We start from the raw sequence: 54374 nt of genomic DNA, 5'->3' as shown, positions 1-54374 counted from the left end.
CGACGCCGGCACCGGGCATTCGAACCTTGCCTACCTGCAGACACTCGGCGTCGACGTGGTGAAGATCGACCGGGTGTTCGTCGACATGATCAAGCCCGAGGGGGCGCCGGTGCCGGTGCTCGACGGGCTGATCGCCATGGCGCGCGACCTCGGCACCGAGATCGTCGCCGAGGGCGTCGAGACCGAAGCCCAGGCGCTGTACCTGCGCGCGCGCGGCGTGGTGCAGGCGCAAGGCTATCTCTTCGCCCCGGCGCTGAAGGCCGGCGCCTTCCGCGATCTGGCGCGAGCGCTGAATGCTCCGGTGATGCTGCCGGGATTGGCGCAGGTGAGCGCGGCCTAACGAGGTTGCGGTGAGGGGGAGGGAGACGCTTGGTGTGAGGGTCACCCTCCCCCTTGCGGGGAGGGGACAGGGGTGGGGGACCACAGCCACCGGGCGAGGAAACGCTTCCGCTAGTTTCCTCCGCACACCGCCTTTTCATCGCCCTCGATTAGTGGCACTCACTCCTGAGTTTCCGGGAGGGTGTTTATGTCTGCCGACGTGACCGAACAGAAGAAAGCGCTGCGTGAAGCGGCGCTGCATTTCCACCAGTTCCCCAAGCCCGGAAAGCTTGAGATTCAGGCGACCAAGCCGCTCGGCAACCAGCGCGACCTGTCGCTGGCCTATTCGCCCGGTGTCGCCGCGCCCTGCGAGGAAATCGCCGCCGATCCCGAGGCGGTGACCAAGTACACTTCGCGCGGCAACCTCGTCGCAGTGATCTCGAATGGCACCGCCGTGCTCGGGCTCGGCAATATCGGTGCGCTGGCCAGTAAGCCGGTGATGGAGGGCAAGGCGGTGCTCTTCAAGAAATTCGCCGGCATCGACGTGTTCGATATCGAGATCGACGAGACCGACCCGCAGAAATTCATCGAGGTGGTGCGCCCGCTGGAACCGACCTTTGGCGGCATCAACCTCGAGGACATCAAGGCGCCCGAGTGCTTCGCCATCGAGGAAGCGCTGCGTGAGCGCATGAAGATCCCGGTGTTCCACGACGATCAGCACGGCACGGCGATCATCGTCGGCGCCGCGGTGCTGAATGGGCTGGAGCTCAGCGGCAAGAAGATCGAGGAGGTGAAGATCTGCACCTCCGGGGCAGGGGCGGCGGCCATCGCCTGCCTCAACATCCTCGTCGCGTTGGGTGCAAAGCTCGAGAACATCTGGGTGGCCGACAAGGACGGGCTGCTCACCGACAAGCGAGACGACGTCAACGACAAGTGGCGCGGCCGCTTCTGCCGGCAGTCGAACGCCACGACGCTGGCCGAGGTGATCGACGGCGCCGACATCTTCCTCGGCCTGTCGGCGGCCGGCGCGCTGAAGCCAGAGATGCTGCAGAAAATGGGGCCGAACCCGCTGATCTTGGCGCTGGCCAACCCGAACCCCGAGATCATGCCCGAGGTGGCCAAGGAAATCCGCCCCGACGCCATGGTGTGCACCGGGCGCTCGGACTATCCCAATCAGGTCAACAACGTCCTCTGCTTCCCCTTCATCTTCCGCGGCGCGCTCGACGTCGGCGCCACCACCATCAACGAGGAAATGAAGCTCGCGGCGGCGCAGGCGATCGCCAAGCTGGCGCATGACCCCGGGCTGGAAGTGTCGCCCTCCGGCCAGCCTGCGGTCTACGGACCCGAGCACATCATCCCGAACCCGTTCGACCAGCGGCTGATCCTCCGCATTGCGCCGGCAGTGGCGCGGGCGGCAATGGAGTCGGGCGTCGCCAAGCGCCCGATCACCGATTTCCAAGCCTATCACGACAGCCTCAACCGCTTCGTCTTCCGCTCCGGCCTGGTGATGAAGCCGGTGATCGACAAGGTAATCGGCCAGCAGAAGCGCATCGCCTTTGCCGATGGTGAGGACGAGCGCGTGCTGCGCGCCGCGCAGGTGATGATCGAAGACCGCATGGCGCTGCCGATCCTGATCGGCCGCCCGCAGGTGATCGAAAGCCGGCTGCAGCGCTTCGGGCTGACCATCAAGCCGGGCCGCGATTTCGAGGTGGTGAACCCCGAGGATGACCCGCGCTATCGTGATTATGTCGAGCTGTTCCACTCGCTGGTCGGCCGCAACGGCGTGACCCCTGATATCGCCAAGACGATCGTTCGCACCAACACCACGGTGATTGCGGCGCTGTCAGTGAAGCGCGGCGACGCCGATGCCATGCTCTGCGGCTTCCAGGGTCGCTTCATCAAGCACGTGCGCGACATCCGCTCGATCATCGGGCTGCAGGATGGCGTGAAGGACGTCTCGGCGCTGTCGATGCTGATCATGCCGCGCGGCGTGTTCTTCCTCGCCGACACCTACGTCAACATGGACCCGACCCCGGATGAGCTGGTGGCCATTGCCCTCCAGGCGCGCGACCATCTCAAGCGCTTCAACATCGAGGCCAAGGCGGCGCTGCTCAGTTACTCGAACTTCGGTTCGCGCGACGGCGACACTGCCTACAAGATGCGTGAGGCCTACCAGAAGCTGAAAGCTGTGGCCCCCGAGATGATCATCGAGGGCGAAATGCAGGGTGACCTGGCGCTCAACGATGAGCTGCGCAGCCGCTACATCCCGGAATCAGTGCTGAAGGGCGAAGCGAACCTCTTGCTGTTCCCCAACCTCGACAGCGCCAACCTGTCGATGACGTTGCTCAAGGAAATGAACAACGCGCTGGCCGTCGGCCCGATCCTGATGGGGCCGCGCGCCCCGGCCCATATTCTTGCCCCCTCGACCACGAGCCGCGGAATCGTCAATATGACGGCAATTGCCGCCAGCGAAGCGGTAGCGTTGGGGGAGAGGACCTGATGATCCGGCACACTGTCGTATTCAATTTGAAGCACGCCCACGGTTCATTGATGGAGAAAGCGTTTCTGCGTGACGCGCTGGTGCTGAAAGAAATTCCGGGCGTAAAGAAATTCGAGCAGCTGCGACAGACCTCGAAAAAGAACGACTACGAGTTCGGCTTCTCCATGGAGTTCGCCGACCAGGCGGCCTACGACGGCTACAACGTACATCCCAAGCACGTGAAGTTCGTGCGGGAACGCTGGGAGCGCGAGGTCGAGAAGTTCCTGGAGATCGACTACGAGCCGATCTGAGATGGCGGGCGAGCCGCGGATCGACGACGCCAGGGCAGTATGGGATGAGGCCGCCGCGACCTTCGACAATGAGCCTGACCATGGCCTGTGGCATCCGGAAACGCGCATGGCATGGTCAGCGCTTCTGGCCGAACTTTTGCCGGCCGAACCGGGACGTGTGCTCGATCTGGGCTGTGGAACCGGATCGCTTAGCCTGTTGCTGGCGGCCCTCGGTCACGAGGTGATTGGCACCGACGTCTCGCCCAACATGCTGGCACGCGCTCAGGCAAAGGTGGCAGCACAGGGACCGAGCCCGGTGTTCCAGGTTGGTGATGCGGCGCACCCTGACTTCCCCCCGGGGTCTTTCTCTGCCGTGCTTTGCCGCCATGTCCTGTGGATGCTGCCGGAGCCGCGCGATGTACTGCGGCGCTGGACCGACTTGCTCGCGGTGGGCGGCAGGCTGCTGCTCATCGAGGGCTTTTGGCACACCGGTGCCGGACTTCGTGCATCGGAGATCGTTTCGGCCATGCCGATTGACCTGGGTGAGGTCGCCGTCCGCAGCCTTTCCGAGACCGCCGCCCTGTGGGGCGGGCCGGTCAATGACGAACGCTTTGTGGTGACGGCAGTCCGCCGTTAGCGTTGCGCCTCATGCTGAGGTCCTGTCGATTTCGTGCGCGACGGAGCGACTACTCCGGACTGATGCGCGAAAAGGAACCTCACAATGCGCTACGCTTGCCTCGTCTACTTCGACCCCGCCACGGCTTTCGACGGCTCGGCCACTAGCAACGCCGTACTGCAGGAGGCGGAGACGAACCGCCAGCACCTGCTCGCCGGCGGCATCTCAGCCGAGGCATTGACCCTCCCCAGCGATGCCGTGACGGTGCGGGTTCGTGGCGGCAAGACGTCGACCACCGACGGCCCCTTCATGGAAACCAAGGAAGTGCTTGGCGGTTTCGTACTGATCGAGGCCGAGGATATTGACGCGGCGGTCCGTATCGCGGCGACCAACCCGATGGCCAAGCTTGGCTCGATCGAAGTCCGACCGCTGGTGGATTTCAGCAAGCCAAGGCCGGTGGTGTAAGCGGCGCTACTGGAACGCCGTCTCGGCAAAGCTCCTGAGCTTACGCGAATGCAGCCGCTCCGGCGGCTGGTCGCGCAGGATTTCCATCGCCCTGAGCCCGATCTGGAAGTGGCGGTTGACCTGGGTGCGGTAGAAGTCCGAGGCCATGCCGGGGAGCTTGAGCTCGCCATGCAGCGGCTTGTCGGAGACGCAGAGCAGGGTGCCGTAAGGGACGCGGAACCTGAAACCGTTGGCGGCGATGGTGGCCGATTCCATGTCGAGCGCCACGGCGCGCGATTGTGACAGCTGCCGGGTGATCGAGGCCTGGTCGCGCAGCTCCCAATTGCGGTTGTCGAAGGTGGCGACGGTGCCGGTGCGCATGATCCGCTTGGTCTCGATGCCTTCGAGATGGGTGATCTCGGCCACCGCCTTCTCGAGCGCCACCTGCACTTCGGCGAGCGCCGGGATCGGCACCGTCACCGGCAGGTCAGCGTCGAGCACATGGTCTTCGCGCAGGTAGGCGTGGGCCAGCACGTAGTCGCCCAGCTCCTGCGAGTTGCGGAGACCCGCGCAGTGGCCGAGCATGATCCAGGCATGCGGCCGCAGCACCGCGATATGGTCGGTGATGGTCTTGGCGTTGGAGGGTCCGACGCCGATGTTCACGATGGTGATGCCGCGGTTGCGCGGCATGGTCAGGTGAAGCGCCGGCATCTGCGGGGTACGCGTGGCCCGCAGCCCCGACGTGCCGCCACCGAGGCGCTGGTTCAAGGTCGCGAAGCCGCCGGGTTCGACGAAGCTGTCATATTCCGGGTGACCCTCCTGCATGTAGCGTTCGGCCACGCGGGCGAACTCATCCATGTAGAAGCCGTAGTTCGTGAAGATCACGAAGTTCTGGAAATGCTCGGCTTCGGTGCCGGTGTAGTGGCTGAGCCGCTGCAGCGAATAGTCGACCCGCGGCGCGGTGAAATGTGCCAGCGGATAGGGGCCGCCGGGCGGCGGCACGAACGTGCCGTTGGCGATCTCGTCGTCGGTGTCCTGCAGGTCCGGCACGTCGAACAGGTCGCGCAGCGGGATCGGCAGGGCGTTGATCGCCTCGCCATCGATCCGCTCGGTCGAGGGAATGGCGAAATGCAGCGGAATGCGGGTCGAGGATTCGCCCACCTCGATGGCGCCGCCATGGTTCCTGAGGATCACCTCGAACTGCTCGATCAGGTAGTTCTTGAACAGGTCGGGCGCAGTGATCGTCGTACGATAGATGCCCGGCGTGTGCAGGTACCCATAGGGCAGGGTGCTGTCGGTCTTGCCGTAGCTGCGCGAGGTGACCTGCACTTCCGGATAGAACGCCCGCACCCGGCCCTTGGGGACGCGCCCGCGCGTCAGGCCGAGCAGTTGCTCGCGAATGAAGCCGGTATTGCGGTGGTAGATCTCGGCGACATAAGCCCAGGCGGCGTGCGGATCGGTGAACGCCTTCTGCGGCAGGCCCGGCGGAGTGATGGTGTCCATGTTCTTCTCGTTGGCAAGACGATGCTCGGCACCGCTTTGCAGCCCATCCTTAGGAGTTTCGGGGCGCTTCGGCAATCGGCGCACCTTACGAGCTGTTCATGTTCTTCACCTTCCGGTGAAGGCACTTTTCATGCCGCAAAGCACACCCATCTTAGAGTGGAGTTCATCGGACTACTGCAAACGACCCATGCACCGGTGAACGCAGGAGAAGTTGCCCGCCGCTGCCCCCAAGCCCTCAACAGTGCGGCCGGCGCTTCTCAGGGCCACGAACCAGAGATGGTTCGTGGCCCTCTTATTTTGTGGCGATGACGGCGCGATGTCAGAAGACACGCGGGCGATGTCAGCCGACACGCCGGCGATGTCAGTCGATGCGACGGGCCGTGATCTGCATCGGACGCTCGCTCGAAACCGACGGCGTATAGGTGCAGCGCAGCGTCTGCAGCACCGGCAGGTCGGGAACGATGATCCGAGCGAGGAAGGCCGGCAGCAGGTTGCCGCCGCGGCAGGTCATGCGATCAGCGCTCCAGGCGACGCCATTGCCGCACGAGGTGCGCCTGAGCTGAATGTTGATGTCACGGCCACGGGCGTTCCAGGTCAGGCGACCGTCGCACCGCACGCCGCCGCCACGCACCGTGTAAGTGCCGCGCTGCTCGAGGCAGAACGTCATGCGATAGGGACCGTAGAGGCGCTGCTGCACCTGATAGCAGCCGGTAAACAGGGCGCCGCCGGGCACGTCGGGCACGATCACCCGTGTTTCCATGTCCTGCGCGTAAGTCGGGGTGAAGCTGGCAAGTATGATGATGAGGCCGGCGACCATGCCGGCAAGATACCGAACGACGCTCATGAGGCTTTCTCCAATGCGCTGCCGGAGGTCGGCAGCGTCCGCGGTTGCGAGGCTAACACCTTGAAACGGAGGACAATATGACCGACGCGCTCACATTGCTTCAATGCTTACCGAAGGGTTCGCATATCTGCGCGTAGTCCTCGCCTGCCTATGCTGGCTAGTTCGGCAAGGCAATGTCCTCGGGCTCGGAACGGTCGAATACCCGGATCGGGTTCACCTCACCGTCATAGGAAGCATCGACGTCATAGCTGACCAATCGGTACTCGCCGTCGGCCAGCGACCACACGCCGATACTCGAGGCATCACCGATGCCGCGCCAGTAAGCCGTGGCGGCAATGGTTCCCGATTTGGCATCGACGTCGGCATTGGTGACGAGAAAGCTGGCGGTCATTCCGGTGAGCTCGAGCTTGATCAGCTTGCCGTCGCCATCGCCGGCGGCTTCGTCGTAGCTCGGCTTAGTGCTGGGCGATGCGAGGCTCAACGGCTGCAGCCCGTCGATCTCGTCCCAGCCATAGAACACCGAGCTGAAATTGTAGGCGCCGCCATTGCAATTGAACTGATAGAGACGAAATTTGTGCGCTGGCGCTCCGGGTTCGTCGTAGCTGCCCTCGTACTCAAGGTCGAACACCCGCGGTTCGGTACCTCCATAACCGCCGTCGATTGCCGCATTGCAGGGCTCGGTAAAGGCGAGGGTGAACAGCCGGCGGACCAGCGCAGTGTCGGGCGGGTTTTCGGTGCCCGTACTGAGTTCGGTGGTCGGCACGAAGTCGTCATAGCTCCCGGTTCCTGCGTCGGCCTGGGCGAAGGCCGTGGACGTCGCGGTCAGGGCGGCGAGTATGGTCATCAGACGGCGCATGTCGGCCTCCATTTGTGCGCCGGACTATGTCAGCGGTCGCGCGGCGAGGCGAGTGGGCGTCACAAAATCGCTTCCGGCCTCAGCGGCTTGTCGCTATGTTTCGCCCGGCACGCGAGGAGGGATTATGCGTCTGCCGGTTTCAACCTCTGCAATGCTGCTTGCGCTGCTCGCCACGGGCCCATCCTTGGCGGCCGAGATGATCGATTCGGTGTTTCAGGTCACCTTCCGCTATGCCGGCGAAGACGAGGTCCTGAACGATACGGTCGTGCCGCTGCTGCCGGGAAACGCCTGCTACAACTGGCATGTGCGGCTGGCTGAGGGCGCTGCGCCCAAAACCGCCACCGAAACCCTGAGCCTGCCGATGCCGCTCGAGGACTGGGGCACCCTCGCCACCGATCCCGATGACGGCATCGATATTTCTGCCGACGCCAAAGTGGCGACGCGCACCTTTATGCCCGAACTCGATGGGGAGGGCTGGTTCAGCCACAGCTGGTGCGTTGCGCCGGGCGATCCCGTTGGCGCCCACTCGATTGCTATCGCCGTGGATGGCGATAAACTGGTTACCTATGACTTCCAGGTGGTCCTGCCCGAGGACTATTACTGGCCTTCCATCGTCCAGCCCACGCCCCGCGAGCGTAGCGTCGACCACAGCTGGTGATCATCCGCCTACCAACCCCTGAGGACTACTTATGTCGCTTTCCATGTACGCGATCACCGTTCCGGTGTTCACGCGCTACCTGAACAACCTCGACGCCATCCTGGTGAAGGCCGAGGTCAACGCCGCCGAGCGCAAGATCAAGCCGGAGGTGCTGGTGTCGGCGCGGCTGGCGCCCGACATGCACCCGCTGTCATTCCAGGTGCAGTCGACCACCGACCGCATCAAGTTCACGCTGGCGCGGCTGACCGGCCGCACCCCGCCGAGCTGGGAAGACAATGAGACGACGCTGGTGGATCTGCGCGCTCGTGTGAAGAAGGCACTCGAGTTCGTTGCGAGCTTCTCTGAGGCCGATCTCGCCGGCAGTGAGGGCAAGACGCTGACGCTGAAGGTGCGCGGCGAGGACACTCAGGTTCCGGCGATCGAGCATGTGACGCTCAATGCGGTGCCGCAGATCTTCTTCCACATCACCTCCGCCTACGCGATCCTGCGCCATAACGGCGTGCCGATCGGCAAGCGCGATTTCACCGGCGGCTGAGGTACGGAATAGGCAGTCGGCAATAGCGGTTTCGTTCCGTGCAACTATTCTCGACTGCCGACTGCCGATCTCAGGAGTAGCGCTCTTCCCTCCACGGGTCGGCGTGGTTGTGATAGCCGCGCACCTCCCAGAAGCCGCGGTGGTCACGCTCGGCGAACTCGATGCGCTTGAGCCATTTCGGGCTCTTCCAGAAATAGAGGTGCGGCACCACCAGCCGCACCGGGCCGCCGTGGTCGCGGCTGAGTGGCTCGCTCTCCCAGGTGTGGGCGATCAGCGCGTCCTCGGAGGCGAAATCCTCGATCGCCATGTTGGTGGTGTAGCCGTCGTTCGAGGTGAACAGCACGAAGCGCGCTTCCGGCTTCACGCCGACCGCATCCATCAGCTGGTGCGTGGTGACGCCCTTCCAGTGGTTGTCGTAGCGCGACCAACTGGTGACGCAGTGGATATCGCTGAGCTTGTCGGCCTGCGGCTGCGCCATCAGGTCGTCGAATGACCAGGTTTGCGGGCGCTCGACCTGACCGGCGATATCGAGGCGCCAGACCTCCTTGGCGACGTTGGGGGTCTGCCCGAGGTCGAGGATGGGCCAGTTCTTCACCAGATGCTGCCCCGGCGGCAGGCGGGCGTCTTCGGGCCGCGACAGCTGCCCGGTGAGAAATTTGCCGAGTTCGGCCCAACGCGACTTAGTCTTGGTGAGTTTGCTGTCTTCGGGGAGATCGTCGTCGCTGGACATGCTGGCCTCTCTGTTCTCGCTAAAAGCTTGGCCGACCGGTGCGGCAAGTCAATGGACATTCCTGCGCTTAGCAGCCCCGCACCGCCCTCATGTCCAATTATGGCCGCCTTACCCATTGTGAGGCCCGGCAATGGTCCCCATGTTTTCCGGGATTGTTCAACATTGGAGAGTGAAGATGCTGAACCCCGAAGACCGCCGCGCCATCGAAGGCCTGTTCGATCGGCTTGCCGATGTCGAGCGCAAGAACCCTCAGCGCGACCCCGAGGCACAGGACCTGATCGATCGCGAGATCGTCCGGCAGCCGGGTGCGCCCTACTACATGGCGCAGACCATTCTGGTGCAGCAGCACGCCCTGGAGGTCGCTGAGCGGCGTATTCAGGAGCTTGAACGTGAGGTCGAGGAAAAAGGCCGCGGCGGCATGTTCGGTGGCCTGTTCGACGATGGTCGTGGCCGCCAGAACCGCTACGACGACAACCAGCAGGTGCAGCGCCGCAGCCCCTGGGATCGCCAGGACGATCCGGCCGACACCCGCTATCAGCGCGGCCAGGTGGGGCAGGGCGGTGGGTTCCTCGCCGGTGCAGCGCAGACCGCGCTTGGCGTCGCCGGCGGTGTGCTGCTCGGCAGCGCCATCGGTTCGCTGTTCGGCGCCGGCGGCGCGCATGCTGCCGAGAGTTCGGCCAACGACCAGCCCGCCACCGACGCCGGTAACGACAATGTCAACGACCAGGATCAGGGCGCAGCCCAGGACAGCGGCGATCAGTCCGGCGGGGATTGGGGCGATTTCGGTGGCGGCGACGGCGGCGGCTTCGACATGGGTGGGGATTTCTGACGCAGCCCCATGGGGTTGCCGCATTGGGGAATCGTTGGGCATGATCGCGGCCGATGACAGAACCGCATGTTGAGATCGACCTATCGAAGGTAGACAAGGCCGAGGGAGCGGATCGCCTCTCGGCCATCCTGATGGCAATTGCGACGGCGGAGGACCGGGACCGGATCTCCATCGGCGATCTCCTCGAAGCGCTGAAGCGTCGCGCGCTCGGCGCCCTGATGTTCATCTTCGCCATCATCACTGCTCTGCCGATGCCGCCCGGCGTCTCGGCGGTCGTTGGCGCACCGCTGGTGTTTCTCACCGCCCAACTGATGCTGGGGATGAACGTCTGGTTGCCGCGTATCATAACCGATCGGTCGCTGAGCCGCGTCGATTTCCACCGTGTGATGAAAGCGGCCTCGCCCTGGCTGGCCCGCGCCGAAGGCATCATGAAGCCGCGCTTCGAGTTTCTGGCGAAGCGCCCGGCGGTTTACTTCGCCGGGTTCGTGGCCTTCGTCATGGCGCTGCTGGTGCTGCTGCCGATCCCGGGCGCCAACATGGCCCCGTCGATCGCCATCTGCATCATAGCTCTTGGCCTGCTCGAGCGCGACGGCATCTGGATCGTGCTTGGCGCCCTGGTGGGGATCGTCTCGACGATAGTAGTGGGCGGCATCTACTGGGTGCTGATCAGCTGGACGGTCGGCGTGGTGCTCAGCTTCTTCGGGCTGGGCGCGCCGCCACCGGTGCCGGCGGTCTAGAGCGTTTCACCTTCGAGATGCAGCAGTGGGCGCCATCCGGCGAGGCACACTGTCTCAGCCTGTCACCGACGTCATTCCCGCGCAGGCGGGAACCTGGTGGGATGCTGCGGCACCCGCTGAGGCCGAGAGATCCCACTGGGTCCCCGCCTTCGCGGGGATGACGCCGTGGGCAGGTCCATCACCGAGCGCAACCCAAGGGTGAAATGCTCAAGGGCGCTCACCAATAGGCCAGCGCCGAGAACGGATCGTTGGTGAAGGTTCCGGCTTTGCGCTTCTCGTAGAAATTGTTCCCGCCCGCTTCCAGCACGTAGAACATGTTGTTGTACGAGAAGCGGTAGCCGGCGGTGTGGAAGTGCTTCACGTCGCGCGACAGCGTCGGATGGCGAGCGCCGCGCAGCACCCGGTCGGCAACGCTGTAGGCGAGCGCGGCAGAGCGCTTCTCGGTCATCTTCTTGTTCAGCACGCCGGGGGCGAACTGGTTTTTCTGCCCTACGACGCCGCAGACCGACTGCGGATAGCGCTTGTCGGCGACGCGGTTCATCACCACCGTGCCGACGGCCAGCATGCCGTCTTCGCTCGAGCGGTTGGATTCGAAGTACATGGCGCGCGCCAGGCAATCGCGCGAGGAAAGACCGCCAAGTGAGAAAGTGGCGCAGCCGGCGACGAGGCTCAACAGCATCGGCGCCGCGAACAGCAGCTTGAGTGATCCTGCCAACGATGACTCCAGAACGCAAACACAACTAAGGAGCCGGGCTGACGCTGCCCGTGCTCCCTAGAATGCACGTAGTGGAGTTAAGAGTGCGTTGAGGATATCAGCGCCGGCGGCTGCCCGATGCCATCACTAGGCTGACGAGGCAGGCGAGCCCGACCAGCGCCGCCATGGTCGGCGCCGGATCGCGGCGCACCGCCTTGCCGGCCCTCCACGCCTGCTTGCCGAGCACCCGTGCCGCGACGGCACCCTGATGCATCGCGCCATCCGCGAGGTCGTGAGCGAAGTGGCCGACATCGTGCCGGGCGCCGGCGCTGTAGCGACTGAGCGCATCGGACAGGTGGCTCGCATCCCGCGCCAGGCTGGAGAATTGGCGGCCGAAGCGTTCCTGGGCATCGTCGGTGAAGTGGGACAGGTCGAAACCGCGGGAATGGGCCATGGCTGAAGCTCCTCAATGTGTGAGGTGCTAACGCGACAGCGGCTTTCGGGGTTCCGGAAACTGGGCGAGGGCAGGGCTACCAGTCGGTAGCGTCGTCCTGCCCTCTACTTAAGCTCGATAAACTTGAGCGTAATCCGTTAACGAATAGTTAACGTGCGCCGGCCGGAACCACTGCACGCCGGTAGAGGTGCCACGTGGCGTGGCCGAGCACCGGCACCACGATACTGAGCCCGACCAGCAGCGGAATCGTGCCGATGACCAGGAGCGCCGCAACGATGAAGCCCCAGGCCGCGATCTGCAGCGGGTTCTTCAGCGTCACCCGCAGCGAGGTCTGCACGGCGATGGCAGTGCCGAGGTCGCGATCGAGCAGCAGCGGGATCGAAACCACCATGGTCGCGAGCACGAAGGCCGCGAACACGAAGCCGATCAGGTTGCCCCAGATCATCAGCTGCTGGCCCGCCGATGTGGTGAGCACCTCGTTGACGAAAGCCATCAGCGTCGGCGGTGACCCCGGGCCGAAGAACGTCTCGTAGATGAACTGCGCCGTCATCAGCCAAACGGTGAAGACGATCAGCATCATCACCCCGAGCGCGGCGATCGAGGCGAAGGCCGGGGTCCGGAACACTTCGAACGCGGCGCGCCAATGCGTATCGAGACCCTGCTCCTGTCGCCGGCTCATCTCGTAGATCGGCAGCGCCAGGAACGGGCCGACCAGCGCAAAGCCGGAAATCAACGGGAACAGCAATGGCCAGGAATTGTTGCCGGAGGTCCAGACCGCCAGCATCGCGCCGACCAGCGGATAGATCAGGCCCAGGAAGGCCAGGTGCGAGGGTCGTTGCCAGAAATCGCGCCAGCCTTCGGCCAGGGCGCCCGTGAGGTCGTCGAAGCCGATGCGGCGGATCTCGGGAACATCGAGCCGTTCCGCATTGGTGAGCACGTGAAAGCCGACCATCTCCATCCTCCTCGAAATGGGGAGCCAGGACGGTCGCCGCTTGGCGTGTGCTACGCCCGGCGGTAACCGCCACTGCGTCTCGAACAGCATCCTAGCCCGGTTTTTCGATCCTGTCGAAGTAAGCCTTTCGTGTGCTGCGGTGGACGAAACCTCGATTTCAAGGTCCCGAACCGGACAAAAAGCGACCGTCGCCGGTTTGATGCGCGGGCCCCGATGCCCAAATGCATTGCCACCACAGGGAAAAAGGGGACCACGATGACAGGCAAGGAAGGTGCGAGGCTGCACCGGCAGTTCGACAGGATCGGCCGCGCTGTACCCGCTTCAACCGGCTTTCTCGCGTGGATCCGCAAGCCATCCTCGCGGATCGTCCGCATCCCGCTCGGCATCCTGCTGATTCTGGGCGGCGTGTTCAGCTTCCTGCCGCTGCTTGGCGTCTGGATGCTGCCGCTTGGCCTGTTCCTCCTGGCGCTCGACCTGCCGTTCCTGCAGGGCCCGCTCAACCGACTGAGCTTCTGGGTGCAGCGCAAGTGGACCAACTGCCAGCGCAGCCGGAAGAACAAGCAGCGCTAGCTACTTGAGCGCTCCGCTGGCGATCGCTGCTTCCAGCAGGTCGACCGCATGCGCCAGCTTCTCGTCGACCACGTGCAGGTAGCGCGTCCAGTCATCTAGATGGCCCAACTCCTCGTCGCCATCGGAGATACCGCGCAGTGCGATGAGCGGTACCTTGAAGCGCTGGCAGGCCCGCAGCACAGCGTAGGTCTCCATATCCACCATGTCAGCACCGATCCCTTGGTACGCCGGGCCCGACACCACATTGGCGCCGGTCGACAGCGTCGCCTTGGCGATGCCAGGGACGAAAGGCCCGAGCGGAATGACCGCCGGTTGGTCGCTGAGCGGCGTCACGCCCCGCTCGAACCCGAGCGGCGAGGCGTCCATGTCGCGATAATCGACCGAAGTCGCCTGGTAGACCCCGGTCTGCTCCAGCTTCGCCGACCCTCCTGAACCCAGTGACACTACCAGCGCCGGAAGTTTGCCTTGGGCGTCGAGCTTGGCGAGCGCGTGCGTGACCACAATCGCCGCTTCCACTGGACCCACACCCGTTATCAGCGGCGTGATCCGCGAGCGCAGGTGCGGGCCGTACTCGTTGTCGAGCGCCATGACATACAGGATGTCGGCCGCGCCGGGCGTGCGGGAAGCAAAGGGCATGAGGACTCGTCCGGATTTTCAGGCTGGAGCCGGAGGCGTAAGCTGGAAAAGCGGCTCATGCAACGGAGGAGAACATGCTTCTGTCCGATCATCGTGCCTACTCGACCATCCCGGCCTCCAACCTCGCCCGGGCCAAGGCCTGGTATCGCGACAAGCTCGGCCTCGAGCCGGCCGAGGAGCTGCCGATCGGCATCGTCTACCGCCTCGCTGACGGCACCGGCTTCCAGCTCTACGAGACCCAGTTCGCCGGCACCGCGCAGAATACCGCCATGGCGTTCAGTTCCAAGGATGTCGCAGCCGACATGCAGATGCTGAGGGCGCGCGGCGTGAAGTTCGAGGAATATGACTTTCCCGGGCTGAAGACTGAGAACGGCATGGCCAAAATGGGCCCGTACCACGGCGCCTGGTTCAAGGATTCCGAGGGCAACATCCTCGCCATCGGCGACGAGCCGAACTGACCGGAGCGTTTTCAGGAAAAACCTGTCCCCGCAAAGGCGGGGATTGCAGACTTTTCCTCTTCGGACTTGATCCGGGGATCGAAAGCGCGACCAACCGGAGAACTGGAGCTTCAGCCGTTCGATGAACGGGTGAAGTTCGGCGTGGGCTCCGCATTGACAGGACGCGCGGCGGACAACAGTCTGCCGCGCCATGACGATTGCACCTTCGACGCCGGCTGACGTGAAGCCGCGCCTCACTGCCGAAATTGACTCCCGGCGCGACGACCTGATCGCCTTGACGCAGGACCTGATCCGCATCCCCACGATCAATCCGCCGGGCAACAACTACCGCGAGATCTGCGACTACCTCGCAAGTCGCTTGAGCAAACGCGGCTATGCCGTTGAATTGGTTCGTGCCGATGGTAAGCCCGGCGACAGCGACAAGTACCCGCGCTGGAATGTGGTGGCGCGTCGTGAGGGCGCCGGGCCGGGCGACACGGTGCACTTCAACTCGCACCATGACGTGGTGGAGGTCGGCCGCGGCTGGACCTTCGAGCCCTTCGGTGGCGAACTGAAAGATGGCCGAATCTATGGTCGCGGCACCTGCGACATGAAGGGCGGTCTCGCCGCCTCGATCATCGCCGCCGAGGCGTTTGCCGACGTTGTGCCCGACTATCGCGGCGCCATCGAGATTTCCGGCACCGCCGACGAAGAGACCGGCGGCTTCGGCGGCGTCGCCTATCTTGCCGAGCAGGGCTATTTCTCCCCGGAGCGCGTGCAGCACGTCATCATTCCCGAGCCGCTGAACAAGGATCGGATCTGCCTGGGCCACCGTGGTGTCTGGTGGGCCGAGATCGAAACCTTCGGCCGGATCGCCCATGGCTCCATGCCGTTCCTCGGCGACAGCGCCATCCGCCATATGGCCGAGGTGCTGCGGCAGTTCGAGGATGTGCTCTACCCGGCGCTGAGCCTCAAGCGCACCGCCATGCCGGTGGTGCCGCCCGGGGCGCGGCAATCGACCATGAACATCAACTCGATCCACGGCGGACAGGCTGAGCCCGAGGGCGGTTTCACCGGCTTTCCGGCGCCGGTGGTGGCGCATTCGGCCCGCATCGTCATCGATCGTCGCTACCTGATCGAGGAGAGCCCGGCGGCGGTGCGGCAGGAGGTGATCGACCTGCTCGAAAAGCTCAAGGCCGAGCGGCAGGGTTTCAGCTACGAGATCCGCGACCTCTGGACCATTTCGCCGACCATGACCGAGAAGGACGCCCCGGTGGTGCGCTCGGTCGCCAAGGCGATAGGCGAGGTGATGGGGGTCGCGCCGGAATACGTCGTTTCGCCAGGCACTTACGACCAGAAACATATCGACCGGATCGGCCGGCTGAAAAACTGCATCGCCTATGGCCCTGGCATTCTCGATCTGGCGCACCAACCGGACGAGTGGGTCGGCGTCGACGACATGCTGGATTCGGCCAAGGTCATGGCGCTGGCGCTGCTCGATTTGTTGGGACCCAAGTCGTGATCGTGCTGTGCCCACGGAGCCATTCCCGCGAAAGCGGGAACCTCTGTTTGCCGCGCTCTCGGCGCGCCCCAGAACGGAGATTCCCGCTTTCGCGGGAATGACCCGGTGAAAGGATGTACGGTGGTGGCTATGCTATGCGTGACGCGCAAATCGCGCCGTGCAGCCGGTTCACCTGAAGCCGGAAGCATCCTAGGATCGCCTCAAGACCGCGGGGGTAAGCGGTCGGAAACAGAAGGGATAATCATGCGCAGATCACTGGTCGTGCTGGCTCTCGCCGGCGCATTGGCAATGACCACCGCGATGACGCCGGCATTCGCCCAGGCGCGGACCGACGTGAAGGTCGGCCTCGTGCTCGAGCCGCCCAGCCTTGACCCGACTGCCGAGGCCGCGGCCGCCGTCGACGAAGTGCTCTATGCCAACGTCTTCGAGGGCCTGACCCGCATCATCGCCGATGGCAGTGTCGTGCCGGCGCTGGCGAAATCCTGGGACATTTCCGAGGATGGCCTGACTTACACCTTCCATCTGGTCGAGGGCGCCAAGTTCCACGACGGCACCGATTTCAACGCCGATGACGTGAAGTTCTCACTCGACCGCATCAATGCCGAGGGCTCGCTGAACGCCCAGAAGGCGCTCTACGCCTCGATCGCCTCGGTGGAAGTGGTCGATCCGGCGACCGTCAAGGTCACGCTGAAGCAGCCCGACGGCAACCTGATCTACAACCTCGCCTGGGGCGATGCGGTGATCGTGGCGCCGGAAAGCGCCGACGCCAACAAGACCAACCCGATCGGCACCGGCCCGTTCAGCTTCAAAGACCGTGTCGAGGGCGACAGCATCACGCTCGAGAAGAACCAGGCCTATTGGGGCACCCCGGTGAAGCTCGAAGGCGCAACCTTCAAGTTCATCGCCGACCCGACCGCTGCCTTTGCGGCGCTGCAGGCCGGCGACGTCGACACCTTCCCGAACTTCCCGGCTCCCGAAACCGTCGCACAGTTCCAGAGCGATCCGCGCTTCCGCGTGGTGATCGGCTCGACCGAAGGCGAGACCATCCTGACCATGAACAACGGCAAGGCGCCGCTGGACAACGTCAAGGTGCGCGAAGCCATCGCCCATGCCATCGACCGCCAGGCGATCATCGATGGCGCCATGTTCGGCTACGGCACCCCGATCGGCACCTTCCTGTCGCCGGCCAACCCCGACTATATCGACCTGACCGCCCAGTCGAACTACGACCCGGAAAAGTCGAAGGCGCTGCTGGCCGAGGCCGGCGTCACCGATCTGACGCTGTCGCTGAAGCTGCCGCCGGTGGAGGGCTATGCCCGTCGCGGTGGTGAGATCATCGCCAGCCAGCTGGCGGCGGTCGGCATCAAGACCGAAGTGACCAACCTCGAATGGGCGCAGTGGCTCAGCGAAGTGTTCACTGACAAGAACTACGACCTGACCATCATCTCGCACACCGAGCCCAACGATATCGGGATTTTTGCGCGCGACGGCTACTACTTCCAGTACAACAATACCGACTTCAACAAGCTCATCGCCGACCTCGCCGTGACATCAGATCCCGCCAAGCGTTCGGAGCTGACCAAGGCCGCCGAAAAGAACCTCGCCGACAACTACGCCGTCGGCTTCCTGTTCGAACTGGCCAAGGTTGGGGTCGAGAACGCCAAGCTCAAGGGCATGTGGGAGAACGCCCCAACGCAGGCGACCGATCTCACCGGCGTGTCGTGGGAAGAGTGAGTGTTTGGGAGGCGGGCAATGCCCGCCTCCCACTCTGATGCGTTTGATCACCAGCCCCTCCCACAGCAGCGATGTCATCCCAGCGGAAGCCGGGACCCAACTCACCGCCTGCTCGGGGGGAGAAATGGGTCCCAGCTTTCGCTGGGATGACATCTGTGGGGAAACGCCAATCGTTTCCGACTGCACGAGCGAGGGCGCCAGCTAATGCCCTCCTTCATCCTCGGCCGCCTGGTCTCGCTCATCCTCAGTCTGGTCGCTGCTTCGATCGTCATCTTCCTCGTGCTCGAGGTGGTGCCGGGTGATCCGGCGCAGTTCATGCTCGGGCTCAACGCCACGCCCGAGGCGACGGCGGCGCTCCGCACCGCGCTCGGCCTCGATGGGCCGCTGCTCGAGCGCTATTTCACCTGGGTGCTGGGGCTGCTGCATGGCGATTTCGGCATCAGCTACACCTACAAGGTGCCGGTCTCCGGGCTGATCGCCGACCGCATCTGGATTTCGCTCCCACTGGCCATCTATGCGCTGGCGCTGTCGACGCTGATCGCCTTTCCGGTCGGCATCCTCGCGGCGGTCAGGCGCAACTCGGCCACTGATGTCGGCATCATGGGAGCGACGCAGGTCGGCCTCGCAGTGCCGAACTTCTGGTTCGCCATGCTGCTGGTGCTGCTGTTCTCGATCACCCTCAGATGGTTCTCCGCTGGCGGCTTTCCCGGCTGGCAGGACCCGCTGCTGGCGCTGAAGGCACTGACCCTGCCGGCCGTGGCGCTGGCACTGCCGCAGGCCTCGATCCTCGCCCGCGTCATGCGCTCGTCGCTGCTCGATACGCTGGGCGAGGACTACATCCGTTCGGCCCGGGCCAAGGGCCTGAGCCAGGGGCAGACGCTGTGGCGGCATGCGCTGCGTAACGCCCTGATCCCGGTGCTGACCATCATCGGCTTGCAGTTCTCGTTCCTCCTCGCCGGGGCCATCATCATCGAGAACGTCTTCTTCCTGCCCGGGCTCGGCCGGCTGGTGTTCCAGGGCATCACCTCGCGCGACCTGATCGTGGTGAAATCGGTGGTAATGCTCCTGGTGTTCGCGGTGATCCTCGTCACCTTCCTCGTCGACATCACCTACGCGCTGGTTGACCCCAGGCTCAGGAGGGCGACGCGATGAGCGCCATTGCCGCGCCCGCCACCCGCGACAGCCTGCTGAAGGCGGCGCTCCGCTCGCCGAACTTCCTCATCGGTGCGGCGATCACCCTGGTCTTCGTCATAGCGGCGCTGCTCTCGTTCGTCTGGACGCCCTACGACTATCTGCTGCAGAACATCCCCAACAAGCTGAAGCCGCCTTCGGCGGAGCATTGGCTCGGCACCGACCATTTCGGCCGCGATATCCTCTCGATGATCATGGTCGGCGCCCGCACCTCGATCGCCGTGGCCTTCATCGCTGTGACCGTCGCCATGGTGATCGGCGTGCCGATCGGCCTTTGGGCCGCGGCGCAGCGTGGCACGCTGCTCGATGACGTGCTGATGCGTGCCAACGACCTGGTGTTCGCCTTTCCGGCGCTGCTGATCGCCATCCTGATCACTGCGGTGTTCGGGCCGGGCGCGATCAACGCCATTATCGCGGTCGGGCTCTACAATATGCCGGTCTTCGCTCGCCTGGCGCGGGCAGGGGCACTGAGCCTGTGGCAGCGCGAATTCATCATGGCGGCACGGGTTTCGGGGAAGGGCGCCGCGCGCATCTCGTTCGAGCATATCCTGCCCAACATCCTCAACACCCTGGTGGTACAGGCGACCATCCAGTTCGCCCTCGGCATCCTCGCGGAAGCGGCGCTCGCCTATGTCGGGCTCGGCGTACAGCCGCCAACTCCAAGCTGGGGCAAGATGCTGGCCGACAGCCAGACCATGATCAGTCTCGCGCCGCACGTCGCGCTGGTGCCCGGCCTCACCATCGTGCTGATGGTGCTGGGTGTGAACCTCCTCGGTGACGGCCTGCGCGATATCTTCGATCCGCGCCTGAGGCGGAACCGCTGATGGCGCTGCTCGACGTCAAGGACCTGCAGCTGTCGATCGGCAAGTTCCCGATCCTGCGCGATATCGACCTGTCGGTGGATGCCGGCGAAATTCTCGGGGTCATCGGCGAGAGCGGCTCCGGCAAGTCGATGACGGCGCTGAGTGTCATGCAGCTGCTGCCGTTCGGCGCGACGACATCGGGTTCGGTGAAGCTCGATGGCCGCGAAGTCCTGGGGCTGCCGGATGCCGAGATGCGGAAGATCCGCGGCGGCACCGTCGGCATGGTGTTCCAGGAGCCGATGACGGCGCTGAACCCGGTCAAGACCATTGGCGACCAGGTGGCCGAAACCGCCATGGTGCATGGCGGGCTCGGGCGACGCGAGGCGCTGGAGGTCGCGCGGCAGACCCTCGAACGGGTCGAACTGCCCACCTCGCGCTTCCCACTCGATCGCTATCCGCACGAGCTGAGCGGCGGCCAGCGGCAGCGTGTGGTGATCGCCATGGCCATCGCCATGCGGCCAAAACTGCTGATCGCCGATGAGCCGACCACCGCGCTCGATGTGACGACGCAGGCGGCGATCCTGAAGCTGCTGCAGAAGCTGGTCGATGAAGACGGCATGGGGCTGCTGTTCATCACCCACGATCTCGGGGTGATCGCCGGGCTCGCCGATAAGGTGTCGATCATGCGGCAGGGCGAGGTGGTGGAGGCAGGGCCGACCGTCCAGCTGTTCCGCGCCCTGCAGCATCCCTACTCGAAGGCGCTGTTCGAGGCCTCCTCGCACGTCCCGCCACGCATCCCGCCGGCCGTGGTTGGCGGCAGCCCGGTGCTGGCCGTGGACAACGTCGTGCGCGAATACCCGCTGCCGCGGCGCGGGCTGTTCGAAAAGCGCAAGGTGTTGCGCGCCGTCGACGGTGTGAGCCTCAGGATCGAGAAGGGCGAGAATGTCGGGCTGGTGGGCGAAAGCGGCTGCGGCAAGTCCACGCTGGCCCGCGCCATCATGGCGCTGGAGCCAACCCAGGGCGGTCGCATCGCCATATCAGGCGAGCCGATCGATCCGAAGAAAGGCGCCAGTTTCGCCACGCGCCGGCACCTGCAGGTGGTGTTCCAGGATCCCTATGGCAGCTTCAACCCGCGTCACAGGGTCGACCGGTTGGTCAGCGAGCCGTTTCATCTGCTGGGCTCGGCCGCTCCATCAGGCGCGGAGCGTAGCAAGCGCATCGCCCGGGCGCTGGACGAGGTTGGGCTCTCGGCCACCGATGGCGAGAAATACGTGCACGAATTCTCCGGCGGCCAGCGGCAGCGCATCGCCATTGCCCGGGCGCTGATCATCGAGCCGAGCCTGATCATTCTCGATGAGGCGGTGTCGGCGCTCGACGTCTCGGTGCGGGCGCAGGTGCTGGACCTCCTGGCCGAGCTCTCTGACCGGCTGCAGCTCAGCTACCTGTTCATCTCGCACGACCTTGCCGTGGTCCGCTCCATCACCGACCGGGTGCTGGTGATGCGGGCCGGCAAGATCGTCGAGGAGGGCGCGACTGAGGAAGTGTTCCGGTCGCCAAAGCACCCGTATACGCAGGAGCTACTGGCGGCGACACCTAACCTCGAGGCCGCGCTTGCCAAGCGCGAGGCCGCGGGCGCATAGCCACGGCCGCGGCAGATACGAGTTTGATATGACCGAGCTGAACCTGTTCTTCGATCCCACCAAGTGCTTCATCGGCGGCCGCTGGATCGCGCCGCAGGGTGGCGACTATCTGCCGATGGAGAACCCCTCGACCGGCGAGACCATCGGCCAGATCGCCCGCGGCAAGGCGGCCGACGTCGATGCCGCTGTCGCGGCAGCGCAAGCGGCGCTGGCCGGCGAGTGGGGGCGGACACCGGCGGCAGAGCGCGGCCGGATCCTCAGCCGCATCGGGCAGAAGGTGCTGGAGCGGGTCGACGACCTGGCGCGCATCGAGGCGCTGGATGTCGGCAAGCCCCTGAAGCAGGCCAGGGCCGATGCGCTGGCGCTGGCGCGCTATCTCGAGTTCTACGGCGGCGCCTGTGACAAGATCCACGGCGAGACCATCCCCTATCTCGATGGCTACACTGTCTACACGCTGCGCGAGCCGCATGGGGTGACAGCGCACATCATCCCCTGGAACTACCCCATGCAGATCATCGGCCGCTCGGTGACCGGGGCGCTGGCGATGGGCAATGCCGCGGTGCTGAAACCGGCGGAGGAGGCTTGCCTCACCGCCATCGCTTTTGCCAAGATCGCCGAGGAAGCCGGGCTGCCAGCCGGCGCGCTGAACATCGTGCCGGGGCTGGGCGAGGAAGCCGGCGCTGCGCTGACGGTCCATCCTGATGTCAACCACATCTCGTTCACCGGCTCGGTCGGCGTCGGCAAGCTCATCCAGCACGCCGCGGCCAACAATGTCGTGCCGGTGACGCTGGAGCTCGGCGGCAAGTCACCGCAACTGGTGTTCGAAGACGCCGACCTCAATCGCGCGCTGCCCTTCCTGATCAACGCCGGCATTCAGAACGCCGGCCAGACCTGTTCGGCCAGCTCGCGTATCCTGGTGCACCGGTCGATCCATGACGAAGTGCTGGAACGGATGGCTGGGCGCTACCGGGCGCTGCAGGTCGGTCCGGCGATCGCCGATCTCGATCTCGGCCCGCTGGTGTCGGAGCGGCAGAAGGAGATCGTCGGCGGGTTCCTCCGCGACCTCGGTGGCGCCGAGATCGCGGCAGAGGGTACTGTCGTCGGCGACGCGCCGCAGGGTGGACACTACCAGGCGCCGACACTGCTCTCCCGCGTCTCCCCGGATAACCGGCTGGCGCAGGACGAGATCTTTGGCCCGGTCCAGGTGGTGATCCCGTTCGAGGATGAGGCTGAAGCGGTGGCGATCGCCAACGGCACGGATTTCGGCCTAGTGGCCGGCGTCTGGACCCGCGACGGTGGCCGGCAGATGCGGATGGCCAAGGCGATCAAAACCGGCCAGGTGTTCCTGAACAATTACGGCGCGGGCGGCGGCGTCGAGCTGCCCTTTGGCGGCATCGGCAAGTCCGGCCATGGCCGCGAAAAGGGTTTCGAGGCGCTCTACGGCTTCTCGGTGTTGAAGACAGTGGCCGCATGGCACGGGTGATTTCATGAGACTGGAAGGCAAGGTCGCCATCGTTACCGGCGGCGCATCGGGGTTTGGCGCCGGCATCGTGCGGAAGTTCGCAGCCGAGGGCGCAAAAGTGCTGATCGCCGATATCAACCTCGATGGCGCCGAGGCGCTGGCGCGGGAGCTCGGCCAGAAGGCCGGCCATGTCGACGTCAGCAAGGATGCGAGCGTCAATCAGCTGGCCGCAGCGGCGCTGATGGCCTTCGGCAAGGTTGATATCCTCGTCAACAATGCCGGCGTCTCGCACCTGCCGGCGGCGTTGGACGAGATTTCCGAGGCCGATTTCGACCGGGTGTTCAACGTCAACATGAAGTCGGTCTACCTGACCGCGCGGCACCTCGTGCCGCATTTCAAGGCGCGGAAGACCGGCGCGATCCTCAACGTCGCCTCGACCGCCGCCGTGAGCCCACGCCCCAGGCTCAGCTGGTATAATGCGTCCAAGGGCTGGATGGTGACGGCGACCAAATCCATGGCGGTCGAACTGGCCCCGCTGGGTATCAGGGTCAACGCCATTAATCCGGTGGCCGGCGAAACGCCATTGCTCAAGACCTTCATGGGCGAGGACACCCCCGAGATTCGGGCCAAGTTCCTCTCGACCATTCCGCTGGGCCGCTTCTCGACCCCCGAGGACATGGGCAACGCCGCCTGCTTCCTCTGCTCGGACGAAGCCTCGATGATCACAGGCGTGGCGCTGGAGGTTGACGGCGGCCGGGTTATTTAGGCGCGCCCCTCTGCTGTGGTGTCTCTCTAGGCTGGTGCGCCAAGCGCACGGTCCTGTCACGTCAGCGGAGAAAGCCGTTGATCTCCCGCGCCACCGCCGCCGGAGCTTCCCAATGCAGCGAGTGGGCGGCGTTGGCGATCGGCGCGTGGGTGAAGCGCGGCACCTTGCCGTGCAGTTCCTCGACGGCACCAAACGGCGCCAGCAGATCGAGATCGCCCGAGAGCGCCAGCACTTCACAGGCGACCGTCGAGAGATCGACGATCATGCCGCGATCGATCGCCGCGACCTGCCGGGCGAAATCGCCGGGCGATTGGCGGTGCGGGTAGGCAGTGGAAGCCGCCGCGGCCGCGGCGACGTTCGCCTCGTCGGCAAAGAACGGGGTCGAGAACAACCATTGGAAGAGCAACCGGAACCAATCGGGCGCCGGGACCGTGAAGTAGAACCGCGACAGGTCGCGGAACAGCACTCGTGCCTTCGGGCTGATGGTGCCGGCGCCCATCGTTACCAGTCGGCTGACCCGGGTGGGATGGGTGGCTGCAAGCGCCAGGCCGAGGAAGCCGCCGAGCGAATGTCCGATCACCTCGACCCGCTCGAGCCCGAGATGATCGAGCAGCGCTCCGCAATCGGCGACCATCTCGGCGAGTTCGATCGGGCCTTCGACCCGCGTCCGTCCGGAGCCGCGATTATCGATCAGAATCAGCTGCCGGCCGGGCAGCAACGGCAACAGCGGGCCCCAGCTGGCGCCATCGCTTGCCGTGCCCGCAATCAGCAACAGCGGCTTGCCCTCGCCGAGGATTTCGTAGTGCACCGTGGCAGCGCCGTTCTGGAACTCAGGCATGCGGCAATCTCGATTGTTTTTGCTCGGCCGTGGCGTGGACAGGTCCGACGCGAGGTCTATATTTGACCGGTTGGACAAATGGCTGGAGCGTGATCAGGAAAGGTTGCAGACCTTTCCGGTTCGATCTCGCGACAAAACAAGGACCTGGAGCAGGAGTGCGGTTCAAAGAAACGCAATCCTGCCCAGTGCGAGCATGGCACAGGACGCCCTCGGAAATGAAGTGAGCCGCGCCTCCGCAGCGACGCTGCAGGGGATCGACGATTTCGTTACCGGCTTCCTCGGCTACGAGAAGAAGGCCGGCAACATCATTGCCGCCGCCGATGGCGAGCCGGACGCGGTGCTTGCCAACACCTATGCCGGCTTCACCTGGATGTTCCTCGAGGCCGAGGGCGCCAAGGCCATGGCGGGCAAGTACCTCGCACGGGCCGAGGCCGCCGCCGCCGGCGCCAACGAGCGCGAGCGCATGCTGCTGGCCCAGCTCGAGCGCTGGATCGCCGACGACATTCCCGCCGTGCAGGCGATCGGCGACGAGATCGTCGCGCGCCATCCGCGCGACCTTACGTCGGTAAAGCTGCACCAGTATTTCAGCTTCAACCGTGGCGACGCGGCTAACATGCTGCGCATCGCCAAAGCGGCGGAGGCTGCGAGTGCCGATAACCCGCATATCCACGGCATGCTGGCCTTCGGCTATGAGCAGCTGCACGACCTCGAAACTGCTGAGCGCGAGGCGCGGCTGGCGCTGAAACTGAAGACCAAGGAGCCCTGGGCGCAGCATGCGCTGGCGCATGTGATGCTGGGCACCGGGCGCGTCGCCGAGGGTGTGCAGTTCCTCGCCGAAGCGCAGCGGACCTGGGTCGACCTCAATTCGTTCATGTACACCCACAATTGGTGGCACAAGGCGCTGTTCCACATCAGCCAGGGCGACCACGCCGCGGTGTTCGACGCCTATGACAACCATGTCTGGGGCATCGAGCCGGGCTATTCGCAGGACCAGGTGGGCGCGGTGTCGCTGCTGGCCCGCATGGAGGTGGCCGGCATGGATGTCGGCAACCGCTGGGAGGATGTGGCGGACCATATGCAGGGCAGGGGGCGCGACACCATCCAGCCCTTCCTGACGCTGCAATATCTCTACGGACTGGCGCGAGCCGAGCGCGTCGAAGCCGACGAGCTGATGCGCGCCGTCGAGGAGAAGGCCGCGACCTCGTCCGCCTTCGACCGGGTGGTCTGGCAGGAAGTGGCGCTGCCGGCAGCGCGCGGCGTTCTGGCGCACGCCCGGGGCCACTACGCAGCAGCGGCGCAATGGCTTTCGGTCGCCAATCCGCGGATGACCGAAATCGGTGGCAGCCACGCCCAACGCGACCTGTTCGGGCAATTGCTGCTCGATGCGCATTTGAAGCTCGGCAATTGGGCCATCGCCCAGCAGATGCTCGAAATGCGCCGTACCTGGGACCCGGATGGTGTGCCGCTCAACCAGGCGCTGGCGCTGGTCAACGAGCGGCTGGGCACGGCCGCCTGACCGACCCGTGCGCCCAGCGCATACCGAGCGAGGGGAAGCGGAAACTCCAACGAGCACGGGAATGACCCGGCCGATCGGGTTGGGTAAGGTGAGTCAACCCAGAATCCCTGAAGGAGCCCGGATGCAACCCGGACCGCGCAACCTGATCACTGACGTCGCCGGCCTGCGGGTCGGCAATTCCGAAGACCATAAGATCAAGACCGGCACTACCGTGCTGGTGGCGGACAAACCGTTCCGCGCCTCGGTCGATGTGATGGGTGGCTCGCCCGGCTCGCGCGAGACGGAACTGCTGGCCCCGGACAAGCTGGTCGAGGACATCGACGCGCTTGTGCTTTCGGGCGGCTCGGCCTTCGGGCTCGACGCCGCATCCGGCGTCACCGATGGGCTGCGGAAGCTCGGTCGCGGTTTCCGGGTGGAGAAAGCGACGGTGCCGATCGTTCCTGGCGCCATCATCTTCGACCTGCTCAACAATGGCGACAAGGACTGGGACGAGAACCCCTATCGGGCGCTTGGCGCCAGGGCGCTGGCCAGTGCCCAAGAGGATTTCGCGCTCGGCACGGCGGGCGCAGGCGTCGGCGCGCTGACCGCAAACCTCAAGGGTGGGCTCGGCTCAGCCTCGCTGGTGATCCCCGGCGGTTTCACCGTCGGGGCGCTGGTGGTGGCGAACCCCACGGGCAGCGTCACCATGGGCGACAGCAAGCATTTCTGGGCCGCGCCGTTCGAGGTGGATGGCGAGTTCGGCGGCCTCGGCCCGCTGCCCGGGCCGCTGCCATTCGAACAAACCGCACGCTCGAAGCGCGACTGGGTGACACCGATCGCCAACACCACCATCGCCATCGTCGCGACCGATGCCGACCTCAGCAAGGCGCAACTGAAGCGCCTCGCCGTGGCGGCCCAGGACGGCATCGCCCGCGGCGCCAGTCCGGCCCACACCCAGGTGGATGGCGACCTGATCTTTTCTGTGTCGACTGGGGCGCGCCCGATCACCACGCCAGTGCTGAACGCTCTGCAACTTGGGCACGCAGCGGCAGTGTGCCTGAGCCGCGCCATGGCCCGGGCGATCTACCTCGCAACCCCGGCGCCAAACGATCCGGTGTCGACCTGGCGGGAGAAGTGGGGCAGCTAGGTTGTCTGCAAGCGAACGAGCGTGGGGCACCCCCACCCTCATTCCCTCCCCACAAGGGGAGCGAGGCCCATCGAGTGCATTGAACCATCAGTCGTCTCTCCCTCCCCATCATGGGGAGGGACCAAGGGTGGGGTGGGGCCACCAGCACAGGCGTCAGGGACGAGGCCCCTCCGCCCCCTTCACGTGGTAGCAGAAGTTGCACATGCCATCGCCGTTCATGCAGGTCTTGGTCCGCTCGAGCCTTAGCCCCAGCTCGTCGGCCATGGCGAAATCGCCGTTGCAGATCAACAGTTCACCGAGATCGCGGGCGCCGATCTGTTCCATGAACTCGGCGTAGTCGCAGTGGTTGACCTGGTTGCGCAGCAGCACGTCCGTCTGTTCCAGCGTCTCGAACTCATAACGTACCCCTTCGCCGAAGCCGGCAAACTCTGTGGCGAGGGTGGGGATATCGAGCAAGGAGCCGCGCTGCGCGACGACGGCGCGGTTGGCCTTATCGAGCGCGACCCGCACCAACGCATGCGCCCGTTCCTTGCCGAGCGCGGCCTCCATGGCGCGGACCAGCGGAATCTGGGCCCGGACCTCGGTGGTGATGCGTTCGAATGGGGTCATCGGCAGCTCTCCGGCGTCACGCGATGATGGCAGGATCGTCCGCAGCAGGAAACCCCGGCCGGTCTGATGCGTTTGCCACTTCGACAACGATGGAGGACGCGATGAACGCGCAAAGCAGAGCAACCGCCATGATCCCCGCCCACAACGTCGAGCGGGCAGTGGCCTGGTATCGGGACAAGCTGGGGATCGCGCCTGCCAGGCAGGATGAGAACGGCGCCAACTATGAGCTCAACGGCGTCCAGGCCTTCCTCTACAAGTCGGATTTTGCCGGCACGGCCGAGCACACCATGCTGTCGTTCGACACGGTCGATCTGGACGCCGACATGCGGGACATGCGCGGCAAGGGGGTCACGTTCCTCGACTACGACTTGCCGGATTTGAAGACCGAGAACGGCGTCGCCAGCTTTGGCCCGGTGAAAAACGCCTGGGCCAAGGACAGCGAGGGCAACATTCTCGGCTTCGTTCAGGGCATGTAGAGCGTCAGGCTATTTCGAGCAGCGGAACACCGTGCTCGACTTGGCGTCGCCCACGGCGATCCGGATGCCTTCGCCTGATGGACCGAAGATCGGCGTCAGCTTCAGGTCCTGCTTGTTGCAGGTGGCGCTGAAGGTGCCGTCCTTGTTGTCGTTGAGCGCGATGTCGCAGCTCTTGCCGCCGGCCGAGAACTTGCCTGCCGACACCACCGTGAGGCCGGTCTTGTCGGTGCAATCGAGCGCCGCCCAGCTGCCGATCAGCGGGCGAGCGCCAGGCGGAAGTTTCGCCGCGGTGGCCGGTGCGGCGGGCGTCTTGCCCGTGGCCGGCGCCTTGGCGGGCGTGGCGGCAGCGGCAGGCGCTTCAGCCGACGGCGCCTTGGGCGTGCTGTCGTTGTTGCAGGCGGCCAACAGGGGCAGGACGAGGAGGAGAGAGAGCGGCAAAAGGCGCATCGGCGAATCCGGTGTCGTTGCTATTGTCATGGCATGGGTGCGCCGTCATTGCGGCGCGATTGCAGCGGAGTCGTCAAGTTTGGCTGTAGCGCAGATCTTTGTGGATGCCGATGCCTGTCCGGTGAAGGACGAGGTGCTGCGCGTCGCCGAGCGGCACGGCATGGTGACCACTTTCGTCGCCAATTTCGGGCTGCGGCCATCGCGCGACCCCATGGTGCGCAACGTAATGGTGCCACAGGGCGCCGATGCCGCGGACGATTGGATCGTCGAGCATGCGGGCGCCGGCGACCTGGTGATCACGTCGGACATTCCGCTGGCCAGCCGGGCGCTGAAAGAAGGCGCAATGGTACTCGGGCCGACCGGTAAGCCGTTCACCGAGCACTCGATTGGCATGGCGCTGGCGATGCGTGAGCTGAACCAGCATCTGCGCGAGACCGGCGAGAGCAAGGGTTACAATGCCGGCTTTACCGCCAAGGATCGCTCCAACTTCCTCCATGCGTTCGATGCCGCGGTGCAACGCGCCAAGCGGCAGGGTGAGTGAGGCAGGACCAGCTTCAGCCGGACTGCCATGGCCGCGCCTGAGATAGAAGTTCCCATATCAGCCTTAAGTTTGGGCGGTATGCCCTTGAATTGAGCAGCAAACTGCGCTTCAAACGTGCACCGTTTTCCTGCCCGAGTATTCCCACTTGAGCCGTCTTCTCGATTTCATCCACCGGCACGAGCCGCGCGGCCAGACTTTGGCGCACTTGAAATCCGGCACCGGCGCTGTGGTGGCGATGACCCTGGTGGGCGGGCTGGCCGCCTGGACCGGGCTGCCGATGCTGTTGGCGCCGTTCGGCGCGACCGCCGTGCTGCTGTTCGGGCAGGCCGAGAGCCCGCTGGCGCAGCCCGCCAACATTTTCGGTGGCTATCTGGTGGCAGCCGTGATCAGCGTGGCGATCTTCGCGCTGCTGCCGTCAGCCTGGTGGGTGGCCACCATCGCCGTTGGTCTGGTGATCGCTGCGATGCTGCTGCTGCGCGTCACACATCCGCCGGCGGGTGCGGTGCCGCTGGTGGCGTTCTCTACCCACATGCCGATGGATACGCTGTTCCTCGTGGTCGTGGCGGGCGCCGCCTGCCTCGTCGCGGTGGCCGTGGTGCACCACCAGCTGCCGCCGCGGGTGACTTACCCGCGCCGTCCGACCCGGCCGGGCTGAGCCGCCTCAACCCCCAACAACCCGGTGTCGATGATCATCTCGATCTCGTCGCGCACCTTGTCCAGCACATCATTGATTGCTGCCACGGCCTGGGCCGGGTCGGCGGCGACGATCGCATCGGCGAGGTCGCGATGCGGCGGGAACGAGTCGAGGCCGAAATCGTCACGGCCGAACGGCGACTCGTTGGATCGCTCCAACGCCTCGTCGAGCTTGTGCAGGATCTCGCCGAACATCGGGTTCCCGGACGCCTCGTAGATGGCGCCGTGGAAAGCGGCGTCCGCCTTGTGCCAGTTGCGGCGCGCCGCGACATCGGCCAGCAGCACGTCGCAGAGCCGCGAGATTTCCGCCCGCTGCGCCTTGGTGGCGTTGACCGTCGCCTTACGCACCACCTCGTTCTCGAGCGCCCGGCGGACCTCGACCAGGCGGAGCAGGGCCTCGCCCTCGAAGCGGATCATCGTCGGCGCGAGCCCGCGTGAGGTGCGCACCTTGGCCGCGAGGTAGGTGCCATCGCCACGCCGACGGCGGATGATGCCGAGGCCCTCCCAGCGGTTCAGCGCCTCGCGGATGGTGGAACGGCCGACCCCGAGGGTGGTCGCCAGCGAGACTTCCGGCGGCAGCCGATCGCCGACGCTCAGCCCGGCCCGCTCGATCATTTCGGCGAGCGCATCCAGCACGGCAACGCCGCGCGTCCGCGTCTCCAGCGGTTCGAGGTAGCTCAGTACTCCGTCCTGCGCCACGCCTGTTCCTCCCGGCCCGAATGGCCGTGCCGGCACCACCATCACAATTCGGCGGTTTTGTCAGCCATGCTGACGTGCCAGCTCCGGTTTGCCCTGCAAATCCAGCATCTCCGTCAATGCGCCGATGAGGATGTCCATCTGCGCCTTCGAGTTGTAGCCCTGCACCGAAACCCGGACGATGTGGTGGTCCTGCCACTTGAATACCGGGATCTCGATCGCGTATCGCGCCATCAGCTCCTTGGAGAACTCCGCCGGTTCGAACTCGGGGACCGGCATCGCCACCATCTGCGGCGCGCAGAACTCCGGGCTGCTGAGCGGTTCCAGACCCGTCAGCGCTTGCAGGCGCCGCGCCGTTTCCTGCGCCAGCTCGCGGCAGTCTGCCGCCACGCGGGTCCAGTCATGGTCCTCACGGAACTTGATCGCCGACGGCACGCTCAACCAGGCCGCTGGGTCGCGCGTTCCTTGCATCTCCAGCTCGTCGATGAACGGCGAGTTGCCGAAGGCGCCCTTGGCGTCGGGGAGTTTTGAGTCGGCGGTCCAGCCGTGGCTGATCACCAGCGGATTGATCAGGCCCTGCAGTTCCGGCCGGACATAGAGGAACGCCGAGCCTTTGGGCGTCATCAGCCACTTGTGGCAATTGCCCGAGTAGAAATCGACGCCCATCGCATCGAGGTTCAGCGGGATATGACCAGGGGTGTGGGCGCCGTCGATCACCGTCCAGATGCCGCGCTTGCGGGCTTCGGCAATCGGCCGCTCGATCGGGAAGCGCAGCGCCGTCGGCGAGGTGATGTGGCTGAGGAACAGCACCTTGGTGCGCTCGTTCATCGCCTCGACCAGCGTGTTGGTGAACGCCGCCTCGGACACCAGTGGCATCGGCACCTTGACCGTGACGATCTTGGCGCCGGTACGGCGCGCCACATAGGCCCAGGTCTTTTCCAGCGCCGAATACTCGTGATCGGTCGTCAGGATCTCGTCGCCTTCCCTTAGGTCGAGCGACTGGGCGACGATGTTGAGCCCTTCGGTGGCGTTGACCAGCCCGACGATGTTCTCCGAGGTCGTGCCGAGAAATGCCGAGAGCGCCACGCGGGGCACCTTGGTGCGTTCGCTGAGGTCGCGGCCGAGGAAGGCCACCGGCTGCCGTTCCAGCTCGAGCTGCCAGGCCTGGTAGGTCTCGAACACCGGACGCGGGCAGGCGCCGAAAGAGCCATGGTTCAGGAAAACGACATCGTCCCGGAGGAGGAAGTGTCGCGCGAGATTGGAGGACAAGTCAGCGGCCTTTCAGTGTGGGATCGAGTGCATCGCGCAGGCCGTCGCCGAACAGCGTCGTGGCGAGCACGGTGATGGCGAGGGCAGCCGTGGGGAACACGGCCATGTGCCAGTAAAAGAACATGAAGTTGATGCCGACATTGATCATCTGGCCCCAGCTCGGGGTTGGCGGCGCCACGCCGATGCCGAGGAAGCTGAGGCTCGCCTCGAGCATCATGGCGCCCGGCACCGACAGCACGAACCCGACGATGATCGGCGACAGCGAGTTGGGGATGACGTGGCGGCGGAGGATGTACCAGGGCGAGGCGCCGAGCGCCTGCGCCGCCCGCACGAACTCCTTCTCGCGGAACGACTTCACCTGGGCCCGGACCAGGAGGCAGACGCCGAACCAGCCGAACAGCGAGGCCACCACGATGATGGTGAAGAAGCCACCGCCGGCCAGCGCCCCCAGCAGCATGGCTGCCAGCAGCGGCGGCACCACCGAGAAGATTTCGATGACGCGCATGATGAACCAGTCGACGCGGCCGCCGAAATAGCCGGCAATGGCGCCGATCGGGATCCCGATCAACAGGCTGCAGGTCGCGGCGGCAAAGCCGATCAGCAGCGACACCCGGGCGCCGTAGACGATACGGGTGAAGAAGTCGCGTCCGAGATCGTCGACGCCGAACCAGAACTCGGCCGACGGGAAAGCCAGCGACTGTGTCAGGTAGAGCTGGGCGTCCGGGGCGCTCTTGGTGAACAGCGGCGCGAAGATCGCGGCGAGGATGATGATCCCGAGCACGACGCCGCCGGTCACAGCCGCCTTGTTGGCGGCAAAGCGCCGCCAGGCGAAATAGGCCGGGCTATGCTGGGTGTGCGCGGGTGGTACGGCGAGCGCGCCGGTTTCGATGTCGGTGGTCATTTCGCGTCATCTCCGAGACGGATGCGCGGATTGAGCCACGCGTAGGCGATATCGGAAATCAGGTAGGCGAAACAGATTCCGATGGTGAACATCAGCACCAGCGCCATCTCGAGCGGATAGTCGCGGTTCTCGATGGAGGAGACGAAGTAGCTGCCGAGCCCGGGGATACGGAACATCGCCTCGACGAAGATCGAGCCGGTGGCCGTACCCATGAACATCGGCAGGAACACCGTGACCATCGGGATGGCCGAGTTGCGCAACACGTGCTGGAAGATGATCCGCCGCTCGCTCAGCCCCTTGGCACGGAGTGCCGTGACGAAGGGGCGGTTGAGCGTGTCGAGCATGGCCGAGCGCGTATAGCGGGCATAGGTGGCGAGCGGGATCGCGGCGTAAGCGATGATCGGCAGGATCCACCGTTCCGGTTTGCCCCAGCCGCTGGCCGGCAGCCAGTTGAGCCAGACCGCAAAGATCAGGATCAGCAGCATCGAGATGACGAACACCGGGATGGTGAGGCCGAGCACCGACAGCGTCGAGGCAAGGTAGTCGATCCAGCTGTTGCGCTTCAGCGCCGCCGCCATGCCGATCAGGATACCGAGGGCGGCGCCGATGATGACGCCGGAACCGCCAAGGATCAGGCTGGGCACCCAGGCCTGCTGCAACAGGCTGATCACTGTCTCGCCCGGCGACTGGTAAGGAACACCCCAGTTTCCCTGCAGCACGCCCGCCATGTAGTTGACGTACTGCACCCAGAGCGGCTGATCGAGGCCCAGCCTGGCATTGAGCGCAGCCTTGACCGCCGCGGAGAGCGGCATGTCCTTTTCGGTGAACGGACCGCCCGGCACCGCGTGCATCATCAGGAAGATGACCAGCGAAACGATGAAGAAGGTCACGGCGACCGAGAGCAGGCGTTTGATGAGATAGACAATCATGCCCGGACCTCCATCAGTTGGTGACGATGGCTTCGACGAGGTGGCCTGGGGCCACGCTCACGAGCTGCGGAATGTCGCCGGCCGTCGCTTCCGCCGCGAGGCTGGAGCGCGCCAGGCGCGGCGTGCCAGCGGCGATGTCGTCGGCGGTGACGAAAGAACGCTCGCGGCGATCCCTCGGGTTGGTGACCGGGATCGCATCGAGCAGCGAGCGCGTGTAGGGGTGGCGCGGGTTGGCGAAGATATTGGCCGTCGGCGCCTGTTCGACCACCCGGCCCTTGTACATCACCACCACGCTGTCGGTCAGCGAGCGCACGACGCTGAGGTCATGGCTGATGAACAGCATCGAGAGCCCCATCTGCTTCTGCAGGTTTTTGAGCAGCCCGATGATCTGGGCCTTGACCGTAACGTCGAGCGCCGAGGTCGGCTCGTCCGCGACCAGCACCGAGGGCCCGAGGATCAGCGCCCGGGCAATGGCGACGCGCTGCCGCTGGCCACCCGACAGCTCGTGCGGGTAGCGGTTGCCGAAGCTGCGGTCCATGCCGACGCGCTCCAGCCAGCTCAGCGCTTCCTCGGTTTGCTCGCGCGAGCTCTTCACGCCGTGGATGTTGAGCGGCTCGGCGATGATCTGGCTCAGCGTCATCATCGGATCGAGGGCCGAGTAGCTGTCCTGGAACACCACCTGCATGCGCCGGCGGAACGCCTTGAGCGCGGTGACGTCGAGCTTCGAGATATCGGTGCCATCGACGAAGATCTGTCCGGCGGTCGGCTCCAGCAGCCGCATCGCCATCATGCCGGTGGTCGACTTGCCCGAACCGGACTCGCCGACGAGGCCGACGATCTTGTTGCGCGGCAAGACGAGATTGACCCCGCGCACCGCCGGGAAGTCGACATAGGTCGAAAAGATCCGGCCGCGGCGACGCAGCGCATAGACTTTGGAGAGATTGCGCAGCTCGAGGGCAGGGGCGATCGGCTCGCCGGTGCCCGGCTCGGCCCGCCGCGATTCGCCGGCCCTGAGGCTCGCCAGCAGCGACTGGGTGTAGCTGTGCTTAGGGGTGTCGAAGATCTGGTCGACGGTACCTTCTTCCATCACCCGCCCACCGTACATGACGACGACGCGCTCGACGGTTTCGGCGACGACGCCGAGGTCATGGGTGATCATGATCAGCGCCATGCCCATCTCGGCCTGCAGGCCCTTGATGAGCTGCAGGATCTGCGCCTGGATGGTGACGTCGAGCGCCGTGGTCGGCTCGTCCGCAATCAGCACCTTGGGCCGGCAACTGAGCGCCATGGCGATCATCGCGCGCTGCAGCATGCCGCCGGAAAGCTGGTGCGGGTAATAGTTCAGCACATCCCTGGCGTTCTTGATCTCGACCTTGAGCAGCAGTTGCTCGGCCTCGGCCAGCGCCGTCTCCTTGGTGACATCGCGATGCGTGCGGATGGTTTCGACCATCTGGTGGCCGATGGTGAACACCGGATCGAACGCCGTCGCCGGGTCCTGGAAGATCAGCGCGGCAATCTTGCCGCGCAGCGCCGACATCTGGCGCGGCTTGGCTTTCAGCACGTCGACCCCATCGAGCTCGAGCCGGTCGGCAGTGATGGTCGCCGTGTTGGGCAACAGCCGCATCAGCGCCAGGCACGAGACGGACTTGCCCGAACCGGACTCTCCGACGATGCCCAGGCTTTCGCCTTCCGCAAGCTGGATATCGACGCCGCGTACCGCGTCGATCTGGCCGCCATGCTGACGGAAGCTGACCTTCAGGCCTTTGATATTTACGAGAGTCATGCGCTGTTCCGAACTGGGTGCCCCCGGCCACCGGCCGGGAGCACTGGTTTTCGCGACTAGTTCTTGGTCAGGTGGGTGTAAACGTAACCCGACCAGTTGGGGTAGAAGCCCTGCTTGTTGGGCGTCATGGCATCGCCACCGAGCTTGTCGGACACGACGTTCATGGTGATTGGATGGGTCAGCGGCACGATCAGCCCCTGGTCGATCATCACCTGCTCGGCCTGTTCGTAGAGCTTCACGCGCTCGTCCCAGGTCGGGGCGGAGTCGGCCTGCTTGACCAGGTCGTCATAGGCCGCGATGTGGTAGCTGTGCCGGCCGCCATTGTAGAACAGGCCATAGAAGTTCGACGGGTCGAGGTAGTCGTACTCGTAGGGCGCCAGATAGATGTTGTTCTTGCGCGCCAGCATGCCTTCCATCCAGTCCTTGCCCGGCATCACCTTGATGTTCATGGTGATCCCGAGGATCTGCTTGAACTGCGACTGCAGGTACTGCGCCATCGGCGGCAGGATCGCGCCGTTATAGCCGCCTTCCTCGCGGAACCAGATCTCGATGTCAGGGAAGCCGTTGCCATCAGGGTAGCCGGCCTTGGCCAGCAATTCCTTGGCTTTCTCAGGGTCGAATACCGCTTGCTTGGCGACATTCTCGCTGTAGCCGGGGAAGCCAGGCGGCAGGATCGAATGGGCCGGGATGGCGATATCCTTGAGGACGGTCGAGGTCAGCTCGTCACGGTTGATGGCGTAGTAGAGCGCCTTGCGGACGTCGACATTGTCGAACGGCGCCTTGTCGAGATCGAACGAGATATAGTTGGTCGAGAACACCGGGTTGGTGTGGATCTGGTCGGCATAACGCTGCCGCATCATCGCCACCTGCCCGGTATTCAGCGAGGTCATGTCGACATCCCCGGCGAGGAAGGCAGGCACGCCCACCTCCGGCAGGCCGAGCGAGGAGTCGAGCACGACTTCATCGATCTCGGGCATCCAGGGGCCCTTGTAGTCGGGGTTCCTGGCGAGCGTGACGGTGTTGTTGGATTTCACCCATTCCTTCACCACCCAGGGACCCGACGAGACGATAGTCTCGACATTGGTCGACCATTCTTCGCCGAACTTGTCGAACTGGTGCTTGGGCACCGGGTACCAGAGCGATACGACGCTCGGCAGGTACGGCTTGGGTGCAGTAGTGGTGACTTCGAGCGTCTTGTCATCGACGGCCTTGAGGCCGAGGGTCGCTACGTCAGCCTTGCCGGCCGTCACGTCGTCCCAGTTCTTGATGCCGCCGGCAAAGCTCCAGTACCAGGCGAAATCATAGCCGGTGGTGGCCGCATGCTGCAGCGCGAAGACGAAATCCTCAGCGGTCAGCGGTTCGCCGTCGCTCCAGTTGAGCTCGGGCCGGATCTTGAACGTCCAGGTCAGGCCATCGGCCGACTGCGACCAGCTCTCCGCCGCGATCGGGGTAAGGTTGAAGTCCTTGTCGAAGGCGGTCAGGCCGATCTGGATCATGTCCGAGCCGGCGGCGCGGGCATAAACAGTTTTCATGTAATCCATATAGGTGGCCGTCGTGGACTGTCCGGGGACAGTCACGGTCTGGGCCAGCGCCGGCACGGCCATACTTGCCGCCAGCGCTATCGATCCTGCCAATTTCAGCAGCAAATTCAATCCACTCTCCTCAAGTATTTGTGCACAGGATCCGATGAGCCAGGGCGTGCACGCCCCGTGCGGCGGCCCTCGGAGTGCTTCTTGCGACGTCCCCCTGCGCTCCCGTTGTGGGATGTCACAGGTCCTCTCGCGTCGCGGGTACGGGGCCCGAGACGTTCCCCGGCCGAAGCCGGGGAACGCGAGTTCTCCTACTTCACCGAGATGTGCGAGTAGAGGAAGTTACCGATACGCCCCAGCGGGGTGAAGCCACGCGAGTTGGGCGTGACGCCCGGACCGGTGATGTCCTCGCTGACGGCGGCAGTGATGACCGGGTGCACCAGCGGCACGATGAGCCCCTGATCGATCATCACCTGTTCAGCCTGCTCGTAGAGCTTGAAGCGCTCCTCCCAGACCGGGTTCTTGTCGGCCTCGGCGACGAGCTTGTCGTATTCGGCCACGTGGTAGCTGTGACGGCCACCATTGTAGAACAGGCCATAGAAGTTCGACGGGTCGAGATAGTCGTACTCGTAGGGCGCCAGGTAGATGTTATTCTTGCGGGCGAGCATGCCCTCCATCCAGTCCTTGCCCGGCATCACCTTGATATTCATGGTGATTCCGAGAATGTCCTTGAACTGGGCCTGCAGGTACTGAGCCATGGCGGGGAGGATCGCGCCGTTATAGCCGCCTTCCTCACGGAACCAGACTTCGATGGTCGGGAAGCCCTCGGCGTTCGGGTAGCCGGCCTTGGCCAGCAGTTCCTTGGCCTTGGCGGGGTCGAACACGGCCTGCGCCGCGACCTTGTCGCTGTAGCCAGGGTAGCCGGGCGCCAGGATCGAGTGCGCCGGGATGGCGATGTCCTTGAGCACGGTGGCGGTCAGCTCGTCGCGGTTGACGGCGTAGTAGAGCGCCTTGCGGACGTCGGCATTGTCGAACGGCGCCTTTTCGAGATCGAAGGCGAGGTAGGACGTGGCAAATACCGCCTCGGTGCGGATCGAGTCGGGGAAGCGCTGCTTCACCACCGGGATCTGGCCGGCGTTGAGCGTGGTATAGGCGAGATCGCCGGCGAGGAAGGCCGGCATGCCGACTTCCGGCAGGCCCACCGACGGATCGACGGTCAGCTCGTCGACCTGCGCCACCCACGGACCGTTATAGTCGGGGTTCTTGACGAGGACGACCGAGTTGTTCGACTTCTCCCAGGACTTGAGCAGGAACGGACCCGACGAGAGGACATTGGCGACGTTGCTCGCCCAGTCATCGCCGAACTTGTCGAACTGGTGTTTGGGCACCGGGTACCACAGCGAAACCACGCCCGGCAGGTAGGGCTTGGGCGCCGCGGTGGTGACTTCGATAGTCTTGTCGTCGACGGCCTTGAGGCCGAGGGTCGAAACGTCTGCCTTGCCGGCCGACACGTCGTCCCAGTTCTTGATCCCCGAGGCAAAGCTCCAGTACCAGGCGAAATCGTAGCCGGTGGTGGCGGCGCGCTGCAGGGCGAAGATGTAGTCGTTCGCGGTGACCGGAGCCCCGTCGCTCCACTTCATGCCGTCACGCAGGTGGAAGGTCCAGGTCAGGCCATCGGTAGACTGCTCCCAGCTGGTCGCGGCCAGCGGCGTGAGCTGGTATTCGTTGTCGAAGCTGGTCAGCGGCTCCTGCAGCAGCTCGGCGCCGGAAGCGCGCGCGTAGACCGTCTTCATGTAGTCCATATACGTGCCGGTGGTGGATCCACCCGGTACGGTGAGTTTTGTCTGCGCCAACGCTGGCACGGCGGTCAATCCCGCGGCCAGCGCGACCGCGCCGACAAATTTCAGCAACGCGTTCATAGAGCTCCCTCCTTGTTGCAGAGCTACTGCTTGACGTCCCCTGTGCCCCGGCCGAACCTCGGCGAACCGCTGTCCGAACGGGCCTCGCATGAGCGGTTTCCGGGCATAGACGCCCCGCCCGGAACCGGTTCATTGGCCGACTGCATTTCCCCTCGCAATCGGCCTTATGACATATGTCTGACAACTCCAGATTGGCTTGGCAAGCCGTTTGTGGCCCGCCAATGATAAGGTTGGCATAGTTTTGCCGTGATGCCGTTCAGCATGCCGAACGGGCTCATCTCCGGCCCCCGAACAGGCTTTGCGCCGCGTTGGCGATGGCCGCCGCGTCGATGCCGAAATGTCGGTAGAGATCGGTCACCGTGCCGGTCTGGCCGAAGTGCTCGACCCCCAGCGTAATGGCGCGGTGACCCCGCACGCTGCCCAGCCAGCCCAGCGTCGCCGGATGCCCGTCGATGGCGGTGACCAAAGCTGCGGCATCCGGCGCATCGGCCAGCAACGTCTCGATGTGGCAGGTGGCGTCGCGGTCGCCATGCAGGCGCGCCCGCTGCGCGCCATGCCAGCCGGCATTGAGCCGATCGGCCGAGGTGACGGCCAGCACCGCGACGTTGCGGCGCTCGCCGCCGATCATGCCGGCCGCGGTGATCGCTTCGCTGGCCAGCACGCCCTGGTAGGCGATGACCGCCTCGCAGTTCGGCGTCGGCGGCACCAGCCAGTAGGCGCCGCGAATGATGTCGCTGGCGAGCTGAGGCGTCACCTCGCGCGGCGGCTGTTCGATGGCGCGGGTGGAGAGGCGCAAGTAGACCGAGCCACCCGAGACGTCGCGCGGCCAGTCGGCGAGATCGGCCCGGTCGCTGCCGTCGCGCTGCATATAGTCAAAGCCCCAGTCGATGATCACCGAGAGCTCGTCGGCAAAGGCCGGCTCGAATGACGCGAGCCCATCCTGCGCCATGCCGATCAGGGGCGTGCCGACCGACTGGTGCGCGCCGCCTTCGCCGGCCAGCGATACACCGGAGGGCGTCGCCACCAGCAGGAACCGCGCGTCCTGGTAGCAGGCATAGTTCAGCGCATCGAGGCCGCGCGCAATGAACGGGTCGTAGAGCGTGCCGATCGGCAGCAGCCGCTCGCCGAACAGTGAGTGGCTGAGGCCCGCAGCGCCGAGCAGCAGGAATAGGTTCATTTCGGCGATGCCCAGCTCGATATGCTGGCCGTCGGGCGTGAACTGCCATTTCTGCGCGCTCGGGATGCGCTCCTTCTGGAAGATGTCGGCCATCTCGCGGTTGGCGAACAGGTGCCGCCGGTTCACCCAGGTGCCGAGATTGGTCGAGACGGTGACGTCGGGCGAGGTGGTGACGATGCGGCGCGCCAGCTCGCTGTCGGTCTTGGCGATGGCGTCGAGGATCTTGCCGAACGCCGTCTGTGTGGAAGTGGCGCCGGGACCGACGAACTGCGGTCCCAGCGCCGGGACGGCTGGGGAGGAAAGCCGTCGAGACTTGGTGGTGTTGACGGGGACGTTATCGAGAAAGGTCTGCAGCTGGCGCTCGGACGGCTTCAGCCCCTCGAAGCGGTCCCACTCGTGGCCATCGCGAACCCGCATCGAGGCCTTGAGGCTCTCGATCTGCGCACCGGTCATCTGCCCGGCATGGTTGTCCTTGTGGCCGGCCAGCGGCGTGCCCCAGCCCTTGACGGTATAGGCAATGAACACCGTTGGCGTGTCGGTGGTCTGGCCCTCGAACTGCTCAAGCAGGCTTTCGATACAATGGCCGCCGAGATTGGCCATCAGGTCGGCCAGCTCGGCATCGGTACGGCGCTCCAGCAGCGCGCTCACCTCGCCCTGGTCGCCGATCTCGTCGCTGAGCCGCTCGCGCCAGGCGGCGCCACCGCGGAACATCAGCGCCGAATAGAGCGCGTTGGGGCAGGCGTCGATCCAGTCGCGCAGCCGCTCGCCGCCGGGCTCGGCGAAGGCGCGGCGTTGCTTGGCGCCATATTTGAGCGTCACGACCTTCCACTCGAAGGCGCGGAAGATCGCTTCGATCCGGTCGTAGAGCCCCTCGCGCACCACGCCGTCGAGGCTTTGGCGATTGTAGTCGATAATCCACCAGGTGTTGCGGAGGCTGTGCTTCCAGCCCTCGAGCAGGCACTCGTAGACATTGCCCTCATCGAGCTCGGCATCGCCGACCAGGGCGATCATCCGGCCCTCGGCGCGCTTTTTCGCCCATGGCTTGGCCCGCACATAGTCCTGGATCATCGAGGCGAAGGCAGTGAATGCGACACCGAGCCCGACCGAGCCGGTGGAGATATCAACGTCGTCGGTATCCTTGGTGCGCGATGGATAGGATTGCGCCCCACCATAGCCGCGGAACGCCTTGAGCTTGTCGAGGCCCTGCTTGCCGAACAGATACTGGATGGCGTGGAACACCGGCGCGGCGTGCGGCTTCACCGCCACGCGATCCTCGGGTTTGAGAATGCCGAAATACAGCGCCGACAGGATCGCCGTCATCGAGGCGGAGGAGGCCTGGTGGCCACCCACCTTCACCCCGTCCGGGTTGGGGCGGAGATGGTTGGCATGGTGGATCATCCAGTTGGATAACCACAAGGCCTTGCCAGCCAGCGCCTCAATCAGGGCGATACGCTCCGTCGACATGTTCCCTCCCAAATGTCTGACATTAACGGTGCACTAGCCGGTTGGGTGTTTCCTGCCTATTGTGACTGCCCTGTCATCCCATTGCGCAGGATTTGCCACGAAATGCCGCCCAAGCCGGTGAATTCCGCCAAAACCGAGCTGACCGGAATCGACCGACGCATCCTCAGGGCGCTGCAGGAAGATGGCCGCATGACCATCCAGGCGATCGCCGACCGCGTCGGGCTCTCGGCCTCGCCATGCCTCCGCCGCATCCGCCAGATGGAGGAGGCGGGGATCATCGCCGCCTATAGCGCGGTGGTCGACCAGAAGGCGGTCGGCCTGCCGGTCTCGGTGTTCATCTCGATCAAGCTGGAGCGGCAACGGGCCGAGGAGCTCGATCGCTTCGGCGCCGCCATTGCCGGCTGGCCCGAGGTGATGGAGTGCTACCTGATGACCGGCCAGTTCGATTTCCTGCTGCGTGTCGTCTGCGCCGACCTCGCCGCCTATGAAGCGTTCCTGCGCGAGAAGTTGACCCAGGTCGCCGGGGTCAGCTCGATCGAATCGAGCTTCTCGCTCGGCCAGGTGAAATACTCCCGCGTGCTGCCCATCTGACGCAGTTACGGCGGCGCCAAACGTCGCTAAAAGCGAGCCGATCGTTTTCTTCGGGTGAGTCATGCAGGCCGACAGCATCGTTCTTGGCGCGGGTATGGTGGGCGTCAGCATCGCGGTGCACCTGCAGATGCGGGGCAGGGCGACCGTGCTGGTCGACCGGCGCGGCGCCGGCGAGGAAACCTCCTACGGCAATGCCGGCCTGATCCAGCGCGAAGCAGTGATGCCGCACGCCTTTCCGCAAGGCCTGGACGAACTGTTCCGCTACGGGCTGAACAACCGCACCGACATGCACTACCACCTCAGCGCGCTGCCGCGCATCGCGCCGTTCCTCGCGCGCTACTGGTGGAACTCGCGGCCGGAGCAGTACCGCCGCATCGTCGAGACCTATGCGCCGCTGATCGCCCAGTCGATCAACGAGCACGCGCCGCTGATCGAGCGGGCAGGGGCGAGCCACCTCATTGAAAAGAAGGGCTGGTACCTGCTCTATCGCGACAAGGCCAAGCAGGACGAAGGCTACCTCAAGGCCGAGGGGCTACGCCGCGATTTCGGTATCGGCAGCGCCGAGCTCAGTAGCGACGAGATGCACCGGGTCGAACCCGGCCTCGGCATCCCGCTCGAGGGGGCGCTGCACTGGACCGACCCATGGAGCATCCGCGATCCCGGCGGGCTGGTGGTGAAATATCGCGAGCTGTTCGAGCAGCTGGGCGGTGTGGTAGTCACTGGCGATGCGCTGAAGCTGCAGCAGGGCACCAGCGGCTGGCGCCTGCCGGTGGCGGACGGCGTGCTCGAGGCCCGCGACGCGGTGATCGCGCTGGGGCCCTGGGCCGGTGATCTCACCAGCCGGCTCGGCTATCGCCTGCCGCTGGGGGTGAAGCGTGGTTATCACATGCATTTTGGCCAGCCCGCGGCGCAGCCGCTGAGCAACTGGATCCTCGATACCAGCTACGGCTATCTGCTGACCCCGATGGCGCGTGGCATTCGCCTCACCAGCGGCGCCGAGTTCGCGCTGCGCGATGCCCCCTCGACCCCGGTGCAGGTCGATCGCGACGAACCCTATGCCCGCGAACTGTTCCCGGGCCTCGGCCAGCGGCTCGAAGCCCAGCCCTGGCGCGGCGCGCGGCCGGCGACGCCTGATATGATGCCGATCATTGGCCCGGCGCCCAGTCACCAGGGGCTGTGGTTCGCCTTCGGCCACGCCCACCACGGCATCACGCTGGGTCCGGTCACCGGTCGGCTGATTGCCGAGATGATCACCGGCGAGGCGCCGTTCGTCGACCCCACCGCCTTCTCGGCCAAGCGCTTCCTCTAGGCGGCCTGCGCCGTCGGCTGTTCGTGGGCCGGTTCTTCGGCAAAGATCACAACGCGGTTCCGTCCCAAAGCCTTGGCCCGATAGAGAGCCGCATCGGCAAGGTTGAACGCATCCGCAGCGCAGGCACCTGGACCGTAGGGCGCGACGCCGAAGCTGGCGCTGGGCCTGTGGCTCGGCCCGAGGGCTGGATGCACGACGTCGTTGAAACGCGTCCGGATCATCTCCGCCACTTCCTGCGCTTCGGCGACGCTCTTGTGCGGCAGCAGCAGCGCAAACTCCTCGCCGCCGATGCGGGCAGCGCGCGTGCCGGTGCGGCGGAGCAGATCGGCGAAGGCGCAGATCACATCGTCGCCGACCCGGTGCCCGTAGAGGTCGTTGATCAGCTTGAAGTGATCGAGATCGCAGAAGATCACCGCGCCGCCCTGCGGCTCGATGACGGCCGCGGCCTCGTCGATGGCGCGCCGGTTGAGCAGGCCGGTGAGCCCATCATGCTCCGAGCGGGTGCGATAGGTGCCGATCACCCCGCTGATCAGCTTGGCCAGCAGCAGGAACACCGCCGGCGGCGTCAGCAGCGCCGAGAAAGTCAGGAGCGTGCGCTCCACTCCGGAGGTGCGCGCGGTCAGATACTCGGTAGATGCGTCGAACATCACGACGAGAAGCGGGATGCGGACAACGAAGATCAGCGCCACGGCGACCAGGTTGAGCATCAACAGGATATCGAGCACGCCGCGATTGTTGGCGCGATAAAGCCGGATGACGCTGTCGCCGAGCGCGAGCGCCGCGGCCAGCTGAAACGGCGCCGTCTGCACGATGAATGGTGCGTCGAATGCCAGCAAAACCAGCGATGCAACAACCAGCCCGCCGACCGTTGCCAGCAGCCGCCAATGCTGGTGCTGCTGCCCGCTGACAATGCGCACCGCCTGGCCAAAGCAGAGATAGGCCGCCGGCACGAGGATCGAGGCGAGCAGGAGTTCGACCGCCGTACCGCGGGTGAAGACCATCGTCAGCGTCTGCAGCGTGCCGCAAGCCAGGGCGGTGACGAGCCACGCGAGCGCCGACTGGCGGCGCAGCCCGATCAGGATGGCGAGGCAAAGCACGGTGAGCGCGGCAAAGATCGAGACGGTCACCAGGTCCAGACCAACCATCGTCCCCATCTCACGCCGCCCGTCCCGTTGCGTCCTGAGCATTACTAAAACGGGCCGGTTAACGGGGGACTTCACCGCGTGAGCACCCGATCCGGATCGTTAAGGCACCGTTGCGGGCCCTTGCAGCTGCCGCATTTTGCCGCTGGGGCAGGGGTTGAACTCGGCGAACGGCTCGCTACGTTCTCAGGGCGGTACCGGGCCCCTCTGACGGCAGCACTTCTACGCTCCGTGATGTCGGAACTGCTCCAACGTTCACATGGAGAGGTCCGGCATGGATATGCTGCTCAGCGCCCTTATGGGCGATTTCCTTGGTACTCCCGTCTATTTCTGGGTGGCGTTCCTCGCCATCGTCATTGGCCTGTTGGTCTTCGACCTGGGCATTCTCAACCGCAACGCGCACGAGATTTCTGCCCGCGAGAGCCTGACGCTCTATGCCGGCTACGTGTTCGTCGCGGTGCTGTTCGGCATCTGGGTGTGGTTCAGCCGCGGCGCGGAAGCCGGGCTCGAATTCTACACCGGCTACCTGATCGAGCAGAGCCTCGCGATGGACAACATGTTCGTCATCGCGACCATCTTCGGCTTCCTCGCCATCCCCCGCCTCTACCAGCACCGCGTGCTGTTCTGGGGCATTCTAGGCGTGATCGTTTTCCGGGCGCTGCTGATCGGCCTCGGCGCGGCTCTGGTGCACTCGTTCAGCTGGGTGCTGGTGCTGTTCGGCGCCTTCCTGATCTTCACCGGCGTGCGGCTGTTCTCGCATCAGGACAAGGAACCGGACATCGAGGCCAACCCGATCCTCAAATTCCTGCGCAGGCATTTCCGCATTTCGCAGCACCTCGACGGCAAGAACTTCCTGACCAGGCTGCCGGATACGAAGACCGGGAAGCTCGTGACCTTCCTCACCCCGCTCGGCGTGGCGCTGATCATGGTCGAGACCGTCGACCTGATCTTTGCCGTCGACTCGGTGCCGGCGGTGTTCGCCGTCACGCAGGACACCTTCATCGTCTACACCTCCAACATCTTCGCCATCCTGGGGCTTCGTGCGCTCTACTTCGCGCTCGCCGCGGCGATGAACCGCTTCCGTTACCTGCAGGTCTCGCTGGCGATCGTCCTGGTGCTGATCGGTATCAAGGTGGCGCTGGTGCCGTTCGACGTGAAGATCGACACCTTCCTGTCGCTCGCGGTCACCCTCGGCGTGCTGGCCGGCGGCGTGCTGTACTCGCTGTGGAAGACCCGCAACGAGCAGAGCGTTTCGGCGGACGCACAGCCGGAGCAGGGCAGGCTCGAGCCGTAAGGGGAAGCCGCCCACGAGCCTGGCAGTCGGGCTTCCCTCTCCCGCTTGCGGGGGAGGGACGCCGACTACGAGCCGCCCTAAGGCCGCACCGTCACCACATCAAGCGTTCCCTCGGGCAGCGGCTTCAGCAGCTCCTCCTCGGGCTTGGTGAGAAACAGCCAGTGCGCCCAATCTTCCGGCAGGATTACGCAGACCTGCCGGTCGTGATAGGGCGCGATATCCGGCCCGGGTTCGGTGGTGAGCATGGTGAAGCTCAGCGCGCCATCCGCGTCTTCACTCCAGAGGCCCGCAATCGCCATGATCGGCGAGCCCTGCACGCTGAAGCGGTGCTTGGTTTTGGGCGATTTCGTGCCGGTGAACTCGAAGAAGCCCGAGAGGATGACGAGGCAGCGCTTCGATTTGTCGAAGTGCCGCCCGTCGGATTTGAAGTTGAACACCGGCGGCGCCTTGGGCCGCGGCGGTGGCCAGCCGAAGCGCATCGAGACCACCTCGACGCCGTTGCCGGCCGCCCTGATCACCGGCCCCATGTCGCCGATGCGGATATCGTCGGCCTCAAGTAGCTCGGCCGGAGCATCGCTGCTGTCGAGCTCGAGCCCCTTGATCGCCTCAAGGTACTGCTGGTGGGTGACGTGCTGTTCGTAATCGTTACACATCGGGCCCTCCGCGCCTCGGGATCGGTCAGCGCCAACCGAGCGCCGGCGCGACGTGGGTGAGCACCGCCTCAATCACATGCGCATTGTAGGCGACGCCGAGCTGGTTGGGCACCGTCAGCAGCAGCGTATCGGCGCTCTTGATCGCCTCGTCCTCGGCCAGTTCCTTGACCAGCTGATCCGGCTCCGCCGCGTAGCTGCGGCCGAACACAGCTTGTTTGCCCGGCTCGATATAGCCGAAGTGATCCTGGCTGCGGGCGTCACCGCCGAAATAGGCGCGATCCATATCGGTGACCAGCGGGAAGATGCTGCGGCTGACCGAGACGCGCGGCGTCCGCGTGTGACCTGCTTCCGCCCAGGCGGCTAGGAACGCCGCGATCTGCTCGGCCTGCTGGATGTGGAAGGGCTTGTCGGATTCCGCCATCACCAGGGTCGAGCTCTGGAGGTTCATTCCCATCTTGCCGGTCCACTGCGCCGTTGGCGTCGTCGCGGCGCCCCACCAGATCCGGTCCCTGAGCCCCGGCGAATGCGGCTCGAGCCGCAAGAGCCCGGGCGGATTGGGGAACATCGGGCGCGGATTGGGCTGGGCAAAGCCCTCGCCGCCGAGCACGTCGAGGAACACTTCGGCATGGCCGCGCGCCATGTCGGCATCGGTCTGGCCCTCGGCCGGCACATAGCCGAAATGCCGATAGCCATCGATCACCTGTTCGGGCGAACCGCGGCTGATGCCGAGCTGCAGCCGGCCGCCGGCAATCAGGTCGGCGGCGCCGGCATCCTCGGCCATATAGAGCGGGTTCTCGTAGCGCATATCGATGACGGCGGTCCCGAGCTCGATCCGGCTGGTCCTGGCGCCAGCAGCAGCCAGCAGCGGGAACGGCGAGGCGAGCTGGCGCGCGAAGTGGTGGACGCGGAAATAGGCGCCGTCCGCGCCCAGTTCCTCGGCCGCCACGGCCAGATCGATCGATTGCAGCAGCGCATCGGCTGCCGAACGGGTCTGCGATTGCGACGAGGGCGTCCAGTGCCCGAACGAGAGGAAACCGATCTTCTTCATGGTATTGGCCTTAGCGTTGCCGGACCTCCTAGATGTCACGGCAAGGGAGTGGGATCAACGTCGACGGCGTCTGTCACGCGCCGGTCATCGGGGGCGGCTAGGAGGCCCGCCATCAACCATGGGGCCACTGCCGTGACACTGAAATTCATCGTGATGAGCGACCTGCATCTGGTGGCGGAGGGCGAGCTGTCGATGACGCTCGATACCGCCGCCCGGCTGGAGATCGCGGTCGACACCATCAATGCCCGCTATGCCGATGCCGATTTCTGCATCCTCGCCGGCGACCTCGCCGATCTCGGCCAGGCCGCGGCCTATCGCCGGTTGCAGGCGATCCTCGCGAGGCTCACCATTCCGGTGCACATCACGCTCGGCAACCACGACGACCGCCCGACTTTCCTCGCCGTGTTCGGCAACGATTTCGCCGGTGAGACCGGCCATGTCGACAAGGTGCTCGATGTGAAGGGCTACCGGATCGTGCTGCTCGATTCGTCCGAGCCGGGCCGCGTCGATGGCGTGCTCGAGGCGCAGCAGATCGATTGGCTGAAGGCCCGCCTGGCGGAAGCCGCCGATAAGCCGGTGATCGTCATCCTCCACCACAACGCCAACGCGCTGCACATCGAATCCGACACCATCCGCATCCTCGAGGATGGCCCGTTCCTCGAGGCGCTGGCGACGCACAATGACATCCGCCAGGTGATCGCCGGCCACGTGCATGTCACCTCGACCGCCACCTACCGCGGCATCCCGTTCACGACGCTGGCCGGTGGCCACTATTCGGTGAGCTTCAATGTCGATCAGCCCGGCAAGCCGATCCGCCGCCTCACCGGCCCCGGCCAGATGGCGGTGGTGATCGGCACCGATGACCGCACCACCGTGCTGTTCGAAGACTTCGTCGACGGCAACGAGGAAATCGTGCTGGCGGCTGCCGCCGAGTGATACTGCGCGGGGCGGTTCGCACCGCCCCGCCGCCGGCCCGTCAGGCGTTGCCGGGGCCGGTGATGTTGACCAGCCAGGAAATGCCGAACTTGTCGGAGAGCATGCCAAAACTGTCGCCCCACGGCGCCTTCTCGAGCGGCATCATCACGTTACCGCCGGCCAGGAGTTTCTCCCAGTAACCGCGCAGCTCCGCATCATTGTCGCCGCTGAGCGACACGCTGATGTTGTTGCCTGGGGTGTGCGGCATGCCGGGCGGGGTGTCGGCTGCCATCAGCCAGTAGCCGCTCGAGGAGATCAACTGGCCGTGCATGATCTTGTCCTTGTCGGCCGGATCATGCGGCATGCCGCCTTCGGCATAGGTGCTGATGGTCAGCTCGCCGCCGAACACCGTCTGGTAGAACTCGATCGCCGCTCGGGCGTTGCCGTCGAAGTTGAGATAGGGGTTGAGGCGCGTCGGCATGGTGTCCTCCCGTGCTGCCTCTGCCGACGCTAGTCGGCGGCCGTGACGAGAACAAGACGCGCGGGCTTGCGAGCGCTTAGGCCGTCCGCTCTACTTGCCGGCTGAGGAGGCGGGGATGGAACTGCAGTTCAGGGCGACGGTGATCTATTGGCGCGGGCCCGCGCCGTTCTTTTATGCCCGCATCCCCACCGAGATCGGCGCCGAGATCGGTAAGGTGAAGAAGGCCGCGAGCTATGGCTGGGGCGTCATCCCGGTGGAGGCGACCATTAACGGCATCACTTTCACCACTTCGCTGTTCCCCAAGGACGACACCTACCTGCTGCCGCTGAAGCAGGTGGTGCGCAACAGACTGGGCGTCACCGCCGACGACCAGGTCGATGTCGAAATGACCATCGGCGGCGGCTACGTGCCGCTGCAGTTCCGGGATTAGAGCTCGCTACGAGGCTGCACTGGCATCGTGGTTGACTTCGATCCTTGCCCCACCCACCGGCTGTCATCCCAGCGAAAGCTGGGACCCAGCTCTCCTCTGGCGCGGGCTGTGAAATGGGTCCCAGCTTTCGCTGGGATGACATCGTGGGTGGTTCGGCCCCCGGTGAAAAGCGATCGATCAGGACGCCTCGCCACCAGCCTCACGCCGCCACCGGCAGCGTAAGCGCCCGGATCTCCTTGGCGACCCGCGCCTGCAGCGCCCACAGGTTCCGGTCGCGGATGCCGTGCGCCTCGAGCTGCGCCACCGTGTTGTAGAGGTACTGCGCACCAGATCCCCAGTGCCCGGCGGCGCGCGCCAGGGTGCGCGCCACGACGCGCTGCGGCAGCCGGCCGGCATAGTTGGCGCCCTCAGGCGAAGCAACGAAGGCCAGCGCATGGAGTGGCCCGTTCGGTGTCGCGAGCCGCATCCAGCGCGGCACATTGGTCGGCCGCCGGCTGTCGGTCTCGCGGACCAGCAGGCGCACCAGCTGGCCATGCGGATCGGCATCGGGCAGCCGGTATGCGAGCCCGGCGCAGGAGCCGCCGCGGTCGAGCGCCATCATCAGCCCCGGCACCTCGCGAGTGCCGCGCCAGCGGGTGAGCCGCATGCAGAAGCGGCGGTGCCAGCCATGCGCCACGGCCTGGCGGGCCTCGAGATGCTCGAGCTCCGGCTTCCAGATCAGCGAGCCATAGGCGAACAGCCACAACGGGCCATCCGGACGGCTGGTCAGCAGCGCGGCGGCCGTGGCCTCGAGGTCGGCTTCGGTAGGGTCGGGCTGGCCGGGCATCGGGCCCGGATCGGGCTCGGTGCGCTCGACCCGCGCAACCAGTTCAGCAGTCAGCTCCATGGCGGAGCGGCGTAAGGACATCGTCCAACTCCAAGCAGTCGCCCCCGCTGGAGCGCTCTCAGGAAAAGTTGCAGACTTTTCCGGTTCGAGAGCGCGACGAAAAAACATTGAACGGGATATGCCGAGAGCGGCGCGGGGGATCAAGTGTACCGGTGGTACGGAACCGCCCTCGGGCGGGCGACCCGGTTTCGACACCGGCCGCAACTTGGATGCCGGCGGGGAAACGCTTACCTAAGCGCGACTGCCGGCCCACGTCGCAATGAGCGGAGAGCATAGAATGTACGCCCTGGCCATCGTTCGCTATCGACTTCCATTGGCGGAAATTGCCGAGACCCACCGGGAGGCACACCGCGAGTACCTGCGCGAGTTGAACAGGCAGGGTGTGCTGATCGCATCTGGTCCGTTCCGACCACATGTGGGCGGCGCCTTCCTGCTGCGCGTCCCCGACTCTGACCCCAACGGTGCGCTTGATCGCGTCCGGGAGGGCGATCCGTTCACCCGGCACAAGCTGGCGCAGTACGAACTGCTGCCTTGGGACGTGAAGACCGGCGTCGAGGACCTGGACCGCATCTGAAGCTCGGGAGGGGTCGAGTGTCCGAAATCTCAGCCGGAATCCTGCTGCATCGGCATGGCCCGAGCGGTCGCGAGCTGCTGCTGGTGCATCCCGGCGGCCCGTTCTGGGCCCGAAAGGATGAAGCGGCCTGGTCGATCCCGAAGGGGCTGATCGACCCCAATGAGGCACTGGAAGCGGCGGCGCGTCGGGAGTTTGCCGAGGAGGTTGGAACAGTGCCGGAGGGCGTGCTGGCGCCGCTCGGCGAGTTCAAGCTGTCGAGCGGCAAGCAGCTGGTGGTGTTTGCGCTGGAGGGAGATTTTGACCCCAAGACTCTGATCTCGAACAGTTTCGAGATGGAGTGGCCGCCGCGCTCCGGACAGCGGCAGAGCTTTCCTGAAGTCGACCGGGCAGGGTGGTTCAGCCTCGACGCGGCGCGGACCAAACTGCATCTCGGCCAGCGCGCGTTGGTCGATGCGTTGCTGGCACATACCGGGCCGTAGACTTCTGGCGCAAGTGATGGCAGGGAGGCCAAAAGGGGAAGGCCTATGCGCATCGCGGTGACCGGCACGCACGGTAGTGGCAAGACCACGCTCGTCGAGGATTTCGTTGCAGCGACGCCGGGTTACGAGGCGGTGCCGGAGCCTTACTGGCTGCTGGTGCAACAGGGCGTGGTGTTCGCCGATGGGCCATCGGTCGCCGATCTCGAGGAACAGCTGAAGCAGAGCTGCGCGCTGCTGCTTGCGACCAGCGAGGCGAACGTGATCTTCGACCGCTGCCCGCTCGATTTCCTTGGCTATCTCGAGGTGCTGAGCGCTGCCGAAGGTTTTGAGTGGAGCCCCGACGGCAAGCTGCTGAAGCGCATCGAGGATGCGCTGGCGACGCTCAATCTCGTCGCCTTCGTGCCGCTGAAAAGCCCGGACGAGATCGCGGTAGCGATCGAGTATCCCAAGCTCAGGAAACGGGTGGATGCGCGGCTCAAAACCATGCTGCGCGAGGACGATCTCGGGCTGCTGGCCGATGGACCGCGCGTCGTCGAGGTGACCGGGACGCGCGAGCAAAGGGTGCAGCAGCTGACCGGGGAGCTGGCTGGCTGAGCTGTTGCGCCTAGTCGTAAGCCTTCTCGTACTTCTCCAGCGCACGAATGGCCTTGGCGTTGCCGCCGGCGGCACGGTCGCGGATATAGGTCAGGGCCGCCTTGAGGGTGAAGGCGTCGCCGGACTCGCGGGCGAGCACCAGGGCCTTGAAGTAATCGACCTTGAGGCAGCTGACGCCCATGATCATGCCGTGCATGTAGAGGTGCGATGCATCGGTCTGGCCGACCGCCGAGGCATCCTGGCGCGCCACGATCTCGGCGCAGATCGCCTTGATCTCGTCCTTGCTCGAGGCGGTGCTCACCTTGGTGTAGAGCGAGCTCTTGGGCAGCAGTTGCGCGCCGCCCTTGGCGGCGACTTCGGTGGCAATGCCCGCGCTCGTCGCGAAGAGCAGGGCAGCGAGAACTACGGACAGGCGTGAATTACGTCGCATGGTGGATGCTCCGGTGCTCGGGGTTACTTCAGGCGCTTGCTTAGCGCTTCGATGCTGGTGCGGCGCTTCGTCAGCGAGAATGGCGGCTTGGCGCGCTTCGCGAGCCCGAACACATCGCCTGCGGCGCGCTCCACCACGACGCTTTCGAAGATCTTCAGCGGCTGGCATTCCCAGCCCGCGCCGCTATGGCCGGTGACCGGGTTGTAGCTGTTGGGCGTGTAGCCGAAGCAGATATTGCCGCGCTCGGTCTTCCAGCGGCCGGGCAGCACCACCTTGTTGCCGGGGTACCAGAGCCAGGTGCCGCCTTGCTTGTCGTAATATTCGACCTGCGTGCCGTGGCCGGGGCTGTAGGTCATAATGGTCTGGTTGGCGAGCTTGGGCGCCGCGAGCGCCACGCCAATTCCGGCGAGGACGATGAGGGTAGCAAGGATCAATCGCATGGCGGGCTTCCTCATTGACCGCAGAAGTCGTCTTCGACGCGGCAGGGCCCGGTGCCGAGCGCGTCGCACGCCTTGAGCGCGGCGGCATGGGCCCGCGGCTTGCTCCCCGCCTTGCCGACACCCCATTTGCTGCCGGTGGTCGCAATGGCGAGGCACCCACCGGCGCCAGAGGCGACGACCTTGCAGTTCTGGTATTGCTTGCGGCAGGCCTCGAGCGTGATGTCGCTGGCCCACGAGATCGAGCGGAAGCGCTGCACAAACGGCTTGCCGCCCGGCGCCGCCTGCGCCACGGCCCAATCGGCCATGGCCGGAACCGGCGCCAGCAGCGACAGGCTGCAGGCAACCGCCAGTATCAAATGCTTCACATTATCCCCCAAAGCGTAAGTATGACTTACATACGAAGTATCGCTAAGGCGTAAGACTTCGCGCCACCAGTGCAGCCTGCGGATAGGGTAAATTCCGGCGCGGAATATCGATCAGGCACCGGCCGAGGGTGCCATCTACTCCAAGCCCAGATCTTGATCTGCAGCGCTCAGGCACCGACCCACCCCCAACCACGGAGCCTTCGCCCATACGCGCTAAGGTTAGACGATTTCCACTGCTCGGATGCGGCGCCGATCGGCGAACTTACCACCCGGCAGAGCCCCAAACTCGGTGTCATCCCTGCGAAAGCAGGGACCCAACTCACAGCCCGCGCAGGTGGATGGATGGCGGACGAGGGCAAAAGCCCTCGCCGCGAGGTCCCGGCTTTCGCAGGGATGACAGCCGGTGGGGTGGGCGCGATCGTAACTTAGTGCCCATAGGCCTTCGCCGGAGCGACCCCGTGGGTGATGTAACCTCGGGTGCCCGACTTGCTCTTTCCCAGGAGTGCCCCTGACCTAATCCTCGCTGCGCCCGCCACCCTCGCGGTTGCGCTCATAGTGGTGCTGCAGCGGGAAGGGCGGCAGCCAGGCCTCGCGCCGTATGGTCCAGAGCTCATAGCTCGGCCGCGCCTGGTCCGGCGCATCGAACGCTCCGACATGCACCTCGACCTCGTCATCACTCACCGAAAACACCGACGAGCCGCAGCGCGGACAGAAATGCCGCCCGGCATACTCATTCGTGGTGCCTTCGATGCTCACGGCGTCGGCGGGAAAGATCGCAAGCACAGCGAACAGTGAGCCCGAGTGTTTGCGGCAATCGAGGCAGTGGCAGATCCCGGTGCGATACGGGTCGCCCGAGGTGGTGAGGCGGACATCGCCGCAGAGGCAGGAGGCAGCGGGCATTGCGGGGCTCCGGTGGGTAGCAGCGCTCGGCGGCACGGCGACCTATCGTTAGAGCCAAACGCCCCTCGCGGCGAGCCCGGCCAGCATCCGGCGGTCTAACGCACCGGCGACATTGATCGCGTCGATGACGTCGGCCGGGTCGGGCTAGTGCAACGCGGGTGGAGAACGCCGAAGCTCCTCGAACCATCCTCCGCCCGCACTCAGTCGCGCGGGCGTCAGCGGGACGCGAT

The 54374-nt window shown here is 65.2% G+C and carries 60 protein-coding genes (2 of these 60 cut by a window edge); 31 read left to right on the top strand and 29 right to left on the bottom strand.

The window, feature by feature from the left end; genetic code table 11:
• The 5 genes from ASC68_RS09435 to ASC68_RS09415 all read left to right on the top strand — a co-directional run.
• Positions 1 to 340: the 3' portion of an EAL domain-containing protein gene (locus ASC68_RS09435; RefSeq protein ID WP_055878146.1), read on the top strand. Its footprint begins 1250 nt before the window's first position; 340 of the gene's 1590 nt are visible here — the last part of the coding sequence; the start codon falls outside the window, past its left edge; it ends in the stop codon at positions 338 to 340.
• A gap of 186 nt (positions 341 to 526) precedes the next feature.
• On the top strand, positions 527 to 2818 hold the full coding sequence (locus ASC68_RS09430; RefSeq protein ID WP_055878144.1) for an NADP-dependent malic enzyme: 2292 nt from the start codon (positions 527 to 529) through the stop codon (positions 2816 to 2818).
• A complete protein-coding gene (locus ASC68_RS09425; RefSeq protein WP_055878143.1) occupies positions 2818 to 3108 on the top strand; it encodes a Dabb family protein in 291 nt (96 codons plus the stop codon). The genes ASC68_RS09430 and ASC68_RS09425 overlap by 1 nt, the downstream gene beginning before the upstream one ends.
• Position 3109: 1 nt before the next feature.
• On the top strand, positions 3110 to 3724 hold the full coding sequence (locus ASC68_RS09420) for a class I SAM-dependent methyltransferase (RefSeq protein ID WP_055878141.1): 615 nt from the start codon (positions 3110 to 3112) through the stop codon (positions 3722 to 3724).
• Between the two features lie 84 nt (positions 3725 to 3808).
• Positions 3809 to 4168: a YciI family protein gene (locus ASC68_RS09415; RefSeq protein WP_055878139.1), complete on the top strand. Its 360-nt coding sequence runs from the start codon at positions 3809 to 3811 to the stop codon at positions 4166 to 4168.
• Between the two features lie 6 nt (positions 4169 to 4174).
• On the opposite strand, the gene ASC68_RS09410 is transcribed toward ASC68_RS09415, so the two are convergent.
• From ASC68_RS09410 to ASC68_RS09400, 3 genes are all read right to left on the bottom strand, one after another.
• A complete protein-coding gene (locus ASC68_RS09410) occupies positions 4175 to 5650 on the bottom strand; it encodes an AMP nucleosidase (protein ID WP_055878137.1) in 1476 nt (491 codons plus the stop codon).
• A gap of 361 nt (positions 5651 to 6011) precedes the next feature.
• Positions 6012 to 6494, bottom strand: a complete 483-nt coding sequence (locus tag ASC68_RS09405) for a hypothetical protein (protein WP_055878136.1) — start codon at positions 6492 to 6494, stop codon at positions 6012 to 6014.
• 157 nt (positions 6495 to 6651) lie between these two features.
• Positions 6652 to 7350 carry a hypothetical protein gene (locus ASC68_RS09400; RefSeq protein ID WP_156387298.1) on the bottom strand — a complete coding sequence of 233 codons (699 nt, stop codon included), beginning with the start codon at positions 7348 to 7350 and terminating at the stop codon, positions 6652 to 6654.
• A gap of 124 nt (positions 7351 to 7474) precedes the next feature.
• Between ASC68_RS09400 and ASC68_RS09395 the strand changes: the two genes are divergently transcribed.
• Together ASC68_RS09395 and ASC68_RS09390 are read left to right on the top strand one after the other, a co-directional pair.
• The gene (locus tag ASC68_RS09395) at positions 7475 to 8008 is read left to right on the top strand and encodes a hypothetical protein (protein WP_156387297.1); all 534 of its coding nucleotides are present in this window, start codon (positions 7475 to 7477) and stop codon (positions 8006 to 8008) included.
• Between the two features lie 31 nt (positions 8009 to 8039).
• Positions 8040 to 8543: a DUF1993 domain-containing protein gene (locus ASC68_RS09390; RefSeq protein WP_055878130.1), complete on the top strand. Its 504-nt coding sequence runs from the start codon at positions 8040 to 8042 to the stop codon at positions 8541 to 8543.
• A 70-nt stretch (positions 8544 to 8613) separates the two neighbouring features.
• Here the strand turns inward: ASC68_RS09390 and ASC68_RS09385 are convergent, their stop codons facing one another.
• Entirely contained in the window at positions 8614 to 9273 is a 660-nt protein-coding gene (locus tag ASC68_RS09385; RefSeq protein WP_055878128.1) for a sulfite oxidase-like oxidoreductase, read from the bottom strand.
• Between the two features lie 175 nt (positions 9274 to 9448).
• On the opposite strand from ASC68_RS09385, the gene ASC68_RS09380 reads away from it, so the two are divergent.
• Both ASC68_RS09380 and ASC68_RS09375 read left to right on the top strand, forming a co-directional pair.
• Positions 9449 to 10102: a DUF2076 domain-containing protein gene (locus ASC68_RS09380; RefSeq protein WP_055878127.1), complete on the top strand. Its 654-nt coding sequence runs from the start codon at positions 9449 to 9451 to the stop codon at positions 10100 to 10102.
• Positions 10103 to 10155: 53 nt separating this feature from the next.
• The gene (locus tag ASC68_RS09375) at positions 10156 to 10839 is read left to right on the top strand and encodes an exopolysaccharide biosynthesis protein (RefSeq protein WP_055878125.1); all 684 of its coding nucleotides are present in this window, start codon (positions 10156 to 10158) and stop codon (positions 10837 to 10839) included.
• Between the two features lie 217 nt (positions 10840 to 11056).
• Here the strand turns inward: ASC68_RS09375 and ASC68_RS09370 are convergent, their stop codons facing one another.
• The 3 genes from ASC68_RS09370 to ASC68_RS09360 form a co-directional block, all read right to left on the bottom strand.
• Positions 11057 to 11554, bottom strand: a complete 498-nt coding sequence (locus ASC68_RS09370) for a cell wall hydrolase (protein WP_248310516.1) — start codon at positions 11552 to 11554, stop codon at positions 11057 to 11059.
• 97 nt (positions 11555 to 11651) lie between these two features.
• The gene (locus ASC68_RS09365; protein ID WP_055878123.1) at positions 11652 to 11987 is read right to left on the bottom strand and encodes a hypothetical protein; all 336 of its coding nucleotides are present in this window, start codon (positions 11985 to 11987) and stop codon (positions 11652 to 11654) included.
• 148 nt (positions 11988 to 12135) lie between these two features.
• Entirely contained in the window at positions 12136 to 12939 is an 804-nt protein-coding gene (locus ASC68_RS09360) for a DUF2189 domain-containing protein (RefSeq protein WP_055878122.1), read from the bottom strand.
• A gap of 255 nt (positions 12940 to 13194) precedes the next feature.
• Here ASC68_RS09360 and ASC68_RS09355 point away from each other — a divergent pair, with 255 nt between their 5' ends.
• Positions 13195 to 13509 (top strand): hypothetical protein, encoded by a 315-nt coding sequence (locus ASC68_RS09355; RefSeq protein ID WP_055878120.1) that lies wholly within the window; start codon positions 13195 to 13197, stop codon positions 13507 to 13509.
• On the opposite strand, the gene ASC68_RS09350 is transcribed toward ASC68_RS09355, so the two are convergent.
• Entirely contained in the window at positions 13510 to 14145 is a 636-nt protein-coding gene (locus ASC68_RS09350) for a 5'-methylthioadenosine/S-adenosylhomocysteine nucleosidase (RefSeq protein WP_055878118.1), read from the bottom strand.
• Positions 14146 to 14219: 74 nt separating this feature from the next.
• On the opposite strand from ASC68_RS09350, the gene ASC68_RS09345 reads away from it, so the two are divergent.
• The 8 genes from ASC68_RS09345 to ASC68_RS09310 all read left to right on the top strand — a co-directional run bounded on the left by ASC68_RS09345 (position 14220) and on the right by ASC68_RS09310 (position 23700).
• A complete protein-coding gene (locus ASC68_RS09345) occupies positions 14220 to 14603 on the top strand; it encodes a VOC family protein (RefSeq protein WP_055878116.1) in 384 nt (127 codons plus the stop codon).
• 190 nt (positions 14604 to 14793) lie between these two features.
• Positions 14794 to 16104 carry an acetylornithine deacetylase/succinyl-diaminopimelate desuccinylase family protein gene (locus ASC68_RS09340; RefSeq protein WP_055878114.1) on the top strand — a complete coding sequence of 437 codons (1311 nt, stop codon included), beginning with the start codon at positions 14794 to 14796 and terminating at the stop codon, positions 16102 to 16104.
• Positions 16105 to 16347: 243 nt separating this feature from the next.
• Positions 16348 to 17838, top strand: a complete 1491-nt coding sequence (locus tag ASC68_RS09335; RefSeq protein ID WP_055878112.1) for an ABC transporter substrate-binding protein — start codon at positions 16348 to 16350, stop codon at positions 17836 to 17838.
• Between the two features lie 204 nt (positions 17839 to 18042).
• Complete coding sequence (locus ASC68_RS09330; protein WP_055878110.1) at positions 18043 to 18990, top strand: ABC transporter permease; 948 nt, start codon at positions 18043 to 18045, stop codon at positions 18988 to 18990.
• Positions 18987 to 19853: an ABC transporter permease gene (locus ASC68_RS09325; RefSeq protein ID WP_055878109.1), complete on the top strand. Its 867-nt coding sequence runs from the start codon at positions 18987 to 18989 to the stop codon at positions 19851 to 19853. Before ASC68_RS09330 ends, ASC68_RS09325 begins: the two co-directional genes overlap by 4 nt.
• Complete coding sequence (locus tag ASC68_RS09320) at positions 19853 to 21472, top strand: dipeptide ABC transporter ATP-binding protein (RefSeq protein ID WP_055878107.1); 1620 nt, start codon at positions 19853 to 19855, stop codon at positions 21470 to 21472. Before ASC68_RS09325 ends, ASC68_RS09320 begins: the two co-directional genes overlap by 1 nt.
• 28 nt (positions 21473 to 21500) lie before the next feature.
• Positions 21501 to 22955 carry an aldehyde dehydrogenase family protein gene (locus ASC68_RS09315; RefSeq protein ID WP_055878106.1) on the top strand — a complete coding sequence of 485 codons (1455 nt, stop codon included), beginning with the start codon at positions 21501 to 21503 and terminating at the stop codon, positions 22953 to 22955.
• A 4-nt stretch (positions 22956 to 22959) separates the two neighbouring features.
• The gene (locus tag ASC68_RS09310) at positions 22960 to 23700 is read left to right on the top strand and encodes an SDR family oxidoreductase (RefSeq protein ID WP_055878103.1); all 741 of its coding nucleotides are present in this window, start codon (positions 22960 to 22962) and stop codon (positions 23698 to 23700) included.
• A 61-nt stretch (positions 23701 to 23761) separates the two neighbouring features.
• Here ASC68_RS09310 and ASC68_RS09305 read toward each other — a convergent pair whose 3' ends face one another.
• A complete protein-coding gene (locus tag ASC68_RS09305; RefSeq protein ID WP_055878101.1) occupies positions 23762 to 24538 on the bottom strand; it encodes an alpha/beta hydrolase in 777 nt (258 codons plus the stop codon).
• Between the two features lie 220 nt (positions 24539 to 24758).
• On the opposite strand from ASC68_RS09305, the gene ASC68_RS09300 reads away from it, so the two are divergent.
• A complete protein-coding gene (locus ASC68_RS09300; protein WP_197421148.1) occupies positions 24759 to 26054 on the top strand; it encodes a tetratricopeptide repeat protein in 1296 nt (431 codons plus the stop codon).
• A 121-nt stretch (positions 26055 to 26175) separates the two neighbouring features.
• Positions 26176 to 27180 carry a P1 family peptidase gene (locus ASC68_RS09295; protein ID WP_055878097.1) on the top strand — a complete coding sequence of 335 codons (1005 nt, stop codon included), beginning with the start codon at positions 26176 to 26178 and terminating at the stop codon, positions 27178 to 27180.
• A 153-nt stretch (positions 27181 to 27333) separates the two neighbouring features.
• Here ASC68_RS09295 and ASC68_RS09290 read toward each other — a convergent pair whose 3' ends face one another.
• Positions 27334 to 27789 carry an L-2-amino-thiazoline-4-carboxylic acid hydrolase gene (locus ASC68_RS09290; protein WP_055878095.1) on the bottom strand — a complete coding sequence of 152 codons (456 nt, stop codon included), beginning with the start codon at positions 27787 to 27789 and terminating at the stop codon, positions 27334 to 27336.
• Between the two features lie 101 nt (positions 27790 to 27890).
• Between ASC68_RS09290 and ASC68_RS09285 the strand changes: the two genes are divergently transcribed.
• Complete coding sequence (locus ASC68_RS09285; protein ID WP_055878093.1) at positions 27891 to 28265, top strand: glyoxalase/bleomycin resistance/dioxygenase family protein; 375 nt, start codon at positions 27891 to 27893, stop codon at positions 28263 to 28265.
• Between the two features lie 9 nt (positions 28266 to 28274).
• Here the strand turns inward: ASC68_RS09285 and ASC68_RS09280 are convergent, their stop codons facing one another.
• Positions 28275 to 28712: a hypothetical protein gene (locus ASC68_RS09280; RefSeq protein ID WP_055878091.1), complete on the bottom strand. Its 438-nt coding sequence runs from the start codon at positions 28710 to 28712 to the stop codon at positions 28275 to 28277.
• A gap of 79 nt (positions 28713 to 28791) precedes the next feature.
• Here ASC68_RS09280 and ASC68_RS09275 point away from each other — a divergent pair, with 79 nt between their 5' ends.
• Together ASC68_RS09275 and ASC68_RS09270 are read left to right on the top strand one after the other, a co-directional pair.
• Positions 28792 to 29253: a YaiI/YqxD family protein gene (locus ASC68_RS09275; RefSeq protein ID WP_055878090.1), complete on the top strand. Its 462-nt coding sequence runs from the start codon at positions 28792 to 28794 to the stop codon at positions 29251 to 29253.
• A 145-nt stretch (positions 29254 to 29398) separates the two neighbouring features.
• Complete coding sequence (locus ASC68_RS09270) at positions 29399 to 29908, top strand: HPP family protein (RefSeq protein ID WP_055878088.1); 510 nt, start codon at positions 29399 to 29401, stop codon at positions 29906 to 29908.
• On the opposite strand, the gene ASC68_RS09265 is transcribed toward ASC68_RS09270, so the two are convergent.
• From ASC68_RS09265 to ASC68_RS09230, 8 genes are all read right to left on the bottom strand, one after another.
• On the bottom strand, positions 29878 to 30645 hold the full coding sequence (locus tag ASC68_RS09265) for an FCD domain-containing protein (RefSeq protein WP_055878086.1): 768 nt from the start codon (positions 30643 to 30645) through the stop codon (positions 29878 to 29880). The two genes, ASC68_RS09270 and ASC68_RS09265, sit on opposite strands and share 31 nt — an antisense overlap.
• Before the next feature lie 60 nt (positions 30646 to 30705).
• Complete coding sequence (locus tag ASC68_RS09260) at positions 30706 to 31911, bottom strand: aminotransferase class V-fold PLP-dependent enzyme (protein ID WP_055878084.1); 1206 nt, start codon at positions 31909 to 31911, stop codon at positions 30706 to 30708.
• A 1-nt stretch (position 31912) separates the two neighbouring features.
• Positions 31913 to 32812 (bottom strand): ABC transporter permease, encoded by a 900-nt coding sequence (locus ASC68_RS09255; protein ID WP_055878082.1) that lies wholly within the window; start codon positions 32810 to 32812, stop codon positions 31913 to 31915.
• Positions 32809 to 33741 carry an ABC transporter permease gene (locus ASC68_RS09250; protein WP_055878080.1) on the bottom strand — a complete coding sequence of 311 codons (933 nt, stop codon included), beginning with the start codon at positions 33739 to 33741 and terminating at the stop codon, positions 32809 to 32811. The genes ASC68_RS09255 and ASC68_RS09250 overlap by 4 nt, the downstream gene beginning before the upstream one ends.
• Positions 33742 to 33754: 13 nt before the next feature.
• Positions 33755 to 35524 carry an ABC transporter ATP-binding protein gene (locus tag ASC68_RS09245; protein ID WP_082528031.1) on the bottom strand — a complete coding sequence of 590 codons (1770 nt, stop codon included), beginning with the start codon at positions 35522 to 35524 and terminating at the stop codon, positions 33755 to 33757.
• Between the two features lie 56 nt (positions 35525 to 35580).
• Entirely contained in the window at positions 35581 to 37176 is a 1596-nt protein-coding gene (locus ASC68_RS09240; RefSeq protein ID WP_156387296.1) for a peptide ABC transporter substrate-binding protein, read from the bottom strand.
• A 188-nt stretch (positions 37177 to 37364) separates the two neighbouring features.
• Entirely contained in the window at positions 37365 to 38972 is a 1608-nt protein-coding gene (locus ASC68_RS09235; RefSeq protein ID WP_055878077.1) for a peptide ABC transporter substrate-binding protein, read from the bottom strand.
• A 274-nt stretch (positions 38973 to 39246) separates the two neighbouring features.
• Complete coding sequence (locus tag ASC68_RS09230) at positions 39247 to 41613, bottom strand: transketolase (RefSeq protein WP_055878075.1); 2367 nt, start codon at positions 41611 to 41613, stop codon at positions 39247 to 39249.
• Positions 41614 to 41715: 102 nt separating this feature from the next.
• Here ASC68_RS09230 and ASC68_RS09225 point away from each other — a divergent pair, with 102 nt between their 5' ends.
• Together ASC68_RS09225 and ASC68_RS09220 are read left to right on the top strand one after the other, a co-directional pair.
• Positions 41716 to 42204 (top strand): Lrp/AsnC family transcriptional regulator, encoded by a 489-nt coding sequence (locus tag ASC68_RS09225; protein WP_055878073.1) that lies wholly within the window; start codon positions 41716 to 41718, stop codon positions 42202 to 42204.
• 61 nt (positions 42205 to 42265) lie between these two features.
• Positions 42266 to 43513: an FAD-binding oxidoreductase gene (locus ASC68_RS09220; protein WP_055878071.1), complete on the top strand. Its 1248-nt coding sequence runs from the start codon at positions 42266 to 42268 to the stop codon at positions 43511 to 43513.
• Here the strand turns inward: ASC68_RS09220 and ASC68_RS09215 are convergent.
• Positions 43510 to 44658 carry a GGDEF domain-containing protein gene (locus ASC68_RS09215; RefSeq protein ID WP_055878069.1) on the bottom strand — a complete coding sequence of 383 codons (1149 nt, stop codon included), beginning with the start codon at positions 44656 to 44658 and terminating at the stop codon, positions 43510 to 43512. The two genes, ASC68_RS09220 and ASC68_RS09215, sit on opposite strands and share 4 nt — an antisense overlap.
• 271 nt (positions 44659 to 44929) lie before the next feature.
• Between ASC68_RS09215 and ASC68_RS09210 the strand changes: the two genes are divergently transcribed.
• Positions 44930 to 45949 carry a TerC family protein gene (locus ASC68_RS09210; RefSeq protein WP_055878067.1) on the top strand — a complete coding sequence of 340 codons (1020 nt, stop codon included), beginning with the start codon at positions 44930 to 44932 and terminating at the stop codon, positions 45947 to 45949.
• 77 nt (positions 45950 to 46026) lie between these two features.
• On the opposite strand, the gene ASC68_RS09205 is transcribed toward ASC68_RS09210, so the two are convergent.
• Entirely contained in the window at positions 46027 to 46602 is a 576-nt protein-coding gene (locus tag ASC68_RS09205) for an SOS response-associated peptidase (protein ID WP_055878065.1), read from the bottom strand.
• Positions 46603 to 46627: 25 nt separating this feature from the next.
• Entirely contained in the window at positions 46628 to 47650 is a 1023-nt protein-coding gene (locus ASC68_RS09200) for an LLM class flavin-dependent oxidoreductase (protein ID WP_055878064.1), read from the bottom strand.
• Between the two features lie 132 nt (positions 47651 to 47782).
• Between ASC68_RS09200 and ASC68_RS09195 the strand changes: the two genes are divergently transcribed.
• On the top strand, positions 47783 to 48586 hold the full coding sequence (locus ASC68_RS09195; RefSeq protein WP_055878062.1) for a metallophosphoesterase: 804 nt from the start codon (positions 47783 to 47785) through the stop codon (positions 48584 to 48586).
• 40 nt (positions 48587 to 48626) lie between these two features.
• Here the strand turns inward: ASC68_RS09195 and ASC68_RS09190 are convergent, their stop codons facing one another.
• On the bottom strand, positions 48627 to 49046 hold the full coding sequence (locus ASC68_RS09190; protein ID WP_055878060.1) for a VOC family protein: 420 nt from the start codon (positions 49044 to 49046) through the stop codon (positions 48627 to 48629).
• Between the two features lie 115 nt (positions 49047 to 49161).
• Between ASC68_RS09190 and ASC68_RS09185 the strand changes: the two genes are divergently transcribed.
• A complete protein-coding gene (locus tag ASC68_RS09185; RefSeq protein WP_055878058.1) occupies positions 49162 to 49476 on the top strand; it encodes a DUF1905 domain-containing protein in 315 nt (104 codons plus the stop codon).
• Positions 49477 to 49675: 199 nt separating this feature from the next.
• On the opposite strand, the gene ASC68_RS09180 is transcribed toward ASC68_RS09185, so the two are convergent.
• Positions 49676 to 50383: a gamma-glutamylcyclotransferase gene (locus tag ASC68_RS09180; protein WP_055878056.1), complete on the bottom strand. Its 708-nt coding sequence runs from the start codon at positions 50381 to 50383 to the stop codon at positions 49676 to 49678.
• A gap of 256 nt (positions 50384 to 50639) precedes the next feature.
• Between ASC68_RS09180 and ASC68_RS09175 the strand changes: the two genes are divergently transcribed.
• Genes ASC68_RS09175 through ASC68_RS09165 form a run of 3 tightly spaced genes read left to right on the top strand, consistent with a single transcriptional unit; the run spans position 50640 to position 52009 of the window.
• A complete protein-coding gene (locus tag ASC68_RS09175; protein WP_055878054.1) occupies positions 50640 to 50936 on the top strand; it encodes a YciI family protein in 297 nt (98 codons plus the stop codon).
• A gap of 17 nt (positions 50937 to 50953) precedes the next feature.
• Positions 50954 to 51415 carry an NUDIX domain-containing protein gene (locus tag ASC68_RS09170; protein WP_055878053.1) on the top strand — a complete coding sequence of 154 codons (462 nt, stop codon included), beginning with the start codon at positions 50954 to 50956 and terminating at the stop codon, positions 51413 to 51415.
• 45 nt (positions 51416 to 51460) lie between these two features.
• Positions 51461 to 52009 (top strand): AAA family ATPase, encoded by a 549-nt coding sequence (locus ASC68_RS09165; protein ID WP_055878052.1) that lies wholly within the window; start codon positions 51461 to 51463, stop codon positions 52007 to 52009.
• Between the two features lie 10 nt (positions 52010 to 52019).
• On the opposite strand, the gene ASC68_RS09160 is transcribed toward ASC68_RS09165, so the two are convergent.
• From ASC68_RS09160 to ASC68_RS09140, 5 genes are all read right to left on the bottom strand, one after another.
• Positions 52020 to 52439 (bottom strand): hypothetical protein, encoded by a 420-nt coding sequence (locus ASC68_RS09160; protein ID WP_055878050.1) that lies wholly within the window; start codon positions 52437 to 52439, stop codon positions 52020 to 52022.
• Positions 52440 to 52462: 23 nt separating this feature from the next.
• On the bottom strand, positions 52463 to 52879 hold the full coding sequence (locus ASC68_RS09155; protein WP_055878048.1) for a hypothetical protein: 417 nt from the start codon (positions 52877 to 52879) through the stop codon (positions 52463 to 52465).
• 11 nt (positions 52880 to 52890) lie between these two features.
• Entirely contained in the window at positions 52891 to 53244 is a 354-nt protein-coding gene (locus ASC68_RS09150) for a DUF4189 domain-containing protein (RefSeq protein ID WP_156387295.1), read from the bottom strand.
• A gap of 513 nt (positions 53245 to 53757) precedes the next feature.
• The gene (locus ASC68_RS09145; protein WP_055878046.1) at positions 53758 to 54144 is read right to left on the bottom strand and encodes a GFA family protein; all 387 of its coding nucleotides are present in this window, start codon (positions 54142 to 54144) and stop codon (positions 53758 to 53760) included.
• Positions 54145 to 54359: 215 nt separating this feature from the next.
• Positions 54360 to 54374, bottom strand: partial view of a DUF1344 domain-containing protein gene (locus ASC68_RS09140; RefSeq protein ID WP_055878044.1) — the final stretch only. It continues 321 nt past the right edge of the window; 15 of the gene's 336 nt are visible here — the last part of the coding sequence; the start codon falls outside the window, past its right edge; its stop codon occupies positions 54360 to 54362.

The organism is Devosia sp. Root105, assembly GCF_001424865.1.
In the GTDB taxonomy this organism is placed as follows: domain Bacteria; phylum Pseudomonadota; class Alphaproteobacteria; order Rhizobiales; family Devosiaceae; genus Devosia_A.
Note: the sequence above shows the minus strand (reverse complement) of the source record. Positions and strands in the feature narration are given on the sequence as shown.

Bases quoted from the DNA above. Each gene is read 5' to 3' on its own strand.
- ASC68_RS09430 (WP_055878144.1), top strand. From the start codon at position 527: ATGTCTGCCGACGTGACCGAACAGAAGAAAGCGCTGCGTGAAGCGGCG.
- ASC68_RS09425 (WP_055878143.1), top strand. From the start codon at position 2,818: ATGATCCGGCACACTGTCGTATTCAATTTGAAGCACGCCCACGGTTCA.
- ASC68_RS09420 (WP_055878141.1), top strand. From the start codon at position 3,110: ATGGCGGGCGAGCCGCGGATCGACGACGCCAGGGCAGTATGGGATGAG.
- ASC68_RS09415 (WP_055878139.1), top strand. From the start codon at position 3,809: ATGCGCTACGCTTGCCTCGTCTACTTCGACCCCGCCACGGCTTTCGAC.
- ASC68_RS09410 (WP_055878137.1), bottom strand. From the start codon at position 5,650: ATGGACACCATCACTCCGCCGGGCCTGCCGCAGAAGGCGTTCACCGAT.
- ASC68_RS09405 (WP_055878136.1), bottom strand. From the start codon at position 6,494: ATGAGCGTCGTTCGGTATCTTGCCGGCATGGTCGCCGGCCTCATCATC.
- ASC68_RS09400 (WP_156387298.1), bottom strand. From the start codon at position 7,350: ATGCGCCGTCTGATGACCATACTCGCCGCCCTGACCGCGACGTCCACG.
- ASC68_RS09395 (WP_156387297.1), top strand. From the start codon at position 7,475: ATGCGTCTGCCGGTTTCAACCTCTGCAATGCTGCTTGCGCTGCTCGCC.
- ASC68_RS09390 (WP_055878130.1), top strand. From the start codon at position 8,040: ATGTCGCTTTCCATGTACGCGATCACCGTTCCGGTGTTCACGCGCTAC.
- ASC68_RS09385 (WP_055878128.1), bottom strand. From the start codon at position 9,273: ATGTCCAGCGACGACGATCTCCCCGAAGACAGCAAACTCACCAAGACT.
- ASC68_RS09380 (WP_055878127.1), top strand. From the start codon at position 9,449: ATGCTGAACCCCGAAGACCGCCGCGCCATCGAAGGCCTGTTCGATCGG.
- ASC68_RS09375 (WP_055878125.1), top strand. From the start codon at position 10,156: ATGACAGAACCGCATGTTGAGATCGACCTATCGAAGGTAGACAAGGCC.
- ASC68_RS09365 (WP_055878123.1), bottom strand. From the start codon at position 11,987: ATGGCCCATTCCCGCGGTTTCGACCTGTCCCACTTCACCGACGATGCC.
- ASC68_RS09360 (WP_055878122.1), bottom strand. From the start codon at position 12,939: ATGGTCGGCTTTCACGTGCTCACCAATGCGGAACGGCTCGATGTTCCC.
- ASC68_RS09355 (WP_055878120.1), top strand. From the start codon at position 13,195: ATGACAGGCAAGGAAGGTGCGAGGCTGCACCGGCAGTTCGACAGGATC.
- ASC68_RS09350 (WP_055878118.1), bottom strand. From the start codon at position 14,145: ATGCCCTTTGCTTCCCGCACGCCCGGCGCGGCCGACATCCTGTATGTC.
- ASC68_RS09345 (WP_055878116.1), top strand. From the start codon at position 14,220: ATGCTTCTGTCCGATCATCGTGCCTACTCGACCATCCCGGCCTCCAAC.
- ASC68_RS09340 (WP_055878114.1), top strand. From the start codon at position 14,794: ATGACGATTGCACCTTCGACGCCGGCTGACGTGAAGCCGCGCCTCACT.
- ASC68_RS09335 (WP_055878112.1), top strand. From the start codon at position 16,348: ATGCGCAGATCACTGGTCGTGCTGGCTCTCGCCGGCGCATTGGCAATG.
- ASC68_RS09330 (WP_055878110.1), top strand. From the start codon at position 18,043: ATGCCCTCCTTCATCCTCGGCCGCCTGGTCTCGCTCATCCTCAGTCTG.
- ASC68_RS09325 (WP_055878109.1), top strand. From the start codon at position 18,987: ATGAGCGCCATTGCCGCGCCCGCCACCCGCGACAGCCTGCTGAAGGCG.
- ASC68_RS09320 (WP_055878107.1), top strand. From the start codon at position 19,853: ATGGCGCTGCTCGACGTCAAGGACCTGCAGCTGTCGATCGGCAAGTTC.
- ASC68_RS09315 (WP_055878106.1), top strand. From the start codon at position 21,501: ATGACCGAGCTGAACCTGTTCTTCGATCCCACCAAGTGCTTCATCGGC.
- ASC68_RS09310 (WP_055878103.1), top strand. From the start codon at position 22,960: ATGAGACTGGAAGGCAAGGTCGCCATCGTTACCGGCGGCGCATCGGGG.
- ASC68_RS09305 (WP_055878101.1), bottom strand. From the start codon at position 24,538: ATGCCTGAGTTCCAGAACGGCGCTGCCACGGTGCACTACGAAATCCTC.
- ASC68_RS09295 (WP_055878097.1), top strand. From the start codon at position 26,176: ATGCAACCCGGACCGCGCAACCTGATCACTGACGTCGCCGGCCTGCGG.
- ASC68_RS09290 (WP_055878095.1), bottom strand. From the start codon at position 27,789: ATGACCCCATTCGAACGCATCACCACCGAGGTCCGGGCCCAGATTCCG.
- ASC68_RS09285 (WP_055878093.1), top strand. From the start codon at position 27,891: ATGAACGCGCAAAGCAGAGCAACCGCCATGATCCCCGCCCACAACGTC.
- ASC68_RS09280 (WP_055878091.1), bottom strand. From the start codon at position 28,712: ATGCGCCTTTTGCCGCTCTCTCTCCTCCTCGTCCTGCCCCTGTTGGCC.
- ASC68_RS09255 (WP_055878082.1), bottom strand. From the start codon at position 32,812: ATGACCACCGACATCGAAACCGGCGCGCTCGCCGTACCACCCGCGCAC.
- ASC68_RS09250 (WP_055878080.1), bottom strand. From the start codon at position 33,741: ATGATTGTCTATCTCATCAAACGCCTGCTCTCGGTCGCCGTGACCTTC.
- ASC68_RS09245 (WP_082528031.1), bottom strand. From the start codon at position 35,524: ATGACTCTCGTAAATATCAAAGGCCTGAAGGTCAGCTTCCGTCAGCAT.
- ASC68_RS09235 (WP_055878077.1), bottom strand. From the start codon at position 38,972: ATGAACGCGTTGCTGAAATTTGTCGGCGCGGTCGCGCTGGCCGCGGGA.
- ASC68_RS09230 (WP_055878075.1), bottom strand. From the start codon at position 41,613: ATGTCGACGGAGCGTATCGCCCTGATTGAGGCGCTGGCTGGCAAGGCC.
- ASC68_RS09225 (WP_055878073.1), top strand. From the start codon at position 41,716: ATGCCGCCCAAGCCGGTGAATTCCGCCAAAACCGAGCTGACCGGAATC.
- ASC68_RS09220 (WP_055878071.1), top strand. From the start codon at position 42,266: ATGCAGGCCGACAGCATCGTTCTTGGCGCGGGTATGGTGGGCGTCAGC.
- ASC68_RS09215 (WP_055878069.1), bottom strand. From the start codon at position 44,658: ATGGTTGGTCTGGACCTGGTGACCGTCTCGATCTTTGCCGCGCTCACC.
- ASC68_RS09210 (WP_055878067.1), top strand. From the start codon at position 44,930: ATGGATATGCTGCTCAGCGCCCTTATGGGCGATTTCCTTGGTACTCCC.
- ASC68_RS09205 (WP_055878065.1), bottom strand. From the start codon at position 46,602: ATGTGTAACGATTACGAACAGCACGTCACCCACCAGCAGTACCTTGAG.
- ASC68_RS09200 (WP_055878064.1), bottom strand. From the start codon at position 47,650: ATGAAGAAGATCGGTTTCCTCTCGTTCGGGCACTGGACGCCCTCGTCG.
- ASC68_RS09190 (WP_055878060.1), bottom strand. From the start codon at position 49,046: ATGCCGACGCGCCTCAACCCCTATCTCAACTTCGACGGCAACGCCCGA.
- ASC68_RS09185 (WP_055878058.1), top strand. From the start codon at position 49,162: ATGGAACTGCAGTTCAGGGCGACGGTGATCTATTGGCGCGGGCCCGCG.
- ASC68_RS09180 (WP_055878056.1), bottom strand. From the start codon at position 50,383: ATGTCCTTACGCCGCTCCGCCATGGAGCTGACTGCTGAACTGGTTGCG.
- ASC68_RS09175 (WP_055878054.1), top strand. From the start codon at position 50,640: ATGTACGCCCTGGCCATCGTTCGCTATCGACTTCCATTGGCGGAAATT.
- ASC68_RS09165 (WP_055878052.1), top strand. From the start codon at position 51,461: ATGCGCATCGCGGTGACCGGCACGCACGGTAGTGGCAAGACCACGCTC.
- ASC68_RS09160 (WP_055878050.1), bottom strand. From the start codon at position 52,439: ATGCGACGTAATTCACGCCTGTCCGTAGTTCTCGCTGCCCTGCTCTTC.
- ASC68_RS09155 (WP_055878048.1), bottom strand. From the start codon at position 52,879: ATGCGATTGATCCTTGCTACCCTCATCGTCCTCGCCGGAATTGGCGTG.
- ASC68_RS09145 (WP_055878046.1), bottom strand. From the start codon at position 54,144: ATGCCCGCTGCCTCCTGCCTCTGCGGCGATGTCCGCCTCACCACCTCG.